Origin of the sequence: Streptomyces sp. NPDC051172 (assembly GCF_040682555.1) — a bacterium.
GTDB lineage: Bacteria > Actinomycetota > Actinomycetes > Streptomycetales > Streptomycetaceae > Streptomyces.
The window spans coordinates 1-56,272 of record NZ_JBFBBE010000002.1 but is presented as its reverse complement, the minus strand read 5'-3'; the positions used below and the strand labels follow the sequence as shown (position 1 = coordinate 56,272).

The window sequence follows — 56,272 nt, the reverse complement described above, 5'->3', positions numbered from 1 at the left end:
CCGTGATTGCTGCTGACGAGACGTTCGACGGCACGTGGCCGTATCCCGCCCGCTTCAACGAGGCTGCCGGCTTCCGCCAGCACTACATCGACGAGGGCCCCGAACGGCCCGATCAGACGATCGTCATGCTGCACGGTGAGCCCACATGGGGCTACGAGTGGCGCCACCTGATCGGGCCGCTGTCGCGTCACCATCGCGTGGTCGTTCCCGACCACATGGGCTTCGGCAAGAGCGAGACACCGCAGGACCGCACGTACGACGCGAGCGAACACATCCTGAATCTCGAATCGTTGCTCGTCGACACGCTCGACCTCACGGACATCACCCTGGTGCTCCGTGACTGGGGTGGCCCCATCGGTACCGGGTTCGCGCTGCGTCACCCCGACCGGATCTCCCGGATCTTCGCCACGAACACCGTGCTGCCCCTCGCAGACGACATCGCCCCTCTCATGAAGGCCAACGGCGTCGAGAGCCGGTGGTTCCAGTGGGCCCACTCGGCGCTCTCGGACGGTTCGTTCGAGCAGATCCTGGGCAATGCGGGTCACACCATCGCCCACCTGATGATCGACCTGCAGCATGTCGCCCGGCCCGAGATCGCCACGCCGATCTGGATCCGCGCCTACTCCAGCCCCTTCCCGACCCCGGCGGAGTGCCGCGGTGTCATCGCCTTCCCCCGGCAGGTCCTGGAGGGCCCCCAGGGACCCCCGCCCGGGCCGCCGCCCATGGAAGCCGTCGCCGCGCTGCGCGCCGTGCCGGCGATGCTGGCGGTCGGGATGCGGGACACCGCACTGCTGCCCCAGTACGTCATCCCGTCGTTCAGGCTCAGCTACCCCGACGCACCTGTGGTCGAGATTCCGGGCGCCGGCCACTTCCCGACCGAGGACGCTCCCGAGACGCTGCTGGCACTCCTTGACCTGTTCCTGCAGACGTCCGCGCGCACCTGAAGGCCGAACGGCCGGCTCCGCGGGTGTGTGGGTGGCCGGCAACGCCACCGATCTGGTCGCCCATGTCGGGGCCTCCGCAGCGGCCGACGCCGACATCAACAGGATGCCGGCCACCGCGGACACCGACGCGGCCCTCCAGGGGATCGCTGAGGTAAGCCCACAAGGGGCCACAAGATGATCTTGAAGCGCTGAGGTCTCAGCCCGTCACCGCTCGCCTCACCTTCGCCGACGAGGAAGCCGACCTGTTTCCCCGTCTGAAAACCGATCAATTTCCACCCGCTTTCAGCCATGCCCAGCAAGCAAGCAGCAGGAGCGCCCCGCCGAGGCAATGCCCCGCTCCTCGACGTCCTCGCCCGCCTCGACGACTCCACATCCTCGGCTTCCTGAACGGCCGCCCCCCACCCCCCACCAGATGGAGAACACGACAATGTCGGAGCGCAATCCCATGGACAGGAACACGACATCGCGACAGCGGGCCCTGGTGGTCGGCCTCGGGATCAGCGGGACCGCCTCCGCGCTGCGACTGCATCGCGCGGGCTGGGACGTGGTGGTGCTGGAGAAGGCCCCCGAGCGGCGCCGCGGCGGATACTTCATCGCCGTGTTCGGGACCGGGCTCGCCGCCGCCGAACGGCTGGGCTTCGCCGATGCGGTGCCGGATCGCCTCGCTCCGGATGGCGTGAACTACGACGTCGCCCGCACGGGCCGACGCCGCCTCGGTGTGAGCTACGCCGATGTGTTCCCCGGGTCTCGACTGGTGGTGCGGGGCGACGTCGAAGAAGCGGCCTTCACCGCCCTGCCTGACGAGGTCGAGATCCGGTACTCGAACGTGCCGATCGCGCTGGACCAGTACCCCGACGGGGTGGACGTCGAGATCCGCGACCTGACGACGGAGACGACGACCGTCGAACGGTTCGACCTGGTGGTCGGGGCAGACGGACTGCGCTCGACGGTGCGCCGGCTTGCGTTCGAGCCCGAGCAGAGCCCGGTCCGTCGGCTGAACTACATGATCGCCGTGTACAGCCTGCCCGAGCCGATACCCGGCTACCGCGCACAGGACGGGCTGACCATGGCCGAGGCGGGCCGATCGGTGTGGGTGTTCCCCTTCGCCGACCGTCTGCCGACGGTGCTGTTCTCCTACCGCACCGACGACGTGGACGCCGAGTTCACCCGGCCGGCCATCGACTCGCTGCGCGCCGCCTACGGCCCCGAGCCCACCGGGTCCACGCTCGGTTGGCTGCTCGACCAGTTCGAGAAGGCCCCGGACCACCTGTTCGACTCCGCCGAGCAGGTGCACCTCGACCACTGGCACCGCGGCCGAGTCGTGCTCGTCGGCGACGCCGCGTGGTGCCTGACCGTTTACTCCGCCATGGGGGCATCCACCGGCCTGGCCGGGGCGGACCTGCTCGGCACCATGCTGGAACGCCACCCCCACGACGTGCCACGAGCGCTGCAGGACTGGGAGGACCACCTGCGCCCGTTCATCGCCCACCACCTCGGCAACGCTGTGAGCATGCGCGCTTTCCTCACCCCGGGCAACCGCGCCGAGTTGCTGCTTCGGTCCGTGATGATCCGCGTCGCCCGGCTGCCGATCGCCGGCCGGCTGCTCGCCAAGGTGATGGCCAACAGGGCGCGGATGAAAAGTCTGGATATCGCCGCCGCTGCAGCGTGAGTGGAGTTCCTCGAATACGAGCGGGAGGACGAGGTCGTCCGGGCCCGCAACTCGCCGCTTACTTGCTACTTGGTCCGGGCTTGCCGGACCGCGACGCCGCGAAGGCGGCTTGGAGGTTGAACTCATGACACAGATGACCCAGCGACCGCCCTCTGGCGAGGACTCCCCGGCCAGGGGGTCCCAGGCGAGTGACCGCGTCCGGCATCGGACGGTTCAGGCAGGCGGACTGGAGGTGCCGATCCTTGAGGCCGGCAGCGGGCCGCTCGTTGTGTGCCTCCACGGGTTTCCCGACCATGCCGCCAGTTGGGCAGGGGTCCTCGACCGCCTTGCACAGGAGGGGTATTGGGCGGTCGCGCCCGCACAGCGCGGATACTGGCCCGGCGGCGCGGCCCCCGACGGCTCCTACCGCGTCGCCTCGACCGGCCAGGACGTCCTGACCCTGATCGAAGCGCTCGGGCGTGAGCAAGCGGATCTCATCGGCCACGACTTCGGAGCCGCGGCGGCGTACGGGGCAGCGAGCCTCGACGCGAGGCGTGTCCGCAAGCTTGTCACCATGGCGGCTCCCCATGGCCGTCAACTGATGAACGCATTGGTCACCGACGGTGACCAGCAGCGACGCAGCTGGTACATGTTCTTCTTCCAGACAGCCGTGGCGGAGGCGGCCGTCGCGCACGACGACTTCGCCTTCATCGACCGGCTCTGGCGGGAATGGTCACCCGGCTACGAGCTGCCGGACGCGGAGCGTGCCGCGCTCAAGGAAACCCTGGGTGCTCCAGGAGTCCTGACCGAGGTCCTGGGCTACTACCGCCAGTTGTTCACGCCCCCCGCGGACGAGGCGACCCAATCCCTGCAAGCCCGGGCCTTCGGCGCCATCACCGTCCCGTCGCTCTACCTCCACGGCGCCGACGACAACTGCTTTGCCGTGGAGGTGAGCGACGGCATGGACGACCTGTTCACGAACGGCTTCGAACGCATCGTCATACCCGGCGCGGGGCACTTCCCGCACGTCGAACAGCCCAAGGCGGTCGCCGATCACATCCTGGGCTTCCTGAACAGCTGACCCTCCTTCGACCGCCCAGGTCGGGGCCTCCGCAGCGGGCGGCGCACTGGCCGGCGCCGACATCAACAAGATGCTGGTCCTCGCGGACACCGACGCGGCCCTCCAGAAGACCGCCGAAGCAAGCCCCAAAGCGGCCACACGATGATCTCGAAGCCCTGAGCTCCCAGCCCGCCACCCACTCGCCTCACCTTCACCGGCGAGGAAACCCATCAGATTCCAGACGGCTTTCAGCCATGCCCAGCGAGCAGGCAGCAGGAGCGTCGCGCCGAGGCCAATGCCGCACTCCTCGACTTCCTCGCCCGCCTGGACGACTTCACATCTTCGGCTTCCTGAACGGCCGACTCACCCCAACCAGATGGAGGACACAACAATGTCGGAGCGCAATCCCATTCTGATCACCGGCGCCGGCGGTCACGTCGGTGGCGTGAGCAGGGTGATGATCGACATGCTGCTCGAACAGGGCCACCCGGTGCGCGCGTTCGTGCGACGGGACGACGAACGCGCGCAGACGCTGCGCGAGGCCGGGGCCGAGGTCTTCGTCGGCGACCTGTTCAAGCTCGCGGACGTGGCCGCCGCGCTGAAGGGTGTCAAGCGCATCTACTTCAGCATGACCCCGCAGCCGTACTACGTCGATGCCCTCACCTTGATGGCCACGGCGGCGCGAGCCCAGGGCGACATCGAGGCCTTCGTGCACATGTCCAACCACGAGCAGTCGTACATGACGTTCGAGAAGATGACCGCACCGGATGAGGAGCGGCGTTCCTGGCTCGGCGGACTGGTCACGGACTGGTCACCGCAGCAGCGGGCGCACTGGGTCTGCGAGCGGGTGCTGGAGTGGTCCGGCCTCCCGACCATCAACGTGCGTGCGACCCTGTTCGCCGAGAACCCCCATCTGACCTGGATGCTGGCGGGCCCGCTGAGCAACGGTGAACTGCGCCTGCCCTTCGGCAACCAGCGGCTCGCGCCCATCGCCGTTCACGACGTGGCAGAGGTGTGTGTGAAGGTGCTGGTCGACCCCGCACCGCACATCTCGAAGTCCTACGCGCTCACCGGCCCGGAACTGAAGGACATGTACGGGTTCGCTGAGGACTACGCAGCCGTGCTGGGACGCCAGGTCGTCTACATCCCTGAGGAATTGGAGGCCTGGCAAGATGCCTTCCTCGACGAGACCGCCCTGCAGAAGGACCTGGGCGATCCGGGTACGGCCCGGCACGTGGCGGCGCACCTGAGGATCCAGACCAGTCTGATCGCCAGCGGGCGGTACGACGAAGTCTCCGACCAACTGGAAACCCTGCTCGGGCGCCCACCGCGGACCATGCGGTGGGTGCTGCAGAACAACACTCGCCTGCGCGAACTGGTGGGTGCCCCGAGCCAGTGAGCGCTCCGGAGCAGAACATGACGCCACACCGGAGTCCTCAGCCTGAGGGGCGGCTCTCAGGCGTCGGGGCGGGCGAACAAGGGGCGCTGTTGACGAGCGGCGAACCAGGTGACAAGTAACCCCTGACCAACTTTCGGAGCCGGATCTTCCTCGTCGGACTCGTCGTGGCCCTCGTCCTCGCGGGGATCGGGCCAGCGGCCGAACGGGCCGATCTGGCCAGGGCGTTCGGCTCCGAGTGCCCCGGGGCCTTTCGTACGGTGCGACACCAGGGGGATCACTCGTGCTCCCCTTGGTGTCGGGCATGCGCGAGCAGCGCGGCCACGACGTCGTTCGCCTGTTCCTCGGTCTGTTCAACGACCGTGGCCACCGCGTCGGTGGCGCCGCTTCCGGGCCCGGTGAGGTCCACCTGGGTCGGCCAGCGCGGGGCGACGGTGACCAGTCGGCCGGGGTGACCACGCGGTACTCGTCGTCGGCGACCGGCGCGGACGCCAGGTCGCGCCACTGCTCGTGCGGATCGGGATCGTCGCCGTCGTACTCGACGACCAGGCGGAGGCCCGCCGTGAACTCGTCGAGCTGACCGGCTGTTCGACGGGGCCGGTGACGATCGCCGCGTTCTCCTCGGGCATCTGCTCGTCCCGGCCCTCGCCGCCCTCGCCCGCTTACACCGGAAAGCTCGTCGACTGGGCGAAACAGCACTTCAACCTGACCGTCAAGCCGGTCAGCCGCCCCAAGGACGCCTCTGGCTTCGTCATGCTGCCCCGCCGCCGGGGCGTCGACAGGTCGTCGCGTGGATGATGCACGCACGCCGCCATGCCCGGGACCACGAACGGCATCCAGTACTGAGAGCCTGATCACCTGGGCCGTCATCACCCTCATGACCAGGCGTCTCGCACGGAAGGGGGCCGCCCCCAGCTGGCCAAGGAACCCCACATCGGCCACGAGTGCCTGACAGGTGTGGTCACCGTTCCCCGGTCAGGCGGATCCCCGCAGCCCGTGCTCCATCCGCTCTCTAGGCGGAGGCGGCAGCCACGAAGAACGGAATGGCGATGAGGAAGCGGCCGGCCTCGGCGCGTCGGCGCTGTTCGGCGAGCCACTCATCGGCCTGGTCACGGCCTACGGCACCGCTCGTGCAGGCCGACTCGGCGAGCATGGTGGGCAACGACAGCATCGCAGGATCGGTGAACACGCTGGTGTGCACCTCGACGGTGACGTCGTTGAAGCCGCCGTCCAGGAGCAGGTTGCGGTACTGGCGGCCGGCGCGGGGCGTGCCCAGGAGGTCGGCGCGGGCGTGCACGATCGTGCGGGTCAGCTCCGCATCATCAGAGTCGACCATGATCGCGTCCCAGTCCTGCCCGACCAGGACGATCCTGCCGCCCGGGCAGAGGACGCGCCGCGCTTCCGCCACCGCGCGCCACGGCTCCTGAAGAAAATGGAAGACCTTGTCGGCACGGTAGCCGCGCACGCTTGCGTCGGCGAACGGCAGATCCTCCGCCCCCGCCTCCCGGAACTCCATCCCCGGCCACCGCTCCCGGGCCGCGGCCAGCACCCACGGATCAGGATCCACGCCCACCGCGTGGACGCCACGCTCGGCCAGCTCGCCGACGGCCCGCCCGGCACCGCAGCCGATGTCCACGACAGACGAGCCCGGGACAAGAGACAACAGTTCATAGGAGCGGGCCCGCAGCAGGCTTACGCTCGGCATCTGGTCCATCGCGTCGAGCAGGGCCAGCATGGCCTCGGTGTCTCGGTGCTTTTCCACTGCTTCCCGGTTCTTGGACATGTGCTTCCCGGTTCTTGGACATGGACGCCGGGCTACGACCGAATGTCAGCATGAAGTCGAGCGGAGACAACGGCGCAAGCGCGATGAGCATCGGCGCTCTTGCGGCACGGCTCGGCCTCGCCACGCACGTCCTGCGGCATTTGGGAGTCGATGGGCCTGCTGCACCCCGTACGGGGCGCAGGCGGACGCCGCCGCTACGGCGCGGACGACGCCGTGCCCTTCTCAGGTGTGGCGCGGGCGAGGCAGCAGGGCGAACGCGCTCTCCGCTATCGAGGTCAGGCGCTCGGGGCTGTGGCCGTACGCGCCCACGACATCGCTGCCGCGGACGATGGTCAGCAGTAGGTACGCGAGGTCGTCGGGATCCGCGTCGGGGTCGAGGTCGCCGTTGCGCTGCGCCGCTCGCACACAATCGGCCACCGCCGCCCGGACGACGGAGAAGCAGTCGTTGGCCAGGCGTTTCACCTCGGGGTCGGAGGCGCCGACCTCCAGGGCCATCTTGGCGGCGAAGCAGGCCGCCCCCGCCCGGTCGGAGGCGGGGGGTACGTCCGCGGCGAGTGGCACCCCGTGGACGGCGCGGAGCAAGTACTGGTGCAGTCGTTCCAGGGCGCCCTCGTCCGGTCCGTCGAGCATCTTCCGCGGACCCTGCGCCAGCCGACCGAAGTAGCCGGACATCGCCTCCAGCAGTACGCCGTGCTTGCCGTCGAACGCGCCGTAGAGGCTGCCGCGGCCCAGGCCGGTGGCGGCGCTGATGTCGTCGACGCTCGTGCCGTTGTAGCCCGAGGCGCGGAACTGCCGCTCGGCGGCATGCAGGACGTGGTCGCGGTCAAAGCTTCGTGGTCTGGCCATACAAAGACGGTAAAGCCGACCTACGCTTCTTGACAAGTCAGTACAGAACTGCATAGGTTCCGGACTGTTCAGTAAACAACCATCTGAACTCACCGGACAGCGCCCGACGAAGCCATGCCCACAACCCAAGGAACCACCATGCAGACAGCTCACCGAGTGGCCCTCGTGACGGGCGCCTCCTCCGGGATCGGGCGGGCGGCGGCGCTTGCCCTCGTGGGCGCCGGCTTCGCGGTGGTCGGCACGAGCCGCAACGCGGCGAACGCCGAGCCGCTCGCCGGGGTGACGTTCCTCGATCTCGACGTGGCCGACGACAAGTCGGTCCGCTCGCTGGTCGGGGAGGTGATCGATCGGTTCGGCCGGATCGACGTCCTGGTCAACAACGCAGGCGTGGGCGCGGTCGGCGCCGGCGAGGAGAGCACGATCAGCCAGGCCAAGGAGGTCTTCGACATCAACGTCTTCGGCCTGATGCGGATGACCAACGCAGTCCTGCCCCACATGCGCGCCCAGGGCAGTGGCCGCGTGGTCAACGTCTCCTCGGTACTCGGCCTGATCCCGGCGCCCTTCATGGCCGTCTACGCCGCCACCAAGCATGCGGTCGAGGGCTACGCCGAGTCCGTCGACCACGAGCTTCGCGAGCACGGCGTGCGGATGCTGCTGGTCGAGCCGGCCTACACAAGCACGAGTTTCGAGGCGAGCAGCATGGCACCCGACTCGCCCCTGCCGGTCTACGCCGCACAGCGGGAGGTCTCCCGAGACGTGCTGGCCACGGCCGTGCGCAACGCCGACGGCCCGGACGTCGTAGCGAAGGTGATCGTCGCAGCCGCCACCGATTCGAAGCCCAAGCTCCGGTACACCGCCGGCCCGATGGCCAAACGCGTCAGCCTCCTGCGCCGGATCGTGCCCTCGCGCGCCTTCGACGGACAGATCCGCAAGCTCAACCGACTGGCCGGCTGACCCCGCTGTACGGGGCGGCGCCCGAGGAGACGCACATGTCCAAACCAGAGACACCGAAGCCGGCATCGCCACCTTTCGTCCGACCGCCCTTGGACGCTGCGCGGACCGTCATCATGACCGTGGACGACGATCCCGGGGTGTCCCGTGCCGTCGCCCGTGACCTGCGGCGGCGCTACGGCGGTTCGTACCGGATCGTGCGGGCGGAGTCCGGCGAGTCCGCGCTGGAGGCGCTGCGGGAGCTGAAGCTGCGCGGTGATCTGGTCGCGGTGATCCTGGCCGACTACCGGATGCCGCAGATGAACGGTATCGAGTTCCTCGAACAGGCCCTGGACGTCTATCCGGGCGCCCGGCGCGTGCTGCTGACCGCGTACGCGGACTCGAACGCGGCGATCGACGCGATCAACGTCGTCGACCTGGACCACTACCTGCTCAAGCCGTGGGACCCGCCGGAGGAGAAGCTCTACCCGGTGCTCGACGACCTGCTGGAGGCGTGGCGGTGCAGTGACTTCCGGCCGGTGCCGAGCACCAAGGTCGTCGGTCACCGCTGGTCGGCGCGCTCCTCGGACGTGCGGGAGTTTCTGGCCCGCAACCAGGTGCCGTACCGCTGGTACTCCACTGAGGAGCCCGAGGGGCAGCGGCTGCTCGCGGCCGCGGGCCAGGACGGGCAGCGGCCGCCGGTGGTGATCACGGCGGACGGTACGGCGCTCGTCGAGCCGGAGGTGCCCGAACTGGCCGCGCACGTGGGGCTGGCGACGATGCCCACGGCCGACTTCTACGACCTGGTCGTCATCGGCGGCGGGCCGGCCGGGCTGGGCGCGGCCGTGTACGGGGCCTCGGAGGGGCTGCGTACGGTGCTCGTGGAACGGTCGGCGACCGGCGGGCAGGCCGGACAGAGCTCACGGATCGAGAACTACCTCGGTTTCCCGGACGGGGTGTCCGGCGGCCAGCTCACCGACCGGGCGCGACGCCAGGCCACGAAGTTCGGTGCCGAGATCCTCACCGCGCAGGAGGTGACCGGTCTGGAGAGCAGCGGGGCGGCGCGGCTCGTACGGTTCGCGGACGGGTCGCAGATCGCGGCGCACAGCGTGATCCTGGCGACCGGTGTGTCCTACCGGCAGCTGGAGGCGCCGGGTGCCGACGAGTTGTCGGGCCGCGGGGTGTTCTACGGGTCCGCGCTCACCCAGGCCGCCGCCTGCCAGGGCCACGACGTGTACATCGTCGGCGGCGCCAACTCGGCAGGGCAGGCGGCGATGTACCTGTCCAGGGGCGCCAAGTCGGTCACCCTGCTGGTACGCGGAGCGGACCTCACCGCGTCGATGTCGCACTACCTGATCCAGCAGATCGCCCAGTCGCCGAACATCTCGGTACGGGCCCACACGGTCGTCGAGGCCGCGCACGGCGACGGCCACCTGGAACAGCTGACGTTGCGCGACACGACGAGCGGTCGGACCGAACTGGTCGACGCGCAGTGGATGTTCGTGTTCATCGGCGCGGCCCCGCTGACCGGCTGGCTGGAGGGCACGGTGCTGCGGGACGAGCGCGGGTTCATCCTCGCCGGGCCCGATCTGACTGCCGACGGGCGGCCACCGGCGGACTGGGAGCTGGACCGGCCGCCGTACCACCTGGAGACCAACATCCCCGGCGTGTTCGTCGCCGGGGACGCGCGCGCGGAGTCCGCCAAGCGGGTCGCGTCCGCCGTCGGAGAGGGAGCCATGGCCGTGATGCTCGTACACCGGTATCTGGAGCAGTCGTGAGCGGGCGGCTGATGCCGTGCAGCGCGGCGGAGATCAGCTCGCTGTTCCTGTTCGAGAGGCTGAGCTCCGAGCAGATCGACAGGCTGTGCAGCGAGGGACGGGTCGAACTGTTCGACCCCGGGCCGGTGTTCACCGAAGGTGACCCGGCGGCCTGCTTCTACGTGATGATCGAGGGCACGGTCGTCATGTCGCGCCGGGTGGGCGGCGACGACATCGAGGTGAGCCGCACGTCCCAGCCAGGGGTGTACGCGGGGGCCGTGCGGGCGTACGTCGGGGACGGGAAACCGCAGCGGTACATGAACTCGCTGCGGGTGTCGGAGCCGACGCGGTTCTTCGTCCTGCCCGCCGAATCGTTCGCGAACTTCATGCACGAGTGGTTTCCGATGGCGGTCCATCTCCTGGAGGGGCTCTTCCTCGGTTCGCAGACCTTTCAGCAGGCCATCGGGCAGCGCGAACGGCTGCTGGCGCTGGGCTCGTTGTCCGCGGGTCTCACCCATGAGCTCAACAACCCGGCCGCGGCGGCCGTACGGGCCACCTCGTCGCTCAGGGACCGGGCCGCGCACATGCGCCACAAGCTCAGCGCCATCGCCTCGGGCCCCTACCAGGGCGACGCCCTGAAGGTCCTGCTCGACCTCCAGGAGCGTACGGCCGAGCGGGTCTCCAAGGCGCCGCCACTGAGCCCGCTCGAAGCCTCCGACCGGGAGGACGAACTCGCCGACTGGCTCGACGACCACGGTGTCCAGAACGGCTGGCAGATCGCGCCGACCTTCGTGCAGGGCGGTCTCGACGTCGACTGGCTGGAGCAGATCGCGACGGCCGTCGACGGGCAGGAAATCCTGCAGAGTGCCATCGAGTGCCTCAACTACACGGTCGAGACCGAGCTGTTGATGTCCGAGATCGAGGACTCCACCACCCGTATCTCGCACCTCGTCGACGCCGCCAAGCAGTACTCGCAGCTGGACCGCGCCCCCTACCAGGTCGCCGATGTCCACGAACTCCTCGACAGCACGCTGCTGATGCTGTCGGGCAAGATCGGTCCACAGGTCAAGGTCGTGAAGGAGTACGACCGTTCGGTGCCGAGGATTCCGGCCTACCCGGCCGAACTGAACCAGGTGTGGACCAACCTGATCGACAACGCGGTCTTCGCCATCAACAGCGCGGGCGGCGAAGGGACGTTGACCGTACGCACCGCTGTGGTGCACGACCGGCTGCTGGTGGAGTTCCGCGACACCGGCCCGGGAGTGCCGGCCGAGATCCGCGACCGGATCTTCGACCCGTTCTTCACCACCAAACCGGTGGGCGAGGGCACCGGGCTGGGGCTCGACATCTCCTGGCGGATCGTCGTCAACAAGCACCACGGTGACCTGAAAGTCGAGTCCGTACCCGGCGACACCCGCTTCCAGGTGCTGCTCCCCCTCACCGCCACCGACCCCGATACCGTCCCCTACCCGGCCCAGGAGCCGTCATGACCAAGGACACCGGAATCGACCCCAGCGTCCCACCCAGCGGTGCCGGCTGCGTCGAGTGCGACGCCGACGGCGGCTGGTGGTTCCATCTGCGGCGCTGCGCCCAGTGCGGCCACATCGGCTGCTGCGACGACTCACCCGCCAAGCACGCCACCGGCCACTTCCGGGACACCGGCCATCCGGTGATCCGCAGTTACGAGCCGGGCGAGACCTGGTTCTGGAACTTCGAGACGTCGGAGATGTACGACTCCGGTCCGGCCCTGGCTCCCCCGGACGCCCACCCTGCCGACCAGCCCACGCCGGGACCGGCGGGGCGCGTGCCGGCGAACTGGGCGGACACGCTGCGCTGAGCCTGGCCGACCAGGGCTGTCAGTGGTGGATTGTCAGCCGCCCGCATCCGGCAGGGGCAGCGGGACGGTGACTTCGGCCACGACGTCGACTCCAGAGCGCAGGGGCTGCTCTTGCAGAGCACCCGCGCCGGGCTGCGGGTCATGGCCGAGCAGTGCTACCGGCCGACGCTTCACCGGATCACCGGCACGGCCCTCGCGGGCCGCTGAGACAGGACACTTCGGGCGACCGCACCTCTTTGCGCCCTGATCAACTTCACAGATCAAAGAAATGAGCGGATTGCCCGCATTGCGGGCATTCTCCTCGCCTGAAAGGACAGAACCATGGAGCGCAACGAGTCTCCCGACGCGACGTACGCGAGAACCTGGAGCAACGGTCGCGGCGAGATGCGGTTCTTCACCCGGGCCGACGGCTCGCGGCTGCGCTACTACACGGTGGGCACCGGCCCCGCCCTCGTGCTGATGCACACCGTGCGCGGCCAGCTCGACTACTTCCAGCGCGTGATCCCGCTGCTGTGGGACCACTACACGATCTACGCGCTGGACCTGCCCGGGATGGGATGGTCCGACATCGTCCCCGGCGCACAGTACGAGGAGCCGCAACTGCGGGCCGCGGTCGTCGAATTCGTCCGCGGACTGGACCTGCACGACGTCACCCTGTCGGGCGAATCGCTCGGCGGCGCCCTGTCCCTGCAGGCATCGATCGACCTGAAGGACCGCGTCAGCCGGGTCGTGGCCTTCAACAGCTACGACTACCCCCAAGGAGGCGAACGCGGAAACTGGATCGCCCGCCTCATCATCTCCAGCGTGCGGATGCCCGTGCTGGGCCCCTTCTTCGCCACCCAAGAGCCGCGGCCGATCTTCCGGGCCATCCTGCAGGGCGGCTACGTCGACAAGACCAAGCTGCCCGAGGACTTCATCACCGAGCTGCTGAGGAGCGGCCGCCGCAAGGGCTACGACAAGGTGGGCCGAGGGATCTTCCGCAGCCTCGACGGATTCGACCGGGCCCGCGAGCGCTACCCGCGCGTGTCGGCACCCGTCACCCTCGTCTACAGCGAGAACGACTGGTCCAAGCCCGCCGAACGAGACCGCGTGGCCAACGCGCTGACGGACGTCCACCGCATCACCGTGCCCCGCACAGGCCACTTCTCCGCCTTGGAGCGCCCCGACGAGATGGCACGGATCCTGCTCGACGCGGCCTGACCCCAAAACGTCCGGCACCCGCGCCCATTCCCGTCAGGACATGAGGAAGCGCCATGTGCGAGGCGAGTGAACGGAGCGGTTATGGGACGCCCTGAGCGGCCGGTGGATCCTCGGGCTGGTGCTGTGCAGCGTCTCGCCCATGAGTTGCGGGTGTTGCGCGAGGCGGCTGGGAAGCCGACGTACCGGGTGATGGCCGGGCGGACGGACTTTTCGGTGAGCGTGCTGGCGCAGGCGGCGTCGGGTGAGCGGCTGCCGTCGCTGGCGGTGGTGCTGGCGTACGCGCAGGCGTGCGGGGCGGACTCGGCCGAGTGGGAGCTGCGGTGGAAGGCTGCGGCCGAGGAAGCAGCGGACGAGGAAGCGGCAGCACGCGCGGAGGAGAAGGAGCAGCAGGCACCTTACCGGGGGCTGGTGCGGTTCGAGCCCGGTGACCACGGGCTGTTCTTCGGCCGCGACCGGCTTGTGGCGCAGTTGTCGGATCTGGTGCACGAGCACCGGTTCGCGGTGGTGTTCGGTGCGTCCGGCAGCGGCAAGTCCTCGCTGTTGCGGGCCGGGCTGATACCGCTGCTTCAGCGGACCCTGCGGGAACTGAGCGGCACGGCCGTACTCCGGGTGCTCACCCCGGGGGCCACTCCGGCGGCGACCCATGGCCGGCTGCTGGCCCCGCAGGAGGGCGAGCCGGACAGCTGGGTCGTCGTCGACCAGTTCGAGGAGATATACACGCTGTGCCGGGACCAGGCCGAGCGGGCGCGATTCATTGATCTGCTCCTGGCTGCCCGGGAGCCGGGCAGCCGGTTGCGGGTGGTCGTCGCGGTACGGGCGGACTTCTACGGGCGGTGCGCCGAACACCGGGGGCTCGTGGACGCGCTGCGGGACGCCCAACTGCTGGTGGGGCCGATGACACCGGCGGAGCTGCGGGAGGCGGTCGTCAAGCCGGCCGCGGCCGCCGGGCTGCTGGTGGAGCGTGCGCTGACCGCCAGGCTCGTCGAAGAGGTCGCCGATCAGCCCGGCGGGCTGCCGATGCTCTCGCACGCCCTGCTGGAGACCTGGCGGCGGCGCCGGGGCCGGACCTTGACGATGGCCGCCTACGAAGCGGCCGGCGGCGTGCACGGCGCGATCGCCGCCACCGCCGAACAGGTCTACGGACAGCTGTCGCCCGCCCAGGCCAGGACGGCCCGGCAGGTGCTGCTCCGGCTCATCGAACCCGGACAGGACGCCGCGGACACACGCCGCCCGGTCAAACGCGCCGAACTGGAGGAGTGGGCCGACCCCGAGATGCCCGCGGTCGTCGAGCAACTGGCCCGCGCCCGGCTGGTGACCGCGGACGCGGACGGCGTGGAACTCGCCCATGAGGCCCTGATCAATAGTTGGCCCCGGCTGCGCGGCTGGATCGACGAGGACCGCGAACGGCTGCGCCACCACCGTCGCCTCACCGAGGCCGCCCGCACCTGGCAGGAACTCGGCCGCGACCCCGGAACCCTGTACCGGGGCACCCACCTGGTACGCGCTGAGGATTTCTTCGGGCGTCCCGGGCAGCAGGGCGAGCTGACCTCCTCCGAGCGGGCGTTCCTCACCGCCGCGCTCGATGCCCGCGAAGCGGAACGCCGGGCCGCCACCCGGACCACCCGCAGGGCACGTCGCCTCGTCGCCGCGCTCTCCGGGACCCTGGCTGTGGCGCTGATCGCCGGCCTGGTCGCCTGGCAGCAGCACCGAACCAGCCGGCAGGAAGCCACCGACACGGCCGCCCGCCGGGTCGCCGCGGTCGCCGACGCGATGCGGACGACCGACCCCAGGACCGCCATGCTGCTCAGCGTCGCCGCCTGGCGGATCGCCCCTCTCCCCGAAACCCGTTCGGCTCTGCTCGGCGCCTCCGCCCAAACCGAACTGGACGCCTTCACCGACTCCGGGTTCGGCAGCGGAGCCTTGCGCCTGCTCGTCGATTCCGGCCGTACGCTGCTCAGCTCGAACGGCCGGGAGTGGCGGACCTGGGACGTGGTCACGCACCGCCGTATCGCCTCGGGGCGGCTGCCGCACGGTCCGGTGACGGGGGCCAGTCCGGATGGCCGGGTGCTGGCCGTCACTGCGGACAACGGTGCGGGCCTGTGGGACGCGTCGGCCGGGAAGTGGACCGGCGGTACCGGGCAGCGTCTGCCGTCGTCCGACATTCCCAGCTTCGGTTCCAGCAACCGCAGTTACCTGGTGAGCAGCCTCGACGGCGATCAGGTGCAGCTGCGTTCCGTCGCGGACGGCCGGGTGCTGTTCCGGACGGCGGCGGACGACCCGACGAACGTGGCCCTGAGTGCGGACGACCGGCTGGTGGCCGTCTGCCCCCGAGGCGGTCCGATGACGGTCCGGGACATCGTCCGCCACCGCAGCCTCCCCGGCGGCTGGCGGAGTCCCGGAGCGAGCCACTGTGACGACGACAACTCGTGGCTCGCGTTCGATGACGGCGGCGACCGGCTCGCCGCCGTCTCCAGCGTCGGCACACGCGTCTGGGACACCGCTTCCGGACGGCAGATCGCCGATATCACCGAACCGGACATCCAGAACATCGCCTTCAGCCACGACGGAGCATTCCTGGCGGTCTCAGGACACGACGAGATCACGGTGTGGCGGCTGTCCGCCCCCTACACCCCGGTGTTCCGCCATCCTCTGAACGGCCAGCTCCTCCGCGGCGGTCTCGCCTGGGATCCCCGTCTGCCGGTCCTGCGCTACCTCGAAGGCAGCACCGTCCACTCCCTCGACCTCGGGGCGGCCCTCACCGCCCCATGGAGCAGCCACCCCCTGGAAAACGCGCTGCTCAGCCCGGACGGCGGCACGCTCGCGACCGCCGAGCGGTCCGGGAGCGGCTACCGTTTCCAGTTGCGCGACACCCGTGACGGGCACCTGATTCGTACGCTGCCCTCGCTCCCGTTGCCCGCCTCCCTCGATCCTGTCGAGCCAGCGGTGGAGCTGGACACACAGGACACCATGTCGCTGATGGCCTTCAGCCCCGACAGCAGGGCGTTCACCTACAGCGTCTCCGCCCCGGGCCGTGAAGCGTCCCCCCAGCGGTTTGTCATCTGGGACCTGACCCGCAACCGCGAACGGACCACGCTGGACCTGGCGCACCAGGCATCCACCGAAGCGGTCCTCACGGTCGTGCTCGGTCCCGGCGGCCGGACACTGCTGGCCTCCAGGACGCGCGGCATCGGTCATGTGAGCGGCGAGGTGTGGAACACCGCACGCCGCAGCAGAGCGGCCATGCTCAACGACCTCGGCAGCGTCCACCTGGCCGTCCGCCCCGACGGCCGGCTGCTCGCGGGAGACGTGGACTTCACCGAGCTGCCGTCCGGCCCGGTCACCCGGCGCACCCTCAGCCAGGGCGAGCAGATCAACGCCGTGGCCTTCAGCCCGGACGGCTCCCGCATGGCGGCGGGTGACATGACCGGCCGCGTAGCCCTGTGGGACGGAACCCTCCGCCACCGTACGGGTGTCCTGCCGAACCTCTTCCCGGCGGCGCTCGGTGACACCCCCGAAGCGGTCAACGCCCTTGCCTTCAGCCCCGATGGCAGGACCCTCGCCGTCGCCGGCGACTCCGGCACTCTCCAGCTCTGGGACACCGCCACCCAACAACCCCTCGGCGGCAACCTGCCCACCCCCGGCGAGCCAATCAACTCCCTCGCCTTCAGCCCCGACAGCGCCACCCTCTACGCCACCAGCGACCACACCCCGCTCGAGCGGTACCCCATCACCCCCTCCCACGCCATCACCCAGGCCTGCACACGCACGGGCACCACCCTCACCGCGGCCCAATGGCACCTGTACATCCCCGACGCGCCCTACCACCCCGTCTGCGACACGCCCCGTCCACACTGACCACGGCTCCACCGCACCGGCGCCCGCGACTCGGGGGCCGGGCCGGCGGCTCCAGCTGGTGTCGATGACAAGCCGCGCCACGTTCCCCGACGGCAGGCATTCCCTGACGGTGGAGTGACCTCCGCCCGCCGAGCAACCGTGTCGCCGGGCGGGCCGGGCACACCTATGCCGTTCCAGCCCTCGCGATCCCGCGCGTGACACGACGGGCCGGATTCCAGGGAACGCGTCGCTGACCTGTTTGCTTACGCCCATGAACTGGGTTGCCGGACAACTCACGGCCGCGAAAGATCGCTCGCACCCGCAGTGATCACCATGTACTCGATCTCACCCGCGTTTGGTCTCACCGAGCGAAGGAATCTCGAAAAATGGTCCCCACCCCTCTCAAGAAGTGGCTGCTCACCATCGCAGCCTGCGGTCTGGCGGTCAGCGGCCTGAGCCTGACCTCCGCCACGACCGCGAGCGCGACGGGCAACGGCAACGAGACAGACCTCAACGGCAAATGGGACAACCTGCTCCCGAGCATCTGCCAGGACGGCTCCAACCGGGGCGGCCAGAGCGTCTGGTTCTACAACACCGCCACGCACGAGCTCTACGACAAGAGCTACCAATACAGGTCTCCGGTCTACGACGAGGTCGGCCCGGCTCGATCGATCAAGTACTACCTGAACCCGAACTGGAAGATTCTCAAGGGCCACTGCTACTACCCCCAGTCGTCCTCCTGGACGAAAGAGGGGGACGAAACAGCCTGGTCCGAGACGGCAAGCAACTGCGACAACGGCGGCCCCCTCAACTACAACGTCTCCCAGAGCTACACCACCACGACGATCACCACCAAGACGGTGGGCGGCTCCATCGTTGGCGAGCGCTCCATCGGCAAGCTGTTCGATGTCGGCGCCGGCGCCGAGTTCTCGTACTCGTGGTCCTACGGCAAGTCCGTCGGCTGGTCGCGCACTGTCGGCATGAGCGTCCCGGCCGGCAGGACGGAATGGTTCGGCGCGAGGCCCATCATGCGCGTGGTGCGGGTCAACCCGCACTTCTGGCTGGACAGCTACACGTGGAACACCATCAAGGACGGCAACGGCTACCACACCTCCCAGAACTGGGGCGGCTACGGTTACAGGGCCCTCGTGGACCATGACTACTACTACGACGGCACGGCCAACGTCCTCAACAGCAGCAAGCAGCCGCAGTTCCGCTTCATCCTCCACGGGCGCGCCAACAAGTGGAGCGACTGCCACTGACATGCGACCGCGCCCCTGAGATCCGAAGTGCCCGCCGGCCCGACGCCGGCGGGCACTTCGCCGTGCCCCCGGATTGTTCTGAGTGATGAAAGAGGCTCGCCGGACAACCTTCCGGCCCTGACGATCGACAGGAATCCGGAATTCCGGATCCCGTCCCTCTCTCACGTAACGGAGACCTCCCATGGCCTCTCGCCTGTTGCAGCGCGTGGGCACGTCGCTCGCCGTGCCCGCTCTCGTGGTCGGCGCGTTCGCGCTGGCCGACCCCTCGCATACGCACTCGACGTCCTCGAAGGCGTCCAGCACTCTCAACCTGAGCACCAAGGACACCGAACTCTCGGCCTCGACCTGGTACCTCGCCCACTGGGACGTCGACGCCAGCGGGGAGGGCTACGCCCACACGATCAGCCACCTGCGGTCCATCATCGACGCGCACGGCGGTCACCGGGTGAACGTCGAGCGGGGCGGCCGTAACCTCGCCGTCGACGTCACCCCGGGCGCCGGCGCGGACCACGCGTACATCGACCTCACGGTGACGACAGCCGGTGCGACCATCCACCTGATCATCAGAGTCAGCGACATGTACGTCGTCGGGTGGCACTTCTATTCGCCTGAGGCCGGCAATGTGTACATCCCGCTCAGCCGCGACCACCCCGAGGACATACCCGCCGCTGTCCTGAGCCCCACGCAGAACGGATTTACGCAGTACGGCGACATGAACGGCCACGAGAACTACAACGACCTCGCCAGATCGGCCAACACATCGCTGGAGGACCTCAGCCTGAGCCACCAGAACCTCCGGCAGGCCGTCTTCGACCTGCATCAGAACCCGTCGCATGCGCCGGCGAACTACGTGAGGAACAAGTCGGCCGGCGTCCTCCGCCTGATCATGGCCATCTCCGAGGGCACCCGCTTCCGCCCGATCGCCGCCGACCTCGGCCGTCAGCTCAACACCGGCGGCCAGACCCGCATGGCCCGCTACATCGAGCTGATCCGCAACTGGCGCGGCATCAGCCGGGTCTTCACCAACCCCGGCGGCGCCTTGAACTGGGTCCACACGGTCGGCTGGGGCGACATCCGCGACCGCTCGGCCGCTGCCGCCGTCCTGATGGTCGCGCTCGCCATCCGACCCGTTACTTCCAACATCAAGGACGAACTGTGAGGCCCACGGCTCACCGCCGTCGCCGCCTCGCCCCTTGACCCGGTGTCGCCCCTCACCTCAGCGCCCACCCCGCCCGCTACAGCGGGCGGGGTGGGCGGCGCTCACTGCGAGGTTTTCAACGCCGACGTTCATCCGTTCCTGGGCCCTCGACGAGCCCCATGAATGTCGTGCGCCCCCATTGGGCGGTGTAGTCCCCAGGGCGTTTCAGGCGCCCTATTACAAGGAACAGGACTTCCTCAAGGGCACACGCGACCGTAAGGACCTCTCCTACCGGCGCCCACTGCGTGTCGAGTCGGAGGCGCCGGCACACTGGTGAGCACAGCTCATGTTCGGCCGAGCCGTTTCAGTCTCTCGGCAGGGCCCGCACCAGGCCCGACTGGTAGGCCATCACGACGAGTTGAGTGCGATCGCGGGCACTCAGCTTCGTCATGGCCCGCTGGATGTGGCTGCGCACCGTCAGCGGGCTGACGACGAGTTCCTCGGCGATCTCGCTGTTCGACTTGCCGTGTGCCGCCAGCACTACGACCTCCTGCTCCCGCTGGGTGAGCAGGGCCATCGTCTCGGGCGACGCGAGCTGTTCGTCGGGGTCCGGCGTGGCGAGAAAACGCGTGATCAGGGCTTGGGTCGCCGCCGGGGACAGGAGGGACTCTCCGTCAGCCACGGTCTGGATCCCCGCGAGGAGGACTTCGGCGCTGACGTCCTTGCCCAGGAATCCGCTGGCACCGGACCGCAGAGCCCGAGCGACGTACTCATCGTTCTCGAAGGTGGTGAGGATGAGCACCCGGACGTCCGCCAGCTTCGGATTTGAGCAGATCGCCGCCGTCGCGGCCAGACCGTCACTGTTGGGCATACGGATGTCCATGAGGACGACGTCGGGCCGATGTGTTCGGACGAGGTCGATCGCTTCCAGCCCGTCCGCCGCTTCACCGACGACCGTCATCCCGGGGGTTGACTCGATGAGGATGCGGAAGGTGGCCCGCAGTAGCGCCTGATCGTCGGCGAGGAGCACGCGAATGGTCATGAGTGAGTCTCTTCGTCAGCTGGTGAGGGCAAAGGCATCTCGCAGGTGACCTCGAACCCTCCGTCGGAACGGGGACCCGCCTTGAGGGTGCCGTCGAGCGAGTGGGCGCGCTCGCGCATGCCGATGAGTCCGAAGCCCGTGGCGGACACGGGGGCGGCGGTTACGGTGCCACTGCCGTTGTTGATCACTGTGAGTGTCAGACGGTCTGGTGCGTAAGTGATACGGACGTGCGCGGTGGCGGCCGGTGCGTGTTTCGCGACGTTGGTGAGTGCTTCCTGCAGAATGCGGAAGGCGGTGAGGTCGGTTCCGGCCGAGAGCCTGCGGGGGGTGCCGTCCACGGTCACGTCGACATCGAGTCCTGAGGCCTTCAGGCCGTCGGTCAGCTCGTCGAGTCGCTCCAGACCGGGCGCGGGTACGAGTGGGGTGTCCGTGTCGGCGTCCTGTCTCAGGAGTCCGACCGCTGCCTTGAGTTCGCGCAGGGCGGAGGCAGTCGTCTCCGCCAGGTTGTCGAGCAGCGGTCCGACCGTCTCCGGCCGGGTCCGGGTGAGGTGTGCCGCGGTGCTGGCCTGGGCGTTGGCGAGGGCCAGATGGTGGGCGACAGCGTCGTGCAGTTCTCTGGCGATGCGCATCCGTTCCTGGGCCACCCGGTGGCGTGCCTCCTCTTCCCGGGTCCGTTCCGCGTGCTCGGCGCGGGCATGCACTTCCTCGATGTAGGCCCGTCGCACCCGCACGTAGCTGCCGACGGCCGCGGGGAGCAGGGCCCACGCCATGGGGTTCACGGTGGTGAGGATGGCTGATCTGCCGTCCGGCCCGAACACCAGCGTGGTGATTCCGACCGCCAGTGCCGTTCCCGGGGACCAGTTGCGGATGATGAGCCGGTCGGCTCGGGCACCCATCAGGTAGAGCGCTGCCATCATCGGGGCCATGATCAACGGAGTGAGCAGATAGCCCAGTGCTCCCTCGGCCATGGTGCACGCGGTGGTGATGAGGACGACGAGACGGGGTTGATCCGCCTGCCGGAAGAGGGCCAGGCAGGCCACGGCTGACAGGACCGCGCCGGGCCAGATGGTGGTCCGGCTGTCCAGCAGTCCGTCGGAGAGAAGGCTGCCGCCCACGGTGAAGCAGAGCAGCGCGAGCACCTGGGCGGTTCGGCCCGGGCGGTAGGCTCTCGCGGCGGCGCTGCGCCCCGTGAGCTTCATCGTTGTCTCCGTTCAAGAACAGCGACGTCATGGCCTGGGCCGCCGCCCGGCGAGGGAACGGCGACCCATGAGCGTCCGGATTAGATGCCGGCCGGCTGGTGAGCCTGGGTGCTGCTGCCCGACGTCGTCTGGGACGGCTGCTGGGTCAGCCCTTCGCCCTCGACGTCCATGCGGGGCAGAAGCCGGTCGAGCCAGGATGGCAGCCACCAGGCCCGTGCGCCAAGGAGAGCAAGTACCGCGGGCACGAGCGCCATGCGGACCACGAAGGCGTCGAACAGCACCGCGATGGCCAGGCCGAAGCCTATGGCCTTGATCATGGGTTCACCGGCGCCGATGAAGCCCGAGAAGACAGCCATCATGATGACCGCGGCCGCCACCACCACACGGGCGCTGTTGCGGGAGCCGCTGACGATCGCCTCACTGGGCCGTTCTCCGCGGACGTAGGCCTCGCGCATACGGGACACCAGGAAGACCTCGTAGTCCATCGCGAGTCCGAACACGATCCCGACAAGGAAGATGGGCATCAGACTCATGATCGGTCCCGGCTGCTCTATGCCGAGAAGGCCGGCTCCCCACCCCCGCTGGAACACCATGACCACCGACCCCAGTGCTGCCAGCACCGAGAGCAGGAAGCCAACGGCTGCCTTGACCGGCACGAGAACCGAGCGGAAGACCACCAGCAGGAGCAGGAAGGCAAGGCCCACGATGACGGCCAGGTAGGGGATCAGTGCGTCCTGCAGCGCCTGGGCGACGTCGATGTTCATCGCCGTGCTGCCTGTGACCTCGAAGGTCGCACCCGTGGCGGACTCGAGTGAGCCACGCTCGCCGCGGATGGTGTGGACGAGGTCCTTGGTCTCTTCCGCGGTCGGGCCGGTCGACGGCGTGGCGGAGATCATCGCGGTGTCACCGGAGGCGTTGTACCGGGCCGCCGAGACACTCACGACCCCCTCGGTGCTCTTGATCTTGTCGCTGATCGCTGACACTGCATCTTTCGGATCGTGGGTGCCCTTGGCGTCCACGACGATCGTCAGTGGCCCGTTGAACCCGGCTCCGAATCCGCGGGACAGATCGTCGTAGGCGCGGCGCTCGGTGGTGGAGGTGGGCTTGGACTCGTCGCCCGGCATGCCCAGGCGCAGATCCATGGCAGGCACCGCGACGGCGATCAAGCCGACCGTCCCGACGATCAGGATGGCGACCGGCCGGCGCAGCACGAACCGGGCCCAGCGGCTGCCGCCGTTCGTCTTGTGGCGCTCTGGGGTCATCCCCCCCTTGCGATTGCGGCGGGCAAGGACAGCGTTGGGCCAGAAGCCGAGAAGGGCCGGGATCAGGGTGAGGGCGATCAGAACACCGATGACGACGGCACCGGCTGCGGCCAGCCCCATCTTGGTCAGCATCGGAACGCCGATCACCGACAGACCCGCCAGGGCGATGACGACCGTGACGCCCGCGAAGACGACGGCGGATCCCGCTGTGCCGGCGGCGAGTGCGGCGGCTTCCTGGGGCGCGTGCCCCTTCGCCCGTTCCTCGCGGTACCGGGAGACGACGAACAGGGCGTAGTCGATTCCTACCGCCAGCCCCAGCATGGATGCCAGCGTTCCGGACGTCGATGAGAGATTGAAGGTGCTGGACAGCGCCATGATCGCTGCCGTGCTGACACCGACGCCGATGATCGCCGTGAGCAGGGGGAGACCGGCAGCGGCGAGGGAGCCGAAGGTCACCAGGAGGACCAGTGCGGCGACGAGGATGCCGATACCTTCGGCTGCGCCGCCCGCAGACGGCTGGGTGGCGAGGGCCGTGCCACCCACCTCGACGGTCATCCCGCTCTTGCGCGCCATGTCGATGGAGTGCTGCAGCGAAGTCTTGCCGGCGTCGGTGAGGTCCTTGGCCGCGACCTTGTACGAGACGGTCGCGTACGCCATGGACGCGTCCTTGCTCACCGTACCGGCGTCGAAGGGATCGACTGCGGCGGCGACCTGGGGTCCCTTACCGGCGGCCGTGGTGAACTCTTCGATGATCTCGCGGTTCTTGCCCGCCGTCACTTTTTCGCCGTGCGGCGCGACGAACACGATCCGGGCGCTGGCGGCGTTGCCGTTCGCCCCGGGGTAGCGCTTCGCCATCAGGTCGTAGGCCTTCTGCGCCTCGATGCCGGGCATGAAGGACGTGCCGCTGTCGTTGGCGGACGGTGCCAGGGCGGCGCCTGCGCCGACGGCCACGAGGACCGCCGTCCAGACGAAAAGGACAAGCCAGCGCCGCTGGAAGGCGCCGCGGCCCACGCGGTAGAGGACGGTAGCCACGAGTCAGGAATCTCCACATCGAAGTCGGGTACTTCTCAAGATTCGTGGATCTGCGGCTTCCGGGCATCGTGCACCTACCGGCACTTGTGCCTAGTAGCAGGACACCAGCAGCGGGCCGGATGCCTCCTCCTTGAGGATGAGATGGCGCCTGCTGAGCCTGCTCCAGAACCTCTGTCCAGGACTCCAGATCCTGACGCGCCCCGCCTCACGCCGTCACAACAAAGCCGCCCCCGGCCTGCCCCTACCTGGTCGCGATCACGCCCGGCACACAAAGAAGCCCCCGCTCATCGAACAGGAACCCCCTTTTCCACAACGCGCTGAGTCTCGATCAGAGCGTGGCACTGCGGTCTTCTGCTGTTCGCCTCGGCGAGGACTTCGCCGGCATCTACGGGCCCGGAACCATCGAGCCTTTCGGGCTGCTGCCCGGCGGCACGCTCACCGAATGGGCGTCGTGGCGGTGGCTGATGTACGTAACCGCCGCCTTCGCGGCCCCGCCCTGGTCGATGTCTTGCTGCTGGCCAAGCCCGTGATCACCCAGAAGCCTAAACTTGACATTCCGGGCATCGTCCTGGTGAGCGAGGGTCGACCTGTCGCACTTGACAACTCAGTACAGAACCGCCTACGTTTCTGACTGTTCAGTACACAACGGTCCTGATCTCACCGGACAGGCTGCGTGCACGCCTGGCGCGATCGAGGGCAACCCATGCCTTTGAACTCCTCCGCGCCGCCCCCCCCACAACAGCCCAAGGCGGTCGCCGATCACATCCTGGGCTTCCTGAACAGCTGAATCCCCCTGCAAACCACCCAAAACTCGAAGGGTTGAGCGAACCATGACTGACAAGGAAAAGCAGGAGGCGACAGCTGTGACGACTCCTGCGTATGCGAGCGACGTACTGGTCGAGGGGACCGTCGACGCGGTGGTGATCGGCGGGGGTGCCGCGGGGCTGAACGGTGCACTGATCCTGGCCCGCTCCCGCCGCTCGGTCGTCGTGATCGACAGCGGCTCCCCGCGCAACGCGCCCGCCGATGCCGTGCACGGCCTCATCGCCCTCGACGGCACCCCGCCGTCCGAGATCCTTCGACGGGGCCGGGAGCAGGTGCGCCAGTACGGGGGACACGTCGTCCACGGCGATGTGGTCTCGGCCGAGCCTGCCGCCCCGTCGGCAGACGGGGACCTGCGGTTCACCGTCACCCTGGCCGACGGCCGCCGCATCACCGCCCGCCGCGTCCTCGTGGCCACCGGCCTGAAGGATGTGCTCCCGGAGGTGCCCGGGCTCGCCGGGCACTGGGGGCACAGTGTGGTGCACTGCCCGTACTGCCACGGCTGGGAGGTGCGGGACGAGCCCATCGGCATCCTCGCCACCGGTCCGACCTCCATCGGCCCCGCGTTGTTGTTCCGGCAGCTGACTGAGGACCTGACCTACTTCACCCACGGCACCGACCTGGACGAGGACACCCGCGCGCGCTTCGCCGCCCGCGGCATCCGCGTCATCGACACCCCGGTCACCGAGATCGTCGACGACGCTGACGGCGCCCTCGCCGGGGTGCGCCTGGCCGACGGCCAGGTCGTGGCCCGCCGCGTCCTTGCGGTCGTCCCGCAGATGCAGGCCCGAACCCAGGGCCTGGAAGGACTTGGCCTGCCGGTGCGGGATCTGCCGAATGTGGGCCGCGCTTTCGCCTCCGGCCCGGACGGCACCACCGAGGTGCCGGGTGTGTGGGTGGCCGGCAACGTCACCGATCCGGTCGCCCAGGTCGGGGCCTCCGCAGCGGCCGGCGCACTGGCCGGCATTGACATCAACAAGAAGCTGGCCATCGCGGACACCGACGCGGCCCTCCAGGGCTGAAATCCCCACCCGCCACCCACCACCCTCACCTTCACCGGCGAGGAAACCCATCAGATTCCAGACGGCTTTCAGTCATGCCCACCAAGCAAGGGAAGAAAATGAGTACCAGCATCGACCGCGAGGCGCCCGCCTCCGGGAAGAAAGACTCGGGCCTTCGCGGCTCACATGCCGTGCGCTGGTGGGTGCTGGTCGTCATAGGCATGGCCCAGCTCATGGTCATGCTCGACGCGACCGTCGTGAACATCGCGCTGCCCGAGGCACAGCAAGCCCTCGGCTTCAGCGACGGCAGTCGGCAGTGGGTCATCACGGGTTACGCATTGGCGTTCGGCAGCCTGCTGCTGCTCGGCGGCCGACTGGGTGACCTGCTGGGCCGACGCACCCTCTTCGTGATCGGCCTGGCAGGCTTCGGGGCCGCGTCCGTCGTCGGCGGCTCGGCCGGCAGCTTCGAGATCCTCGTCGCGGCCCGCGTGGCCCAGGGCCTCTTCGCCGCACTGCTCGCGCCCGCGGCACTCTCCCTGCTCAGCGTGACCTTCACCGAACCGTCCGAAAGGGCGAAGGCCTTCGGTATCTTCAGTGCGCTGGGTGGTGCGGGCGGCGCGATCGGGCTGCTGGTCGGCGGCATGCTCACCGAATGGGCGTCGTGGCGCTGGGTGATGTACGTGAACGTCGCCTTCGCGGTCCCCGCCCTGATCGGTGCGTTGCTGCTGCTGGCCAAGCCCGCGATCACCCAGAAGCCGAAACTCGACATCCCGGGCATCGTCGTGGTGAGCGCCGCGCTGTTCGCCGTCGTCTACGGGTTCGCGCACGTCGAGTCCACCAGCTGGACCGACCCGGTCGCCCTCGGCTCCATGATCGTCGGCGCGGTGCTGCTCGTGGTGTTCGTCTGGCTGGAGTCCCGGGTCGCGCATCCGCTGCTGCCGCTGCGCCTCGTGCTGGACCGGACCCGCGGTGGGTCGTTCATGGCGGTGTTCGTCCTGGGCATGGGGATGTTCTCGATCTTCCTGTTCCTGACCTACTACTTCGCGGCCAGCCTCGGCTACTCGCCGATCCGGACCGGTCTGGCGTTCCTGCCGATGGTCGCGGCCGTCGTCGCTTCGTCGACCACGATGTCTTCGCTGGTGCTGCCCAAGGTCGGCCCGAAGATCGTCATCAGTGCCGGCTTCCTGGTCGCCGCAGCCGGTATGGCCCTGCTGACCCGGCTCGAGTTGGACAGCGCCTACGCCACCCACATCATGCCCGGCATGATCCTGCTGGGTCTCGGCATCGGCGCGGTGATGACCACCGCGTTCCAGGGGGCGACCTCGGGCATGCACCACGAGGACTCGGGTGTCGCCTCGGCGCTGATCAACACCGGTCAGCAGATCGGCGGCTCCATCAGCACGGCACTGCTGACCACCGTCGCCTCGTCGGCCGCGACCGACTACCTGACTTCGCACAAGCCCAGCGCGCTGGCCGCGGCGCAGGCCGGGGTCGAGGGCTACACGTCCACCCTGGCCTGGGGCTCCGGGTTCTTCGTGGTCGGTGCGGTGATCGCGGCGTTCCTGATCCCGAATCGGGCTCTGGAGCCGTCCGAGGGCGAGCCCGTGATGGCCCACTGAGCCCGGATTCACCCTTGGATGCCCTGCTACCTGCGATGACTATTGCTCGCAGGACACGAATCAGCGCAGGAAAGCAGGGCATCTCCAGGCTTCCACCGCGACCGTCTCGCCCTGCGCATCCACGACAGGGCGTTCTCCGCGAAGGACCTCACCGCCCGCCACCCGCGCACCGGAGAACTTCTGTCCACGGTGAACTTCATGGTGCGCCAGACCCAGCAGGAGACGCTCGCATGAACCGACGTACATTCCGTCGCATCAGCCCTCACGGCGTGCAGATCGCGACCGGCCTCCGGTCAGGCGACGCGAAGAGCGAGACACTGCACCGTAGTCCCAGGAGGGCTGGTCAGCGGGGCGTCATGCGTGAGCGATGCGTGAGCGGACTGCGTGGCATGAGCCGTCATGCAGGAGAACGGCGATCGCGATGAATGTGTTCTGACCAGGTACTTTCGGACGTCGAACCAGCGTCCGGAACCACTCAGCACATCTCCACCAGCCCTTTTAATCCATTGGTTGTGGGTTCGAGTCCCACAGGGCCTACCAGTGGTGGTCGGGGGATATTCCCTCTGACCTGCTACGCAGCGCCTGAGTCGGCTTCGGCCGGCTCGGGCGCTGCTGCGTTTTCGGGCCGGTCGTGAGCGGACGTGCCCATGGCCTGCGGATGCAGGCACGCTGATCGTCTCCGAGCTGGTGGGCAACGCGATTCGCCACACCCCGTGCCGTCTGGCCCGGGTATCCGTCCGGCGCGTCACGGACGATCTCGTACGGATCGGCGTCACCGACAGATGCCAGACCCCGTCGAGAATGGATCTGGTCGCCGATGGCGATGAGACGGTGCGCGGCCTGGTAGAAGGAGCAGTGGCGGACTTGGTGGCTGCGTCTTCCGGCCCCGTTTCGGAACCGAGCTACCTGACCGAGTCATGCCTGCGTTGGGGGCTCAGGTGCAGTCGCTGGCCATGGTGCAGTCTGCCCAGCGTTTGCGGCCGGACGTGTCGAGTCCGTACTGGATGTGCTGTAGCGGATGGAGCGGGGCGGCCTCGATGGTGAACGGCTTGCCGGCATTGTCGACTACCTGGGCGGATTGGCCTGACGCAGTGGCGAAGCCGACCCTGAATCGCCAAGTGCAGGACTTGCCCGCCTCACCAGTCGCCTGGACATCGAGGGCCCCTGGGGTGGCGCCGGCACCGAGATCGATCTGGTGACTGCTGAAATAGGGGCCCGTCGGTTCGCCTGAGCTGTTCACCTCGGCGAGTGGCACGTGCGGTTTCAGCAGGGAGAATGTGACGGTCGGAACCGCATCGTCGCCCTCGCTGGCGAAGTCGATCACTGTCAGAGCGGTGCTCTGCGTGCATGCGATCTGTACAGGCTGCATGCTCTGGATGCTCAGGCTTGTGCTGGTATCGCGCAGGAACAGCAGCTTGAAGGTCATCCGGGGCCCGGTCGCCCAGTTGTCTGACGCGATCCGCGCTCCGAGGGGGCGCAGATAGTCCCACACTGCCTGCCCGTCGAGTCCGTCCCGTCGCTCAAGGCCGGCGATTTGGCTCGGAGTTAGCGTGTGATCGAGGACAAATGCCCATTGCGAGCCGGCCGCGATCGGATCGAGCTCACTGCCCGGGAATGACGACCGGGCGACGAACGGCGGTCCCCCACTGGCCGCCGACGTCGTGGCACTGCCCGCAGGAGCCGTCGTGGCACTGCCCGCAGGCGCCGTCGTGGTGTCTGTGCTGTACGCGGATGACGGCGTGGTGCGCTGCGTCTGCGGGGTGTCCGCGGTGTGCTGGTCGCTCTCCCACAGCAGGGCCCGGAAACCAGCGGCGCTCAGGACGAGTACGCCGACGAAGAGCAACGCCAGCCCTTTCCGGCTGACGCCCCGGCCAGGGCCACTGTTCGGGCCCAGGTAGTTGTTGATCTCTGTGGTGCTCACGTCCCGGCCGGCCATGATGTTCCTGCCGTGTGGCCTGACGTTCGCCCGCTGTGACACCTGCCGTCGCGGCGGCTGCTCACTCCCACTCATTGTCGGGCCGCCCATCGGGGCGCTCGCCGTGGCGACGGATGCGTACGTCTCGACCGGCCATGATGTTCGTGCCGCTGCGGCCCACTCTCGCCCGCTGCGTGACCCTCTTGCCCTCACCCGGTGCGAGATTCCGCGCGGCGCCGCCGTCTCCGTCGACTGCTTCCTCACGGCCGGCCCACCAGGCCAGCCCACCACCGACTCCGGTGCCGAGGAACGCGGCGACCGTGAGCGCGACCAACCACCGGTCGCTCTCGGCGTCAGGCGTCCACGGGAAGCGGACACCCATCAGCAGCGCGGCGCAGCCCACGAACACCAGTAGTGACACGAGTACCGCAGTTGCCCAGCGGCCCATCCGAACCATAGATCCCCCGATCATGCGCGATCGACCCGCAAGCAGGATAGGCCGGTGCCAGCACCCTTTGAATGATGTCTCGTCAAGTGACCGCAGTATTCTGGGTTTCCAAGCAAATAATTGATCTGCCGCCTGTTCGTCGCGCTCGTCGTCCGGCCCGTCCGCGACGCGGCCCACCACCTTGCCTGGTCCGACTGGCGCCGCCGCCACCAAGCACGATCACGCACCAGCCAGTACCAGCGACAAGTCGCATCCCAGACATGAAGATCACGATGTCTGGAGTTTTGGGCGTACTCCGTTCCCTCCGAGTCCCGCGCCGACGAGACAGCCGCCCAGTCGGCCTTCAGCGAAGCCCTCGGCTGACTCCCCGTACCGCGCCCGCGGGATACTCACGCACGCCGGAGCGGACAGCGGACATGTATCGATCTGGCCCGAACCCGGTTCGGGGTGAAGAGGCCCTTGGTTCAGATTTCGTCGGCTCGAGAGGGAACCAGGAACCCGTTCGCCGCGTTGCTCGTCCTCGAATCATCGCCATCATGGCGAGCGGCGGCCTCGACGGGTTGGCAAGCCTCCCCTGTCGGGGGCTTGTCCCCCGTCCACTCCGTGGAGCAAATCCTGGCAAGCTCCACAACCCACTCCAGGTCCCGCTCCGGCAGCTGGGCCGCGAGGCTGTCCAGCCACTCCTGCTCGGTCATACGGTGCCCCCTCACGCTCTCAGGTACATTTTCCGCCATTCTCCTGGGAGCACGAGCCGAACCGCGGCTTCCTGCGCGCGCTGCACGCCCTCGCCCGCGCCGCCGGATCCATCGGCGAGCAGGAGGAGTACGAGCGCTGCACCCAGTTCCTCAAGGACTCCTCGCCGACCGCGGCCCAGACCCTGGGCTAGCCGTCCACTGCTGCTTCCTCGCAAGGCCCGCCCGGTGTGACCGGGCGGGCCTTGCGCTGCGCCGAGCAGTGTCCTCCGGAGGGGACCGGCGGATCAGTAGTAGCGGCTCATGATGTCGGTGGCCCAGTCCGGCTGGGTGGTGGTGCCCTGGGGGCCGAACTCGCTCATGTAGGGCTTGATGTCGAGGACGGGGGTGCCGTCGACGGCGTCGAGGCCCTGGACGTGCAGGTCGAGTCCGTCGGTGCGCAGCAGGCGGCAGCGGGAGACGCCGAGGCGGTTGGGGCGGTTCTTGCCGCGCTGCGCGAAGATGCCGACCACCGGCCAGTCGGTGTTGCCGCGCGGATGACGGGCACCGGTCTCGATCTTCGCCGCGGGCACGCGGTCGAAGTGGTAGACGATCTCCAGGTGGGAGAAGCCGTCCAGGCCCGCCAGCGCGTCCGCGTCGAACTGGTCGCCGTCCAGGCGGATGACGGCCTCGACCCTCCCCCAGTCGTCGTCACGGACCTCCTCGCGTCCCCCGACCACCCGGCCCACGGGGACGGAGACCACCTCGGACGAGGTGCTCTTCTCAGACATCTGCCGTGCCTTTCGTCAAAGGGTTCCTCAAAGGGCTCTGTGTCACGCGGCGCCCGAGAGTACTGCAGGTCCTCGGCGACGCGACGAGCCGGTGACCAGGCGGGCCTTGCGTTCCTGGCGGACCATCGAAGAAGATGCCCGGCGGGGACCGGGGCCCCCGTGTCGGTAACGGCAGGGGCGGACCGCTACCCGGAGCAACAACAGGAGACAGCGATGTCCCACCAGGCTCAGCCCCACGAGGCTTCGGAGCCCGAGACTCCGCATCTCGACTTCGCAGGCACGACGCCGTACGAGGACTACGTCAAGGCGGACGTGCTCACCCACCTCCAGCACACCCTCTCCGACGACCCCGGAGAGATGGTCTTCCTGGTCACCACCCAGGTGATGGAGCTGTGGTTCACGGTGATCGTCCACGAGTGGGAGACCGCGGCGCACGCGCTGCGCTCCGACGACGTGCCGACCGCGGTCGCCGCGCTGAAGCGTTCGGTACGGGAGCTGGAGGCGCTGAACGCCTCCTGGAAGCCGCTCGGCCAGCTGACCCCGGCCCAGTTCAACTCCTACCGCAGTGCGCTCGGCGAGGGCTCCGGCTTCCAGTCGGCGATGTACCGCCGGATGGAGTTCCTGCTCGGCGAGAAGTCCGCGTCCATGCTGGTCCCGCACCGCGGCGCCCCCCGCGTCCACGCCGAACTGGAGAAGGCCCTCGCCGAGCCGAGCCTCTACGACGAGGTGCTGCGGCTGATGGCGCGGCGCGGCTGCGCGATCCCCGGGCCCGTGCTGCGCCGCGACGTCTCACGGCGGTACGAGCCGTCGGAGGCCGTCGAGGCCGCCTGGACCGCGATCTACGCGGGCGACGAGAACGCCGAACTCGCCCGCCTCGGCGAGGCGCTGACCGATGTCGCCGAGCTGGTGTGGCGATGGCGCAACGACCACCTGGTCGCCACCCGCCGCGCGATGGGCTCCAAGCCCGGCACGGGCGGCTCGGCGGGCGTCGCCTGGCTGGAGAAGCGCGCGCAGAAGAACGTTTTTCCCGAGCTGTGGACGGCGAGGTCTCATGTCTGAGGTGTCCGAGCTGAAGGTGCGCGCCGGGGAGCTGGACGCCGCCGACGAACTGGCGGGGATGCGTAAGCAGTTCGTGCTGGACGAGGGAGTCTACCTGGACGGGAACTCGCTCGGCGCCCTGCCGGCGGCGGTCCCGGGGCGGGTCGACGACGTCGTACGCAGGCAGTGGGGTGCGCTCCGCATCCGTTCCTGGGACGAGAGCGGCTGGTGGACGGCGCCCGAGCGGATCGGCGACCGGATCGCTCCGCTGGTCGGGGCGGCGGCCGGGCAGATCGTCGTGGGCGACTCGACAAGTGTCAACGTTTTCAAGGCACTTGTGGGTGCGGTACGGCTGGTTTCCGGCACGGGCCGGGACGAGATTCTCGTGGACGCGACGACCTTCCCCACCGACGGCTACATAGCCGGGTCGGCGGCCCGCATGACGGGGTGCACGCTACGTCCGGTGACCCCGGCTCAGGTACCGGGCGCGCTGTCCGCCCGTACGGCCGCCGTCCTGCTGAACCATGTCGACTACCGTACGGGCCGTCTGCACGACCTGCCCTCGCTGACCGCCGCCGTGCACGCGGCGGGCGCGGTGGCCGTCTGGGACCTGTGCCACAGCGCGGGCGCGCTGCCGGTCGGGCTGGACGAGCACGGCGTCGACCTGGCGGTCGGCTGCACCTACAAGTACCTGAACGGCGGACCCGGTTCCCCGGCGTACCTGTACGTCCGCCGGGACCTCCAGGACCGCTTCGACTCCCCGCTCCCCGGCTGGAACTCCCACGCGGAGCCCTTCGGGATGCAGTCCGCGTACGAACCGGCGGCCGGGGCCCTGCGCGGCCGGGTCGGCACGCCGGACATCCTGTCCATGCTCGCCCTGGAAGCGGCGCTGGAGGTCTGGGACGAGGTCTCGATCGAGGCAGTGCGGGCCAAGTCCCTCACGCTGACGGACTTCTTCCTGGAGTGCGTGTCGGCGTACGTCCCGCAGGGGCGGGTGGAGTCGTTGACCCCCCTCGCCCACCGGGAGCGCGGCAGCCAGGTGGCGCTGCGCTGCTCCCCCACTCTCGAATTCGCTCGAGCGGGAGGGGCCCCCATCGCCGGGGACGTGATGAAGCGGCTGATCGGGCGGGGGGTGGTCGGGGACTTCCGGCACCCGGACGTCCTGCGGTTCGGGTTCACGCCGCTGTACGTCGGGTTCGGGGACGTGGAGCGGGCGGCGCGGGTGCTGGGGGAGACGCTCGGCGATCTCGCGGGATAGCCACGGGGTTTGTGCCGGGCGGTCGGCGGCGGCTTCGGCGGCCGCGGAACCGCCCGGCCCGCGGGCTACAGAACCGTTTCCCCTCACCGAGCGTGACATCCCCGTGTCGGCCCACGTCACCGGCCTGATACCGTCCCCGCCAACGGCCGGTTTCCCTCCCTGGGCCGCCACACGTCAATCCCGTTATGTCGCTGAGAGGTTGGAGCATGCCGGACGACGCCGCAGCTGCCCGGGCCGCCGCCGAAGAGGAGTCGGCGTTCTCGCACCCGGCGGTCGATCCCGACTCCACCGCCGCGTACGGTGACCACCCCGACCAGCTGGTCGACTTCTACGCCCCGCGCACCGAGCCGGCGCCCGGCGTCCCCGCCCCGCTGGTCGTCGTGCTGCACGGCGGCGCGTGGCGGGCGCCGTACGACCGCCGGCACATCTCGCCGTTCGCGGACTTCCTGGCCCGGCGGGGTTTCGCGGTGGCCAGCCTCGAGTACCGGCGGGGGAGTGCGATCCCGGCCCAGGGCGGCAGCCCGGTCGCGGGCCGCTGGCCGGAGACCTTCGACGACGTCGCGGCCGCGCTGGACGCGCTGCCCGCCCTCGTACGCGAGGCCCTTCCGGGGGCCGACCCGCGCCGCATGGTGATCACCGGGCACTCGGCCGGCGGGCACCTCGCCCTGTGGGCGGCGGCCCGCCATCTGCTGCCCGCCGACGCCCCCTGGCGCATCGACCGTCCCGCACCGCTGCGCGGGGTCGTCGCCCTGGCCCCGATCGCCGACTTCGAGGTCGCCGGGAAACTGGACGTGTGCGGGGGCGCTTCGCGTCAACTGCTGGGCGGCGAGGAGAAGTTCGCCGAGCGGCGCCCGTACGCCGACCCGTCGCTGCTGCTCCCGACGGGCATCGCGACCACCCTGGTCCAGGGCCGCACGGACGTCACCGTCCCGCAGGCGGTCGCCGAGTCGTACGCCGACGCGGCAGCGAAGGCCGGCGAGGTCGTGGGCCTCACGCTCCTGGAGGACGTCGGCCACTTCCCCCTCATCGACCCGGCGGCGGACGCCTGCGCGGTGGTCGCGGAGGAAATCGCCCAACTGGCCTGGTGACCCACCCCCTACATACCCGTAGTACCTGAGAGCTACGTTCCAGGACAGCTCCCTGGCGTGACGCGGACGACAAGTCACACTCCGTAACTTCCCTTTCAGACAAGCCCGATGACCGGGCGAACTGGAGGGGGAGACGAGCATGGGGCGCCAGACGGGGGTTCGGGGGACGACAGCCGGCGGAGCCGGCGGCCGCCGCGGCCTACGGGCCTTCGTGGCGCGTGAGGCGACGGTGCCGGGCCGCCCAAGCCGCCTCAGCCTGCGGGCATTCGTGCCGCCCAGGGCGGCTCCCGACCCAAAGAAAGGCGGCACCCGGCAAGCGCCGGCCAGCGACACCTCGCCACCCAAGCCCCAGCGCCGCCGCACCCACAGATGGCGCCGAGCCACCCTCGCAGCCCTCATCACCGCCGCCGTCGTCGCCCCTCTCTCGGCCGCAGCCCGACCGCAGATCCCCGCCCCACCCCCGGCAACCCTCGCCCCCCTCACGGCAGCCACCCTCGACGCGGCCTACAAAGCCAACCGCACCAACGCCGCCGAAGCGTCCCGCATGGCCGCAGCCCACGGCGACCGCAAACGCGCCGCAGCAGACCGAGCCATGGCAACCCCCACCCGCCACCTCCTCGCCTACGACGGCCGAGGCGAGGGCCAGGCCACGGAGGTCTTCGGCGACCTCGCCACCGCCACCCGCATCGCCGTCCTGATCCCGGGCTCGGACACCTCCCTCGACACCTACGACCGCTTCCGCGCGACCGCGGTCGCCCTGCACGACCGCCTGCTCCGGGAATCCCCGAAGGGCACCCGCACCGCCGTCGTCGCCTGGCTCGGCTACCAAACCCCCGGCACCATCAGCACCACGGTCCTCACCACGGACCGCGCCGACCAAGCCGCCCCCCACCTGCGCGAGTTCATCACCGACTTACGCCGCACAGCAGGCCGGAAGGCCGACATCTCCCTGCTCTGCCACTCCTACGGCACGGTCGTCTGCGCCCGCGCCGCGCCCGGCCTGGACGTGCAGGACATCGCCTTCGTCGGCAGCCCCGGCACCGGCACGGACACGGCGGCGGCCCTGCATACAAGGGCCCGCATCTGGGCGGCCCGCGGCTCCGACGACTGGGTCGAGGAGGTCCCGCACGTGCGGGCGGACCTGTTCGGCTGGACGGTCGGCTTCGGCACGGACCCCGTGTCCCCGGCCTTCGGCGCCCGCGTCTTCGCGGCGGGCCCCGGCGGCCACAGCGACTACTTCAGGCCGGGCTCGGTCTCCCTGGCCAACCTCACCCGCATCGTCCTGGGCGACACAAAGGAGGTGACCCGTGCGTGAGTCGAGCGTGCGTCATGCGTGGGACGGCATACGACACGGCGCCGCAGGAAGGAGCGCCGCAGGACAGGGCACCGTACGAGACAGCGACGTACGACAGCGCCAGGGCGCCGCCGTTGGCCGGAGCGCCCTGCGGAGGGCCGCCGAGCGGATCGACGCCGCCACCCCCGCCGACCGCGACCGCGCCGTGGACGCCCTGCGTGCCTTCGCGATCCTCGGTGTGGTCCTCGGCCACTGGCTGGTCACGGCCCTGGTGGCGGACGGCGGCTCCCTGCACGCCTCCAGCCCCCTCCAGCACATGCCGTGGCTGGCCCCGATCTCCTGGGCCTTCCAGACCCTGGCCGTGTTCTTCCTGGTGGGCGGCCATGTGGCCACCCGCAGCTACACGGCGGCCCGAGCCAAGGGCACGCCGTACCGGCGGTGGCTGACCGCCCGGCTGTCGCGGCTGTTCAAACCGGTGGCTGCCGTACTGGTCCTGTGGACGATCGCCGCCACGGCTCTGTTCCTCTCGGGCGCGGAACCCGACACGATCCACACGCTGGTCAAACTCGCCCTCTCCCCCCTCTGGTTCCTGCTGGTCTTCGCGGCGCTGACCGCGGCGACCCCGCTCCTCACCCGGCTCAACCCCCTGTGGCCGCTGGCCGTCGTCCTCCATGTGGACCTTCTCCGTTTCGGCCTCGGCGCCCCGCAGGGCCTCGGCTGGGTGAACCTGGCGGCGGGCTGGCTGGTGCCGTACACCCTGGGCGCGGCCTGGACCCGTGGCGAACTGGAGCGCGCCCGCGCGGGCTGGATCCTGCTCACCGGCGGTGCGGCGGCGACGGCCCTGCTGGTCGCCTTCGCGGGCTACCCGGCCTCGATGGTCGGCGTCCCGGGGCAGACGATCTCCAACCTCAACCCGCCGACCCTGGCCGCCGTCACCTTCGGTCTGGCCCAGTGCGGTCTGGCTCTGCTCCTGCGCGACCGGCTGCGCCGCACGATGCGGCGGCCCCTGGCCTGGGCGGCGGTGGCCTTCGTGAACCTCTCCGCGATGACGATCTTCCTATGGCACCAGACGGCCATGATGGCGACCACGGCCACCGCCCTCCCGGCGGGCCACCTGCCCGGCCTGCACACCAGCCCCGACGGCCTCGGCTGGGTGACGTTCCGGCTGGCCTGGCTCCCGGTGTTCGCCCTTGCGCTCACGGTCTGCTGGACGGCCTTCCACTCCTACGAACGCGGAGGCCCGCGCGGCAGAAGCACCGGCCCCTCCCGGGTGATCCGCCGCCACGGCGGGCCGGACGGGACGGCAGCAAGGATCGTCCATCGTGCCTAGGGTTGGCCGCGTGACGGAAACGGGGAGCCGGCGGATGTTCGGCAGTCGCGTCCTGCGCTGGTTGCTCGTGCTCCGGGACGATCTTTGGACGGCTCGTGCGGATCCGTTGCCCGCCTTCGGGCGGCTGCGGCGGGTCCCGCACGGCGTGCTGTGCTTCGCCGCGTTCTGGATCACGTTCGGTGGCACGGCGCAGCTCACGGACAACGGACGTCTGGGCTTCGGCTCCGGCTTCCTGATCGCACTCGCGCAGGGCGGCGCGGTGGCGCTGGCGCTGTGGCGGCCGATCGCGGCCTGGTGGCTATCGACGACAGGCTCCGTCCTGGGGGCGGTCGCGGTGCACTTCAGCCTGACCGGCAGCGCGGCGCACGACTTCACCTGGCCGTGGACCGCGGCCGGGATCATCGCCCAGCTGCTGGTACTGCTGCTGCTCGCCCTGCGCGTGCGTACCCGCGTGTCCGTGGAGGCACTGGCCCTGACGGTGCTCGTCACGCTTGCTCTTCAGGGCATGTGGGACGCGCCGCACCTGCAGTCCGCGAACCCGGAGCAGTCGACGGGCCCGCTCGCGATCGCCCTGTCGGGCGTCGCCGTCCTGCTCGGCATCGCGCTGCGCAGCCGCCGCGAGGCCCGCGCGGAGGTCGGCCGGCTGACCACCCTCACCGCCGAGGAGCGGGCCAGGCGCACCCTCCTGGAGGAGCGCAACCGCATCGCGCGCGAACTGCACGACGTGGTCGCCCACCACATGTCCGTCATCTCCATCCAGGCCCAGGTCGCCCCGCACCTGGTGGAGAACCCGCCCGACGAGCTCAGGGAGAACCTTGAGGGCATACGGAACAACGCGCTGGAGGCGCTGACCGAACTGCGCCGGGTGCTGGGCGTGCTGCGCTCCGAGGACCCCGGCACGGACGCACCGGCCGACGACGGCAACGACCCGCACAGCCCGCAGCCCACCCTGGACCGGCTCGACGCGCTCGTCGAGAACACCCGGGCCGCCGGTCTGGCCGTGACCACGCGGACCACGGGGGAGCGGCGCCCGCTGCCGTCGGGTGTGGAGCTGTCGGCGTACCGGATCGTGCAGGAGGCGCTCAGCAACGTGCTGCGCCACGCGCCCGGCGCGAGCGCGAGCGTCGAAGTCGTCTACGTTCCCTACGGGTTGCGCGTGGAAGTCGTCAACTCCCGTCCCCTGCATGAGGCTCCGGCGTCACCGGGCGCGGGCCACGGTCTGCTAGGTATGCGGGAACGGGCTGCGATGCTCGGCGGCGACCTGGCCGCACACCCCCGGCCGAACGGCGGCTACCAGGTCTCCGCCTTCCTGCCGGTCGACCCGCGCGCCGACGGCCCGGACCTGCCCGATGCCCCTGCCCCCGCCACCGACCCGAAGGACGACACCGCATGACGAGCAGCAGCAACAGCCCCATCCGGGTAGTGATCGCCGACGACCAGCAGATGGTCCGGCAGGGCTTCACCGTGCTGCTCAACACCAAGCCGGACATCGAGGTGATCGGGCAGGCGGTCGACGGCCTGGACGCCGTCGCGAAGGTCGCCGAACTCGCCCCGGACGTCGTCCTCATGGACATCCGCATGCCGGAGCTCGGCGGCATCGAGGCCACCCGCCGAATCACCGCGGAGACACCGCACATCAGGGTGCTGGTGCTCACCACCTTCGACCTCGACGAGTACGTGTACGAGGCGCTGCGCGCGGGCGCGTCCGGGTTCCTCCTCAAGGACGCCTCGGTGGACCAACTGGCCGAGGCGGTACGGGTGGTGGCGGCCGGCGACGCGCTGCTCGCGCCCGGCATCACCCGTCGGCTGATCGCCCAGTTCTCCCGCCTGGACGGCAAGCCCCGCGCGCCGCTGAAGGAACGCGTCGGCGACCTGACCGAGCGCGAGACGGAGGTTCTCGCACTGATCGCGCAGGGCCTGTCGAACGCGGAGATCGCCCAGCGCCTGGTCGTCGCCGAACAGACCGTGAAGACCCATGTGGGCCGCATCCTGGTGAAGCTGGGCCTCAGGGACCGCACGCAGGCGGCGGTCTTCGCATACGAGTCGGGCCTGGTGCGCCCGTCCGGCTACTGACCCGTCGGTCCCGCGGCCCGTACCCGTAGTACCTGAGGGGGAGGCCGAAGGACCCTCCTCACTGGTGACGACCACGCCTTGCGCCGCGGCCTACCTTTTCATCGTGACCGAGACGCCCCACACGCAGCCGACACCGCCGGGCCGCACCAGGCACCTGGAGCCGCCGGACAGCGCATTCGAGCCGTACAAGCCGCGCAGCCCGGAGTTCAGGGCGGCCTTGGACGCCCTGCGCGGAATGCGCCAGGACCTGTTCCACGACGCCTTCGCCTACCGTCCGCTGCCGCGCCTGAGCGCGGACGCCCCGTTCGTCCGCCGCTTCTCCGGCCGACTGCGGGAGTACGCGACCTGGACACCGCACGCCCTGATCACCGCGGCCGGCCTCTTCGCGATGCTCATCGCGTCGCGCAGCGACTACCGCGGCGCGGGCGTCAACCTCTTCCTCGGTCTGCTCGCCCTGGGCCCGGTCCTGCTGACCATGGTGCGGCCGATCGGCGCGTTCTGGCTGTCGATGGCGGCGACGCCGGTGGCCGCGGTGGTCGGCTCCGACTGGGGTGACCAGTGGCCGTGGCTGCCGGGCAGCTTCGCCTGTCACCTGTTCGTGCTCACCATCGTGGCCATGCGCACCAGGCCGCGCACGGCGGCTTGGATGTGGGTCCTGACAGCGGTGTACAGCGCCGCGGTGGAGCTCTTCCCCGCCGGCGGCCAGAGCGCGTTCGGCTCGAACGCCATGCAGATGCTGTTCGTCTCCGCCATGTTCCTCCTCGCCGTCTCCCTCAGACACATCCGCCGCGAGGCCCGCCAGGAGGTGACCGCCCAGCAGACGGTGACCGCGCACGAGCGTTCCCGCCGCACCCTCCTGGAGGAGCGCACCACGATCGCCCGAGAGCTGCACGACGTGGTCGCCCACCACATGTCGGTGGTTGCCATCCAGGCGGAGGCGGCCCCCTACCGGGTCGAGAACCCGCCCCCGGAGCTGGAGAAGGCGTTCGCCACGATCCGGGAGAACGCGGTGGCGGCGCTCACCGAGCTGCGCCGCGTGCTGGGCGTGGTCCGCGCCGAGGACTACGAGGCCCCGGACGCCCCGCAGCCCACCCTCGCCGACCTGGACGCGCTGCTCGCCAATGTGCGGGAGACGACGGGCCTGAGCGTCGACAAGACGCAGACCGGAGCGGTACGGGAACTCCCGCAGGGCGTCGAGCTGTCGGCGTACCGCATAGTGCAGGAGGCGCTGAGCAACACCCTGCGCCATGCACCGGGCGCCGCTGCCAAGGTGGAGGTGTCGTACGTGCTCGGCGGCCTGGGCCTGCGCGTAGTGAACGGTCCGCCGCCCGAGCCGTCCCTGGTCAAGCCCTCACCGGGCGCCGGCCACGGCATCACCGGCATGCGGGAGCGCGTCACCATGCTGAACGGCGAGATGACGGCGGCCCGGACGGACGAGGGGGGCTACGAGGTGACGGTGTTCCTGCCGGTCGCCCACGCAGGCGAAGGTGACGCATGACCATCCGTGTCCTGATCGCGGACGACCAGATGATGGTGCGCGAGGGCTTCTCGGTCCTGCTCAACGCGATGCCGGACATCGAGGTGGTGGGCGAGGCGGTGAACGGCCGCGAGGCGGTCGACCGCGTCCGCGAACTCGCCCCCGACGTGGTCCTGATGGACATCCGCATGCCGGAACTGAACGGCATCGAGGCGACCCGCGAGATCGTCGCCGCGAACAGCACGGCAAAGGTCCTGGTCCTGACGACCTTCGACCTCGACGAGTACGTCTACCAGGCCCTGCGCGCAGGCGCCTCCGGCTTCCTCCTGAAGGACGCCTCGGCCCGCCAACTCGCGGACGGCGTAAGGGTGGTGGCCTCCGGCGAGGCCCTGCTCGCCCCCTCAGTGACGAAGCGCCTGATCACGGAGTTCTCCAAACTCTCGGATTCGCCGCGCCCGATGCACTCGGCGACAGCGGCCTACGGCGACCTCACCGAACGCGAAACAGAGGTCCTGGTCCTCATCGCCCAGGGCCTGTCCAACGCCGAGATCGCCGAGCAACTGGTGGTCGCCGAGTCGACGATCAAGACCCACGTCAGCAGGATCCTGGTGAAGCTGGGGCTACGGGACCGGACCCAGGCGGCGGTGTTCGCTTATGAGGCGCGGTTGGTTACGCCGGGTTAGGTGCGGCAGGCACGAGGGCGAGCGGGCCCTTGGGCCTGTCTCCGTCGCGGCGAGCGGGTGCGGGACGAATGAACCGTCGCGGTCGCCCCGCACACTCGCCGCCGGAGTGGCTCGGCGGTCAGCTGCCGACGAGCATCTGCCAGGTCTTCGGTCCCACCTGGCCGTCCACGCTCAGGCCGTGTGCGGACTGGAAGGCTCGGGCGGCGCTGTTGGTGCCGGAGCCGAAGCTGCCGTCGACGGTGAGGCCGTAGCCGAACTTGTTCAGTTCCACCTGGGCGGCTCGGACGGCGTCGCCGCTGGAGCCCTGTTGGACCTGGACGATCAGCGCGGACCAGGTCTGGGGGCCTATCTGGCCGTCGACGCCGAGGCCGTGTGCGGACTGGAAGCTCTTGGTCGCGGCGAGGGTGGCCGGTCCGAACTGGCTGTCGGCGGTGATCGAGGCACCGTGGTCGCGGAGAAGATACTGCGCGGCCAGCACGTTGTTCCCGGTGTCGCCCTCAATGACATTCGGCCACGGCGGCGCGACGGTACCGCCGCCCGATGCACCGTTCCCGGTACCCACGAGCATCTGCCAGGTCTGCGGTCCCACCTGGCCGTCCGCGCCGAGGCCGTGTGCGGACTGGAAGGCTCGGGCGGCACTGTTGGTGCCGGAGCCGAAGCTGCCGTCGACGGTGAGGCCGTAGCCGAACCGGTTCAGTTCCACCTGGGCGGCTCTGACCGCGTCGCCGCTGGAGCCCTGTTGGACCTGGACGATCAGCGCGGACCAGGTCTGGGGGCCTATCTGGCCGTCGACGCCGAGGCCGTGTGCGGACTGGAAGCTCTTGGTCGCGGCGAGGGTGGCCGGTCCGAACTGGCCGTCGGCGGTGATCGAGGCACCGTGGTAGCGCAACAGGTACTGCGCCGCCTGCACGCTGGGCCCCGTCATTCCGTCGGTGATGTTCGGCCACGACGGCAGGATGACGCCGGTGCCGCCGCCCTTGCCGCCCCACTGGCCGAAGTCGGCGGCCATCGCCTGGTCGAGGTCCGCGTCCTTCCCGGCGACCGTGATGTCGTTCTGGACCTGCCGCAACTGCGCGCGGCTGTCCCAGTTCCCGCCGGACCACGCGTACGTCTGCCAGCCCCAGGCTATCTTTTCGTTGTCGAAAAGCTCCTTGATGACGTGGTAGCCGCCGTACGCACCGGTCCGAGACCGGCCGATGACCGAGGCGACGCCGTCGAAGTAGGAGTTGAGCGCGGAGTACATCGAGGGCTGAAGGTCGAAGTCCACGCTGAAGTAGATCGGCCGCGACGACGGCATCCCGTTGGCCAGTGCTTGCCGGTTCGCCTCAGTGGCATGCCCGGCCCCCTGGGAGTTGGGGTCGGAGGGGACGCCGCTCTGCCAGGACTGCAGCCCGTCCGACTCCCAGTTGGAGACGATGCCCAGATTCGCGGCGGTCAGGGCCTCAGCCTCGGACAGAGTGAGGACCTTCGAGTTCGGCAGCCAGCTGAGGTAACGGCACACGAAGCCGTAGCCGGCGGCGGCGACCGAAGAGGCGGTGAGTGACGCGTCGGAGTAGTCGATCCCGTAGCCGGACGCCGCGGACGCCGCGGACGCCGACTGGGCCAATCCGATGCCGGTCGCGGTGGCCACCGCGGCGCCGCCGGCGAGGGTCAGCAGTCTGCGTCGGGACAAACGGTGGCCGGGGTCAAACATGCTCATGACATAGTCCAATCCTTGGCGTCCGGTTGCGGTGAGCAACGCGGAAGCAGTCGGAAGCAGGCGAAGGTAGCGCTGCGGGTGATCTTTGGGCCCCGGTCCGGCCCGCGTCCACGGCGAGTCGAGATCTGCTGGCATTGCGGGACGGCACGGGCGCTGACCTGCGGGGATCCGCAGCGGCGTGACGGTTGGGCGGGACGGTTCCGGCCGTGTGACCGGGACCCCGGGATCAGGTGGCGTGGAAGGCGTCGGGCGTCGCTGGTCGCCGGAACGGCTGGATCATTCTCTTTCCGGCATGGGTGACTTGTTCTAGCACCCAGGCTGCACGTGGGCTCCCGAAGCAGGCCCCTGCGGGGCGCCTGTTCCCCACCGCGGAGCGCAAGGGTCGTATGCACACCGATCTCGGGCGTGCGTGGTGGCAGTGGGGCAAGCCGGAACAGACCGCGAACGAGCTGCTGTCCGCCCTGCGCGTCTCCCCAAGAGAAGTGCGCGCGGCTGACCCTTCACGTCGTCGCCGGTTCGCACCGCAGGGGCCTGGACCTGCGGTCACGATCACGGGCTCCAGCGCGAAGCATGCCTGCAAGTCTCCGGGGCCTGGGGCTGCGAAGTGTGACACTTTCCTGGAGAGTGTCACGGTCTGCGCAGCCTGGTTGTGCGGATGTCCTGGCGTGCGGCGCCCCTGCCGCGGAACTCCTCGACGAGGCGGGCGACGCCGGAGAACCCGTAGCCCATGGTGAGGGCGGCACGGAGCTCGCCGGCCGTGTGCATGGGCGGGAGGTGGCTCATGCCGCCGCCAGTTCGCACCACACGTATTTGCCCCGGCTGCCGTTCCTCGACTGAGGCTGCCAGCCCCATACGTCGGCGCAGGCCCGGACCAGGGCGAGGCCGCGGCCGTTCTCGGCGTCGGCGAGGCGGTCCAGCGGGCGCGGCGGCTCCGGAGGCTCGGGATCCGCGTCCCACGCGCCGAGGCGCAGCGTGCCCGGCGGCGACCAGCGCACCCGTAGGGCCGCGGGCCCCTTCGTGTGCAGTACGGCGTTGGACACCAGCTCCGCGGCGAGCAGCTCCGCTGTGTCGGCCAGGGTGATCAGGCCGTGCAGGGTCAGGATCAGGCGGAGGGTGCGGCGGCAGACGGTGACGGCGCGGGGGTCGTTGGGGATGTGGAGGGTGTACTCCCACGGTTCGGATTCGTTTTCGGGCATGCGGCAACTCCGGTTCGCTGGTGGGGGTCTGGCGGTGGCATCGCCGCGGCCGTCATGGGAGGCAGGACGGAGCGGTGCACTTCCGCAGCGTGTGCGTTGCGTCACCGACGGTATGGCAATAAATATTGCCCGCGCAACCGGCTGTCGTAGTCTTGCGCTCGAACGAGGCATACAGACAAGGGCGTTGAGGAGAGCGGATGCCGCTGAGGAGCCATGCGACCGCACGGCAAGTTCGCCTGGGGACTGAGCTACGGCGCCTCCGCGAGGCGGCCGGGCTGAAGGCGCGTGAGGTAGCTGGACTGCTGAATTCGACCTCGGCACAGATAAGCCAGATGGAGCTTGGTTTCGCCGGTGTCAGTGAGGAACGGGTGCGGCGCCTCGCGGCTCATTACGCCTGCACGGACCACGCGTTGATTGATGCGCTCGCGGCGATGGCCACCGATCGGACGCGTGGCTGGTGGGAGGAGTACCGAGGTGTGCTGCCGCCGGTGTTCCAGGACGTCGCTGAAGTCGAGCATCACGCGACCTCCCTGCGCGAGGTCGTGATCACGTATGTCCCCGGGCTGCTCCAGACTGCGGACTACGCACGTGCGGTCTACAGGTACGTGCACCCCGGATTGCCCGAGAGTGAGTTGAAGCCTCGGGTGGAACACCGGATGAGGCGACGCACTGTCATTGAGGGCGACCGTCCGACGCCGTACGAGACACTCATCCACGAATTCGCTCTGCGCGCGCGTGTGGCGGACCGCGCTGTCAGCCGGGCCCAACTCCGGCAGATCCTCGATCAGATCGAGCAGGGACACGCCACGGTACGGGTCATCCCGATCGACCAGGACGGCTTCGGCGGTGCCGGGATCTCGATGATGTATGTCGGAGGCCCGGTGCCCCGACTAGACACAGGTCTGCGTGACGCTCCTACCGGCGTTGCATTCATTGATGCGGAAGCCCAGTTGGAGCAGCTTCGAACGCTCTTCCTTAAGATGCAGGCAGCGTCGCTGGACCCCGCAGCGTCTCGGGACTTCATCCACCGCCTGAAGAAGGAACTCTGATGCACTGGCGAAAGTCCACGTACTCCGGTGGCGGCGATGGCGATACCTGTGTCGAGATCGCCGAGCTCCCCACCCGCATAGCCGTCCGCGACTCCAAGGCCCCCGCCCGCGCCACTCTCTCCTTCCCGCCCGCCGTCTTCACCGCACTCATCGACCACCTGAAGCACAAGCCCAAGGACTCCGGTCAGGTGTGACGCGTGGCGAAGATCCTTATCCGCGTGGCCCCGGGGCTCGTGGTTCTCGTCGGCCCGCCTGCCTCCGGCAAGACCAGCTTCGTACAAGCGCTCATCGCGCGTCGGCAGATCGACGGGGACGCCGTGGTCTCCAGCGACGAGATCCGCGCCGAACTCGTCGGCACCCCACCCACCGAAGCAGCTGACTCTCAGATCTTCGAGGAACGCGACCGCAGGATCGGCGCCCGACTCGCCGCCGGGCGAACCGCGATTGCCGAATCCACGAACGTCACCCCACAGGCCCGCACTCGCCTGATCACCATCGCCAGACGTTTCGACGCCCCGGTGACCATGCTGCGATTCAGTCCCGACCTCGATGTCCTCCTTCAGCAGCACGCGGAGCGGGACCGTACGGACATCACTGCCGCCGACGTCCGCGCCTACGCCGCCGTCGTGGCTCGGCACGCACGGGCCGACCGACTGCGCTCAGAGGGTGCGGACGCCGTCCACGACGTCCCCGGACGCCCTCAAGGGGTCACGCCCGCCCAGGCCGCAGCGTGCTTCTCATTCGCACCTTTCCTTGGATCGGCTTGATCAGGTGTCTCTCCTCAATGGGAGCTGCCATGTCCGTGACACGGCTACGATTGGCCGACTTCTGGGGTTGGAGGGGGAGTTGAGGATGATGGTGCGACGGAGATCGCTCGGCTTCGTTGGTGTGGCGGCACTGGTGCCGCTGGTGGCCTCCGGTGCTTTCACCGCTTCCGCGCAGGCTGCGTCGGCCTCGCTGGTCGTCAACACGCTCGGCCGGCACGGCGCCAAGGTCCCTACGACGGTCAACGTCGTCGCCGTGCCGTCCGGGCAGACGTACAGCGTGCAGTCCGGCAAGCGGATCAGCCTGCCGGCGGGGCGCTACATCGCGATGACCGACATCTGGGAGCACGGCACGGAGGGGTGGGGCACCGACACCATCGGCGCGCAGGTCGTACAGGTCTCGGGCAGCAAGTCGGTGACGATCGACGCGCGCAAGGGCAAGGCCGTCAAGGTGTCGCTCGACACGCCCGCCGACGTGACCGAACCGCCGAAAATCAGCGCGCAGGTGTGCGCCGCCACCGTCAGCAACATGCCCTCCGCCTTCAGTACGGGCGGCTGGAACGACGAGGGCTCCCTGTACGCCATCCCGAACTCCTCCAGGCTGCTGCAGTTCGGCTATCTGGCGCAGTGGTCGGGCAACGACAGCTACGTCGCCGCGAAGAACACCACGGGTATCCCGGCCGCGCCCGGTGGGTCGTTGAAGCGGTCGAACCTGGCGACGATGCGCTTCTCGGTACGCAGCGGTACGGAGATGGCCCGTCAGCACGACACCGCGCTCCAGGCGCAGCCGCAGACCGACGACTGCACGACGGACCTGATGGCCACGGTCCGCGACGACAACGCGCCGTACAGCGCCACCGTCCATGTGACGCCCGGCACCTGGCAGCCGCGTGACGACATCATCGCGGGCAACGGCGACGACGTCGGCGGCGGCTTCCCGAAGGTCAGGACGCTGAAGGCGGGGCAGAGCTTCACCCAGTCCTTCGGGAGGGCCGTGTGGAGTCCGATGCACTATCTGCCGCTGCTCGGGCGGAAGTCCGTCACCTTCATTCCGGAGGCCCTGATCGGTGATCCGGACGTCGGCCCGAGCGGCGCCGACCCGACGAAGGAGACGGTGGTCCTGTCCAAGGGAAGCACCACCATCAAGAAGAAGACCCTGACCAACTGGGGCAGCAGCGACGCCTCTTTCTCCGCCGGTGTCCGCTCGGCCGGCTGGTACCGCCTGACCGTCGACGCCCAGCGCTACCGTCCGGGCATCACCTTCCCCGCCGGCATGCTGTCGTCTCGCGCCACCCTTGACTGGCACTTCAAGGTGGCCGACCCGAACAAGGCGATCGTCGCCCCCGTCTTCCTGACCCGCTTCCTGCCCACCGGGCTGAACAGCAACGACCAGGCCGCGACGAACAGCACCACGACGGTCGACGTGAGCGCCGGGCGCGGCTCCCAGGGCCCCGATGTGAAGTTCACCGAGGTGACCGCCAAGTCCGTCCGGGTCTGGTCGTCCGCCGACGGCGGCAGGACCTGGCAGGCGGCGACCGTCAAGCACATCGGCTCGTCCTGGCAGGCGTCCGTCCACAACCCCGCCTCCGGTGCCGTCGCCCTGCGCTCCGAGGTGACCGACTCCGCCGGGGACCGCTCGGTGGAGACGGTGTACCGGGCGTACGCCGTCAGCTGAGGCCGTCGGAGACGTCGCACGATGTCGTCGCGGGCCGCCGCTGGAAAACCCGGTGGCCCCGGCGCACCACCTGAGTAGGGTCGGGCGAGTGCCCGAGCTGAAACGGCTGCATGCCGGTCATGCCCCGGCGGTCCTCGCCTTCGAGCTGGCGAACCGCGCCTACTTCGCCGCCTCGATCACCGACCGCGGCGACGACTACTTCGAGCACTTCACCGAGCGGTACGACGCCTTGCTGGCCGAGCAGGAGGCCGGCATCTGCGCCTTCCATGTGCTCGTCGCGGAGGACGGTTCGGTGCTCGGCCGGTTCAATCTGGTCGACATTGAAGATCACAGCGCAGAGCTCGGTTATCGGGTCGCCCAGCATGCCGCAGGCCGGGGCTTGGCGACCGCGGCCGTGCTGGAGCTGTGCCGGCCGGCGGCGGACCGGCACGGGCTGCGCACCCTGCGGGCGGCCGCCGCCCACCGGAACGTGGCGTCCCGGAAGGTGCTGACCAAGGCCGGTTTCGTCCCGGTCGGCCCGGCCGACCCGGCCCACATCGGCGGTGAGCAGGGCACCTGGTACCGGCGCGACCTCGTGCCGGAGCACTGACATCCCTGGTCAGGCGGGTGGATACCGGGTTAGCGTCCGTCCATGACCGCCTTCGACCCGTGGGACCCGGAGTTCCTGGCCGATCCCTACCCCGCCTACGCCGACCTGCGTGCCAAGGGCCGCGTGCACTTCTACGAGCCCACGAACCAGTGGCTCGTCCCGCACCACGCGGACGTCTCCGCGCTGCTGCGCGACCGGCGGCTCGGGCGGACGTACCAGCACCGGTTCACGCACGAGGACTTCGGCCGCACCGCACCGCCCGCCGAACACGAGCCGTTCCACACCCTCAACGACCACGGCATGCTGGACCTGGAGCCGCCGGACCACACCCGGATCCGGCGACTGGTGTCGAAGGCGTTCACACCGCGGACGGTCGAGCAGCTCAAGCCGTACGTCGGCAACCTCGCCGGGGAGCTCGTGGACCGCCTCGTCGAGAAGGGCGGCGGCGATCTGCTCAGCGACGTCGCCGAGCCGCTGCCGGTCGCCGTCATCGCCGAGATGCTGGGCATCCCCGAGGCCGACCGTGCCCCGCTGCGCCCCTGGTCGGCCGACATCTGCGGGATGTACGAGCTGAACCCGTCGCAGGACACGGCGCGGAAGGCCGTCCAGGCCTCCGTCGAGTTCTCCGACTATCTCCGCGAGCTGATCGCCGAGCGTCGCCGCACCCCCGGCGACGACCTCATCTCCGGGCTCATCGCCGCCCACGACGAGGGCGACCGCCTCACCGAGCAGGAGATGATCTCCACCGCCGTCCTGCTCCTCAACGCCGGCCACGAGGCGACCGTCAACGCCACGGTGAACGGCTGGTACGCCCTCTTCCGGAACCCGGAGCAGCTGGCCGCCCTGCGCGCGGACCACTCCCTCGTCCCCACCGCCGTGGAAGAGCTCATGCGCTACGACACGCCGCTCCAGCTCTTCGAGCGGTGGGTGCTCGACGACATCGAGGTCGACGGCGTCACGATGCCCCGCGGCGCCGAGATCGCGATGCTCTTCGGCTCCGCCAACCACGACCCGGAGGTCTTCCGGAACCCCGAGCGGCTCGACCTGACCCGCACGGACAACCCGCACATCTCCTTCTCCGCAGGCATTCACTACTGCATCGGGGCCCCGCTGGCCCGGATCGAGCTGGCGGCATCGATGACGGCGTTGCTGAAGAAGGCCCCCGGGCTGCGGCTGGCGGCGGAGCCGGAGCGGAAGCCGAACTTTGTGATCCGGGGGTTGGAGGGGCTGAGTGTCGCGGTGAGGTGATCACCCGGCTGATCACCTTCCGAATCCGGGCGATGGTCGTGAACGACTCGTCAAGCTGGTGCCTGCCTGCGAAGGGAGGCACCATGACGGTTATGGCAGAACGCGCGTCGGATCAGATGTCGGTGGACCTGTTCGAGCGGATCGCCGAATTCGCCGAGCATGAGGACGAGACCGTCAGGTTCGAATTCATCGACGGACGGATCGGACTCAAGAAGGTGACGAACGGCAACCACGGGACGATCACGATGTGGCTGATCCGTCAGTGCATGCGTGCCCGGCCCGAGCTCGATCTCAATCCGTTGCAGGGCCTGAAGGTGGAGGCCTAGCGCAAGGGCCGGGCGCGGCCCGACGGTGTGCTGGCACCAGTCGACCACTTCGTGTGGCAGGGCGACTGGGCTGAACCTCACGGCGTTCTGATGGCAGTCGAGATCACGTCGTACGACTCGGACACCCACAACCGCGACCGTGTGGAGAAGCCCCGGGCGTATGCGGAGGCGGGTGTCCCCGTCCACTTGCTGATCGACCGTGACAACCTTTCGGTTCTCGTACACAGCAACCCGCATCCGGAGGTCGGATACCGCGACATCCACGTGTCCCGGCTCGGCGACAAGGTCAGCCTCCCCGATCCGGTCGGAATCGAGCTCGACACCGAGGAACTCAAGTACGTCGACTGAGCGGTTCGGGTCAGGTCGTCATGTCCCGCCGCCGCAGTCCCGCAAGCCCCGCACCCACCAGCACCACCGTCAGCACGGTCAGCAGCGCCACCGGCCCCCACTCCATCCCCCCGCCCGGCAGCTTCGGCAGATGGCCGAACGGCGACAGATCCAGCACCACCCGTGGAGCGTCCAGCGCCGGACCCACCCAGCCGATCAGCAGCACGGCCCCCGCGACACCCCAGGCCGCCGTCGCCGCCCGCGGGACCACGCCGTAGAGCAGGACCGCCACCCCGCCGATCACCCACACCGCGGCCACCTGCACCAGGCACGCCCCGAGGATCGGCCCCGCCGCCTTGCCGTAGCCGATGACGAAGCCCAGGCCGGTCAGGAGCATGATCAGCACGGCTCCGCCGAACGCGACCGCCAAGTGGCCGCAGGCCCAGCGTAGACGCCCCACCGCATTCGCCAGCACCGGCTCCGCCCGCCCCGACGTCTCCTCGCCGTACAGCCTCAGCACGCTCGACACGATGTAGAGCGCCGCGACCAGGCCCATCATCCCCACCATGGAGGCCAGGAAGGCGTCCGTCAGGCCCCGCTGTCCGCCCATTCGCTCGAAGATCTTCCGGGCGTTCTCGTTCTTGCCGACCAGGTCCGTCACCCCGTCCGTCAGACCGCCGTAGACGACGCCCACGACGAAGAAGGCGATCGACCAGCCGAGGACGCTGCCCCGTTGCAGCCGCCAGGCCAGCGCGCCCGCCGAGCCCAGGCGGCCGGACGCCGGTCCGGGGCGCGTGGGCAGGAAACTCATGCCGACGTCCCTGCGGCCCGCCAACTCGTAGGCCACCCCGGCCTGGAGCGCCACCGCCGCCGCGAACAGCGGCAGCACCCACCAGCGTTCACCGGCGTAGGGCCGCAGGTTCTCCAGCCAGCCGAGCGGGGAGAGCCAGGTCAGGGCCGAGGAGCCGTCGTCCGTCGCCGCGTCGCCCGCCGCGCGCAGCACGAAGGCCGCGCCCAGGACGCCCGCGGTCAGCCCGCGGGCCAGCCGCGCGCTCTCCGTCAGCTGGGCGACGATCGCCGCCATCGTCGCGAAGACCATGCCGACGGCCGCGAGTCCGAGGCCGAAGGCCAGCGCGCCCACGGCCCCCTGGCCCGCCAGACCGGCCGCCACCAGCAGCGCCAGTGCGGCATTTGCGACTCCCGCCGCCAGCAGGGCCGCCGTCAGCGAGGCCCGGCGCCCCACCGCTCCGGACGCCACCAGCTCCTGCCGCCCGCTCTCCTCCTCGTCCCGGGTGTGCCGTACGACGATCACCAGGCTCATCGCCGCGGTGAGCAGGCCTGCGTACACGCCGACGCGCCACGCCGTCAGCGCACCGATGGAGGTGTCGAAGACGGGGCCGATCAGTGCGCGGAAGGAGGCGTTGGTCGCCACCTGGTGGATCAGGTCGGCGCGGTCGGCCGGGGTGCCGTACAGGTTCTTCAGGGTGTTCGGCATGGAGAGGACCATCAGCGCGTTCACGCCGACCCAGACCGGGATCATCAGCCGGTCGCGGCGGAGCGAGAAGCGCAGCAGCACACCCGTGCCCGCGAACGACGTCATCGCGCCGCCACCCCCTCGTCCTGGTAGTGGCGCAGGAACAGCTCCTCCAGTGTCGGCGGGGTCGAGGTCAGCGACCGTACGCCGGACTCGCTCAACTGTCGCAGCACAGCGCCGAGTTGGTCCGTGTCGACCTGCAGTCGCACCCGCCTTCCCTGGACGACGAGGTCGTGGACGCCGGGCAGGTGCGCCAACCCGTTGGGGGGACCGGCGAGTTCGGCCGTCACGCTCGTCCGCGTCAGATGGCGCAGATCGGCCAGCGAACCGCTCTCCACGGTCCGGCCCTTGCGGATGATGCTCACGCGGTCGCAGAGCTCCTCGACCTCGCTGAGGATGTGCGACGACAGCAACACCGTACGACCGCGCTCCCGCTCCTCCTCCACGCAGCGCTGGAAGACCTCCTCCATCAGCGGGTCCAGGCCCGACGTCGGCTCGTCCAGGATCAGCAGGTCCACGTCCGAGGCGAAGGCGGCCACCAGGGCGACCTTCTGGCGGTTGCCCTTCGAGTACGTGCGGCCCTTCTTGGTGGGGTCCAGCTCGAAGCGGTCGATCAGCTCGGCCCGGCGCCCGGCGTCGAGGCCGCCGCGCAGGCGGCCGTACAGGTCGATGACCTCACCGCCGGAGAGGTTCCGCCACAGGGTCACGTCCCCGGGGACGTACGCGATCCGGCGGTGCACCTCCACCGCGTCCCGCCACGGGTCGCTGCCCAGCACCTGCGCGGCACCGGAGTCCGCGCGCAGCAGGCCGAGCAGGACGCGGATGGTGGTGGACTTGCCCGAGCCGTTCGGGCCGAGAAAGCCGTGCACCTCGCCGGACTCCACCTCCAGGTCGAGACCGTCCAGGGCGTGGGTGCGGCCGAACGACTTGTGGAGGCCAAAGACGCTGATTGCCTTCGTCATGCTTCAGAACGTACGCTTCTTTCAGAAATTTGTGAAGTTAAAGAAGTATATAAAGACTATGAAGCCCGGTTAGGGTGGTGACCATGACGGAGTCGAAGGCGGTGGGGCGGGACCCGGAGGCGGTCTCGAAGTTCGTGGAGAGTTTCGCGGCGCAGCTGGTCGAGGCCGGGATGCAGCGGATGCCCGCCCGAGTCTTCGCCGCCCTGCTCTCCTCCGACGAGGGCTCGATGACCTCCGTCGAGCTGGGGGAGCAGCTGCAGATCAGCCCCGCCGCGGTCTCCGGCGCGGTGCGCTATCTGACCATGACGCACATGGTCTCGCGGGAGCGTGAGCCCGGTTCGCGCCGCGAGCGCTACCGGGTGCACGGCGACCAGTGGTACGAGGCCCTCACCAACCGCGAGGCCCTCATCAAGCGGTGGGAAGGGGCTTTGCGGGAAGGCGTCAGCAGCCTGGGTGCCGAGACCCCCGCAGGACGCCGCATGGCCGAGACGCTCGCCTTCTTCGAGTTCGTCGAGGGCGAGGTCGCGGCCATGATGGAGCGGTGGCGGGTGCACCGGGAGAAGACCTTCGGGCCGGGCTGAGCGCCGAGGCGCACCGACGCGTTGTGCCGCTCGCAGAAGGGAGAACGGCGACCTTATTATCCCTTCCGGGGCGCGGGGACGCCTCACGCGGCTTCAACCGAGGGGCGGACATGGCGCGTTGGAAAGCCATGCCGGCCGGGCTCGACCCGGCGGTCGTGGAATTCGTTGCGGAACTACGGCGATTGAAAGACGCATCCGGGCTCAGCCTGCGGGACCTTGCCGACGGAACGGGCTACAGCTCCTCGTCCTGGGAGCGTTATCTCGGCGGCCGACTGCTGCCGCCGCGCGAGGCGGTCGAGTCGATGGCCACGGCTGTGGCGGCGGACTCGGCCCGGCTGCTCGCGCGGTACGAGAGGGCGAGGGACGCTTGGCGTCGTGACCAGCTCGCCGACTCGGGGCCGGAGGAACAGGCTGACTCCGGGCCGGCCGAAGGGGGCGACTCCGGGCTGGGCGACGGGGCCGACTCCGGGCTGGGCGACGGGGCCGACTCCGGGCTGGGTGGAGAGGATGACTCCGGACCGGCCGACACCGTCGTGGCCGACGCCGAGGTCGGTGCGAAGAGCGCCGATCCCCGAGTCCGGGCGTTCCTGCGGCAGTTGGCGACGGTCGGGATCTCGGCCGCGGCGGGCGCGGGGATCGCGGTGCTGGTGATGGCGCCGGGGCACAGCGCGTCGGCGACGGCCGCAACATCCCGTACGACTGTGGCGACCGCCAAACCGGTGCCGTACACATGCCACTTCGTGCGCAAGGCGGGGCTCTGGTACGCGGGCAACAGTGCGACCCGCACCGACCATCTGCAGGTCGACATGTGGGGACCCGAAGTCGCCGAGCTGCAATGCCTGTTGCAGCACGCGGGGCAGTCGCCGGGCGGGATCGACGGCAACTTCGGTCCGCTCACCGAGACCGCGGTGATCGACACGCAGAAGGCGTTCCATCTGGATGTCGACGGCCAGGTGGGGCCGCAGACCTGGGCGGCGCTGAGGCGATGACGCCGATACTCCCGGAGTGCGCCCGCCTCGCGGCGGAACTGCGCCTGCTGCGTGAGCGTTCAGGGCTGAGCCTGTCCGCGCTGGCCGACGAGTCGTCGTACAGCAAGTCGTCCTGGCAGCGGTACCTGGCGGGTCGCGCGCTGCCACCGTGGCTCGCCGTGCGTGCGCTGTGCGTCCTGTCCGACGAACCCGAGCCGCGACTGCGGGCCGTGTGGGAGCTGGCCGAGGCCGCGTGGAGCCGGCGGGGCGCGATCGAGGTGGTGGAGCCTACGAGCGGGGCGGAGAGATCGGCGTCTGTGGACGACCGTGCGGCGGAGCCGGCCGCCGTACCGGAACGGGCACCCGCGAGGCCATCGCGGTGGCGGGTCGGAGCGGCCGCCGGTGTGGCCGTGATGCTGCTCGCCGCTCTGCTGTCGCTCACCAGCCGGGCGTGGACCGACGCCGACGCGTCCGGGTCCTCCACCGCGGCCTTCCGCGTCGGCTGCACGGGAAGGGCCTGCGACGGACTCGACCCGGGGGTGGAGAAGTGCGGTGTGGAGCAATCTCCAGGGATGCCGAAGACACTGCTCCACCAGCAGACCCCGGCCGGCTTCGGGCTGGAGATCCGCTACAGCCCGATGTGCCGTGCCGCCTGGGCCAGGGTCTGGAACACGGCCGTCGGGGACACCCTCGTCTTCACGGCTCCCGGACAGCCGGAGCAGAGCCGTGGCATCGACAGCCCGAGCGACGCCGCCGGGTTCGTCTACACGTATCTGGCCGCCGTCACGAGCCGTGCCTCCCGGCTCACGGCATGCCTGCGGACCGGAGCGGACCAGCCTCCGAAATGTTTCTCCGCGCTGTCACCCTGACCCTTGTGTCGAGTCGTCCGACGGCGACCCGCGAATCCGTCATCCGACGCTGAAACAGCACAGGTCAGAGCCGGTACGGTTCCGCCGTTCCAGCAGATTTCCTTGAGCCGTCGACACCCGGAGCGGGCGCCCCGGAGCATCGTCCCGGCGGGGTGGTCCCCCGGTCCGGTGCGCCGGATCGAGTGGCCCCGTCCGCCGAGGCGATGTGACCCACGACTTGAGGAGGAGACGAAGTGCGACCGAACACTTTGCCGAGGGCGCTGGCGGGACTCACCACCATCGTCGCGATCGCCGCCGGGACCCTGGCGGGAGCGACCAGCAGCTTCGCGGCCACGCCGGCGTCCGCGCAGGTCTCGACGCAGACGGTGGGTTCCCGGACCGTCGCTCCGCGCGACACGGTGAACCTCGGCCTGAGCACGACCCAGGCCAAGTACGTCCAGTGCTGGCTGCGGGACTACTGGGGCTACACGGACGGGATCGACGGGCAGCTCGGCACCGACAGCTGGAAGGCGTTCCAGCGCAACCTGAAGGAGTACTGGGGTTACACCGGCGCGATCGACGGAGACGTGGGCGGCGGCACGGTCTCGGCGCTGCAGCGTCTGCTGCAGGCCTACTGGGGCTACACGGGCGGCATCGACGGAGAGGCGGGACCGGGAACCCAGGCCGCGTTCAAGAGGTTCGCCGACAACCGCGCCGGCCTCTGCTGAACGGTTCGGACCGGTCAGAGCCCGCGCCCGCCACCTGCCGAAGCATCACCGACCCCGTCGACGAGGTATGGGTCGACGCCGTGGGCGAGTTCGAGGGCAA

The 56,272-nt window shown here is 69.6% G+C and carries 51 protein-coding genes and 5 pseudogenes; 41 read left to right on the top strand and 15 right to left on the bottom strand.

The features are described 5' to 3' along the window. Positions 1 to 2: 2 nt before the first annotated feature. From AB0N07_RS01480 to AB0N07_RS01465, 4 genes are all read left to right on the top strand, one after another. The gene (locus tag AB0N07_RS01480; protein WP_365830907.1) at positions 3 to 944 is read left to right on the top strand and encodes an alpha/beta fold hydrolase; all 942 of its coding nucleotides are present in this window, start codon (positions 3 to 5) and stop codon (positions 942 to 944) included. Between the two features lie 412 nt (positions 945 to 1,356). After that, complete coding sequence (locus AB0N07_RS01475; protein ID WP_365830905.1) at positions 1,357 to 2,613, top strand: FAD-dependent monooxygenase; 1,257 nt, start codon at positions 1,357 to 1,359, stop codon at positions 2,611 to 2,613. Positions 2,614 to 2,737: 124 nt separating this feature from the next. Beyond that, positions 2,738 to 3,673 (top strand): alpha/beta hydrolase, encoded by a 936-nt coding sequence (locus AB0N07_RS01470; RefSeq protein ID WP_365830903.1) that lies wholly within the window; start codon positions 2,738 to 2,740, stop codon positions 3,671 to 3,673. A 370-nt stretch (positions 3,674 to 4,043) separates the two neighbouring features. Next, positions 4,044 to 5,051 carry an NAD(P)H-binding protein gene (locus AB0N07_RS01465; RefSeq protein ID WP_365830901.1) on the top strand — a complete coding sequence of 336 codons (1,008 nt, stop codon included), beginning with the start codon at positions 4,044 to 4,046 and terminating at the stop codon, positions 5,049 to 5,051. Positions 5,052 to 5,325: 274 nt separating this feature from the next. Here the strand turns inward: AB0N07_RS01465 and AB0N07_RS01460 are convergent, their stop codons facing one another. Then, positions 5,326 to 5,553 (bottom strand): hypothetical protein, encoded by a 228-nt coding sequence (locus AB0N07_RS01460; protein ID WP_365830899.1) that lies wholly within the window; start codon positions 5,551 to 5,553, stop codon positions 5,326 to 5,328. Positions 5,554 to 5,708: 155 nt separating this feature from the next. Between AB0N07_RS01460 and AB0N07_RS01455 the strand changes: the two are divergent. Continuing rightward, positions 5,709 to 5,952, top strand: a pseudogene (locus AB0N07_RS01455) (IS5/IS1182 family transposase); the annotation flags it as partial. Between the two features lie 108 nt (positions 5,953 to 6,060). Here AB0N07_RS01455 and AB0N07_RS01450 read toward each other — a convergent pair. After that, positions 6,061 to 6,831: a methyltransferase domain-containing protein gene (locus tag AB0N07_RS01450; RefSeq protein WP_365830897.1), complete on the bottom strand. Its 771-nt coding sequence runs from the start codon at positions 6,829 to 6,831 to the stop codon at positions 6,061 to 6,063. 222 nt (positions 6,832 to 7,053) lie between these two features. Then, positions 7,054 to 7,677, bottom strand: a complete 624-nt coding sequence (locus AB0N07_RS01445; RefSeq protein ID WP_365830895.1) for a TetR/AcrR family transcriptional regulator — start codon at positions 7,675 to 7,677, stop codon at positions 7,054 to 7,056. A 138-nt stretch (positions 7,678 to 7,815) separates the two neighbouring features. Between AB0N07_RS01445 and AB0N07_RS01440 the strand changes: the two genes are divergently transcribed. From AB0N07_RS01440 to AB0N07_RS01400, 9 genes are all read left to right on the top strand, one after another. After that, positions 7,816 to 8,631 carry an oxidoreductase gene (locus tag AB0N07_RS01440; protein WP_365830893.1) on the top strand — a complete coding sequence of 272 codons (816 nt, stop codon included), beginning with the start codon at positions 7,816 to 7,818 and terminating at the stop codon, positions 8,629 to 8,631. A gap of 113 nt (positions 8,632 to 8,744) precedes the next feature. After that, positions 8,745 to 10,385 carry an FAD-dependent oxidoreductase gene (locus AB0N07_RS01435; RefSeq protein ID WP_365830891.1) on the top strand — a complete coding sequence of 547 codons (1,641 nt, stop codon included), beginning with the start codon at positions 8,745 to 8,747 and terminating at the stop codon, positions 10,383 to 10,385. Beyond that, the gene (locus AB0N07_RS01430) at positions 10,382 to 11,854 is read left to right on the top strand and encodes an ATP-binding protein (RefSeq protein ID WP_365830889.1); all 1,473 of its coding nucleotides are present in this window, start codon (positions 10,382 to 10,384) and stop codon (positions 11,852 to 11,854) included. Before AB0N07_RS01435 ends, AB0N07_RS01430 begins: the two co-directional genes overlap by 4 nt. Next, entirely contained in the window at positions 11,851 to 12,201 is a 351-nt protein-coding gene (locus AB0N07_RS01425; RefSeq protein ID WP_365830887.1) for a UBP-type zinc finger domain-containing protein, read from the top strand. The genes AB0N07_RS01430 and AB0N07_RS01425 overlap by 4 nt, the downstream gene beginning before the upstream one ends. A gap of 30 nt (positions 12,202 to 12,231) precedes the next feature. After that, positions 12,232 to 12,408 (top strand): hypothetical protein, encoded by a 177-nt coding sequence (locus tag AB0N07_RS01420; RefSeq protein ID WP_365830885.1) that lies wholly within the window; start codon positions 12,232 to 12,234, stop codon positions 12,406 to 12,408. 114 nt (positions 12,409 to 12,522) lie between these two features. Next, a complete protein-coding gene (locus tag AB0N07_RS01415; RefSeq protein WP_365830883.1) occupies positions 12,523 to 13,401 on the top strand; it encodes an alpha/beta hydrolase in 879 nt (292 codons plus the stop codon). 81 nt (positions 13,402 to 13,482) lie between these two features. Next, the gene (locus AB0N07_RS01410; protein ID WP_365830881.1) at positions 13,483 to 17,256 is read left to right on the top strand and encodes a hypothetical protein; all 3,774 of its coding nucleotides are present in this window, start codon (positions 13,483 to 13,485) and stop codon (positions 17,254 to 17,256) included. A gap of 365 nt (positions 17,257 to 17,621) precedes the next feature. Then, positions 17,622 to 18,497, top strand: coding sequence for a hypothetical protein (locus AB0N07_RS01405; protein WP_365830879.1), 876 nt, complete (start codon positions 17,622 to 17,624; stop codon positions 18,495 to 18,497). Positions 18,498 to 18,678: 181 nt separating this feature from the next. After that, positions 18,679 to 19,656, top strand: coding sequence for a ribosome-inactivating family protein (locus AB0N07_RS01400; RefSeq protein ID WP_365830877.1), 978 nt, complete (start codon positions 18,679 to 18,681; stop codon positions 19,654 to 19,656). Positions 19,657 to 19,999: 343 nt separating this feature from the next. On the opposite strand, the gene AB0N07_RS01395 is transcribed toward AB0N07_RS01400, so the two are convergent. The 3 genes from AB0N07_RS01395 to AB0N07_RS01385 form a co-directional block, all read right to left on the bottom strand. After that, entirely contained in the window at positions 20,000 to 20,677 is a 678-nt protein-coding gene (locus AB0N07_RS01395; RefSeq protein WP_365830875.1) for a response regulator transcription factor, read from the bottom strand. Next, positions 20,674 to 21,876, bottom strand: a complete 1,203-nt coding sequence (locus tag AB0N07_RS01390; protein ID WP_365830873.1) for a sensor histidine kinase — start codon at positions 21,874 to 21,876, stop codon at positions 20,674 to 20,676. Before AB0N07_RS01390 ends, AB0N07_RS01395 begins: the two co-directional genes overlap by 4 nt. Positions 21,877 to 21,956: 80 nt before the next feature. Next, complete coding sequence (locus AB0N07_RS01385) at positions 21,957 to 24,170, bottom strand: MMPL family transporter (RefSeq protein ID WP_365830871.1); 2,214 nt, start codon at positions 24,168 to 24,170, stop codon at positions 21,957 to 21,959. 442 nt (positions 24,171 to 24,612) lie between these two features. On the opposite strand from AB0N07_RS01385, the gene AB0N07_RS01380 reads away from it, so the two are divergent. The 4 genes from AB0N07_RS01380 to AB0N07_RS01365 all read left to right on the top strand — a co-directional run bounded on the left by AB0N07_RS01380 (position 24,613) and on the right by AB0N07_RS01365 (position 27,846). Continuing rightward, positions 24,613 to 24,801 carry a hypothetical protein gene (locus AB0N07_RS01380; RefSeq protein WP_365830869.1) on the top strand — a complete coding sequence of 63 codons (189 nt, stop codon included), beginning with the start codon at positions 24,613 to 24,615 and terminating at the stop codon, positions 24,799 to 24,801. 199 nt (positions 24,802 to 25,000) lie between these two features. After that, a complete protein-coding gene (locus tag AB0N07_RS01375) occupies positions 25,001 to 26,014 on the top strand; it encodes an NAD(P)/FAD-dependent oxidoreductase (RefSeq protein WP_365830867.1) in 1,014 nt (337 codons plus the stop codon). A 98-nt stretch (positions 26,015 to 26,112) separates the two neighbouring features. Further along, a complete protein-coding gene (locus AB0N07_RS01370; protein WP_365830865.1) occupies positions 26,113 to 27,612 on the top strand; it encodes an MFS transporter in 1,500 nt (499 codons plus the stop codon). A gap of 42 nt (positions 27,613 to 27,654) precedes the next feature. Next, positions 27,655 to 27,846 carry a hypothetical protein gene (locus tag AB0N07_RS01365; RefSeq protein ID WP_365831190.1) on the top strand — a complete coding sequence of 64 codons (192 nt, stop codon included), beginning with the start codon at positions 27,655 to 27,657 and terminating at the stop codon, positions 27,844 to 27,846. A gap of 700 nt (positions 27,847 to 28,546) precedes the next feature. On the opposite strand, the gene AB0N07_RS01360 is transcribed toward AB0N07_RS01365, so the two are convergent. Both AB0N07_RS01360 and AB0N07_RS01355 read right to left on the bottom strand, forming a co-directional pair. Continuing rightward, positions 28,547 to 29,548: a hypothetical protein gene (locus tag AB0N07_RS01360; protein WP_365830863.1), complete on the bottom strand. Its 1,002-nt coding sequence runs from the start codon at positions 29,546 to 29,548 to the stop codon at positions 28,547 to 28,549. Between the two features lie 61 nt (positions 29,549 to 29,609). Beyond that, positions 29,610 to 29,948 (bottom strand): hypothetical protein, encoded by a 339-nt coding sequence (locus tag AB0N07_RS01355; protein WP_365830861.1) that lies wholly within the window; start codon positions 29,946 to 29,948, stop codon positions 29,610 to 29,612. A 156-nt stretch (positions 29,949 to 30,104) separates the two neighbouring features. On the opposite strand from AB0N07_RS01355, the pseudogene AB0N07_RS01350 reads away from it, so the two are divergent. Then, a pseudogene (locus AB0N07_RS01350) lies at positions 30,105 to 30,239 on the top strand (IS701 family transposase); the annotation flags it as partial. Positions 30,240 to 30,439: 200 nt separating this feature from the next. Here AB0N07_RS01350 and AB0N07_RS01345 read toward each other — a convergent pair. Further along, positions 30,440 to 30,670 (bottom strand): hypothetical protein, encoded by a 231-nt coding sequence (locus AB0N07_RS01345; protein ID WP_365830859.1) that lies wholly within the window; start codon positions 30,668 to 30,670, stop codon positions 30,440 to 30,442. Positions 30,671 to 30,714: 44 nt separating this feature from the next. Here AB0N07_RS01345 and AB0N07_RS01340 point away from each other — a divergent pair. Further along, positions 30,715 to 30,861, top strand: a pseudogene (locus AB0N07_RS01340) (DUF3151 family protein); the annotation flags it as partial. Between the two features lie 93 nt (positions 30,862 to 30,954). Here the strand turns inward: AB0N07_RS01340 and AB0N07_RS01335 are convergent. Then, on the bottom strand, positions 30,955 to 31,437 hold the full coding sequence (locus AB0N07_RS01335; protein WP_365830857.1) for an SAM-dependent methyltransferase: 483 nt from the start codon (positions 31,435 to 31,437) through the stop codon (positions 30,955 to 30,957). Positions 31,438 to 31,650: 213 nt separating this feature from the next. Here AB0N07_RS01335 and AB0N07_RS01330 point away from each other — a divergent pair, with 213 nt between their 5' ends. The 9 genes from AB0N07_RS01330 (at position 31,651) to AB0N07_RS01290 (ending at position 41,678) form a co-directional block, all read left to right on the top strand. Beyond that, a complete protein-coding gene (locus AB0N07_RS01330; protein ID WP_365830855.1) occupies positions 31,651 to 32,496 on the top strand; it encodes a tryptophan 2,3-dioxygenase family protein in 846 nt (281 codons plus the stop codon). Continuing rightward, positions 32,489 to 33,733 (top strand): kynureninase, encoded by a 1,245-nt coding sequence (gene kynU, locus AB0N07_RS01325; RefSeq protein WP_365830853.1) that lies wholly within the window; start codon positions 32,489 to 32,491, stop codon positions 33,731 to 33,733. Before AB0N07_RS01330 ends, kynU begins: the two co-directional genes overlap by 8 nt. A 206-nt stretch (positions 33,734 to 33,939) precedes the next feature. Beyond that, positions 33,940 to 34,821, top strand: a complete 882-nt coding sequence (locus tag AB0N07_RS01320) for an alpha/beta hydrolase (protein ID WP_365830851.1) — start codon at positions 33,940 to 33,942, stop codon at positions 34,819 to 34,821. Positions 34,822 to 34,960: 139 nt separating this feature from the next. After that, complete coding sequence (locus AB0N07_RS01315; protein ID WP_365830849.1) at positions 34,961 to 36,136, top strand: alpha/beta hydrolase; 1,176 nt, start codon at positions 34,961 to 34,963, stop codon at positions 36,134 to 36,136. Positions 36,137 to 36,263: 127 nt separating this feature from the next. Beyond that, positions 36,264 to 37,445, top strand: a complete 1,182-nt coding sequence (locus AB0N07_RS01310; protein ID WP_365831156.1) for an acyltransferase — start codon at positions 36,264 to 36,266, stop codon at positions 37,443 to 37,445. Between the two features lie 34 nt (positions 37,446 to 37,479). Continuing rightward, positions 37,480 to 38,838, top strand: a complete 1,359-nt coding sequence (locus AB0N07_RS01305) for a sensor histidine kinase (RefSeq protein WP_365830847.1) — start codon at positions 37,480 to 37,482, stop codon at positions 38,836 to 38,838. Further along, positions 38,835 to 39,518, top strand: a complete 684-nt coding sequence (locus AB0N07_RS01300) for a response regulator transcription factor (protein ID WP_344406013.1) — start codon at positions 38,835 to 38,837, stop codon at positions 39,516 to 39,518. Before AB0N07_RS01305 ends, AB0N07_RS01300 begins: the two co-directional genes overlap by 4 nt. A gap of 154 nt (positions 39,519 to 39,672) precedes the next feature. Beyond that, positions 39,673 to 41,016, top strand: a complete 1,344-nt coding sequence (locus AB0N07_RS01295; protein WP_365831154.1) for a histidine kinase — start codon at positions 39,673 to 39,675, stop codon at positions 41,014 to 41,016. Beyond that, the gene (locus AB0N07_RS01290) at positions 41,013 to 41,678 is read left to right on the top strand and encodes a response regulator transcription factor (protein ID WP_365830845.1); all 666 of its coding nucleotides are present in this window, start codon (positions 41,013 to 41,015) and stop codon (positions 41,676 to 41,678) included. Before AB0N07_RS01295 ends, AB0N07_RS01290 begins: the two co-directional genes overlap by 4 nt. Before the next feature lie 118 nt (positions 41,679 to 41,796). On the opposite strand, the gene AB0N07_RS01285 is transcribed toward AB0N07_RS01290, so the two are convergent. After that, the gene (locus AB0N07_RS01285) at positions 41,797 to 43,377 is read right to left on the bottom strand and encodes a peptidoglycan-binding protein (protein WP_365830843.1); all 1,581 of its coding nucleotides are present in this window, start codon (positions 43,375 to 43,377) and stop codon (positions 41,797 to 41,799) included. Positions 43,378 to 43,727: 350 nt separating this feature from the next. Between AB0N07_RS01285 and AB0N07_RS01280 the strand changes: the two are divergent. Further along, positions 43,728 to 43,865 (top strand): annotated as a pseudogene (locus AB0N07_RS01280) (transcriptional regulator); the annotation flags it as partial. Positions 43,866 to 44,004: 139 nt separating this feature from the next. On the opposite strand, the gene AB0N07_RS01275 reads toward AB0N07_RS01280, so the two are convergent. After that, complete coding sequence (locus AB0N07_RS01275) at positions 44,005 to 44,160, bottom strand: hypothetical protein (RefSeq protein ID WP_365831188.1); 156 nt, start codon at positions 44,158 to 44,160, stop codon at positions 44,005 to 44,007. Beyond that, positions 44,157 to 44,573, bottom strand: a complete 417-nt coding sequence (locus AB0N07_RS01270; protein WP_365830841.1) for an ATP-binding protein — start codon at positions 44,571 to 44,573, stop codon at positions 44,157 to 44,159. Before AB0N07_RS01270 ends, AB0N07_RS01275 begins: the two co-directional genes overlap by 4 nt. A 197-nt stretch (positions 44,574 to 44,770) precedes the next feature. Here AB0N07_RS01270 and AB0N07_RS01265 point away from each other — a divergent pair, with 197 nt between their 5' ends. The 7 genes and pseudogenes from AB0N07_RS01265 (at position 44,771) to AB0N07_RS01235 (ending at position 50,572) form a co-directional block, all read left to right on the top strand. Further along, the gene (locus tag AB0N07_RS01265; RefSeq protein WP_365830839.1) at positions 44,771 to 45,622 is read left to right on the top strand and encodes a helix-turn-helix transcriptional regulator; all 852 of its coding nucleotides are present in this window, start codon (positions 44,771 to 44,773) and stop codon (positions 45,620 to 45,622) included. Then, complete coding sequence (locus AB0N07_RS01260; RefSeq protein ID WP_365830837.1) at positions 45,622 to 45,816, top strand: DUF397 domain-containing protein; 195 nt, start codon at positions 45,622 to 45,624, stop codon at positions 45,814 to 45,816. The genes AB0N07_RS01265 and AB0N07_RS01260 overlap by 1 nt, the downstream gene beginning before the upstream one ends. Before the next feature lie 3 nt (positions 45,817 to 45,819). Further along, entirely contained in the window at positions 45,820 to 46,389 is a 570-nt protein-coding gene (locus AB0N07_RS01255) for an ATP-binding protein (RefSeq protein WP_365830835.1), read from the top strand. 88 nt (positions 46,390 to 46,477) lie between these two features. Continuing rightward, entirely contained in the window at positions 46,478 to 48,061 is a 1,584-nt protein-coding gene (locus tag AB0N07_RS01250; RefSeq protein WP_365830833.1) for a hypothetical protein, read from the top strand. A gap of 88 nt (positions 48,062 to 48,149) precedes the next feature. Then, complete coding sequence (locus AB0N07_RS01245; RefSeq protein WP_365830831.1) at positions 48,150 to 48,650, top strand: GNAT family N-acetyltransferase; 501 nt, start codon at positions 48,150 to 48,152, stop codon at positions 48,648 to 48,650. A gap of 42 nt (positions 48,651 to 48,692) precedes the next feature. After that, on the top strand, positions 48,693 to 49,898 hold the full coding sequence (locus tag AB0N07_RS01240; protein WP_365830829.1) for a cytochrome P450: 1,206 nt from the start codon (positions 48,693 to 48,695) through the stop codon (positions 49,896 to 49,898). Between the two features lie 83 nt (positions 49,899 to 49,981). Continuing rightward, positions 49,982 to 50,572, top strand: a pseudogene (locus AB0N07_RS01235) (Uma2 family endonuclease). Positions 50,573 to 50,582: 10 nt separating this feature from the next. On the opposite strand, the gene AB0N07_RS01230 reads toward AB0N07_RS01235, so the two are convergent. Together AB0N07_RS01230 and AB0N07_RS01225 are read right to left on the bottom strand one after the other, a co-directional pair. Further along, entirely contained in the window at positions 50,583 to 52,151 is a 1,569-nt protein-coding gene (locus tag AB0N07_RS01230; RefSeq protein ID WP_365830827.1) for an ABC transporter permease, read from the bottom strand. Then, positions 52,148 to 53,047 carry an ABC transporter ATP-binding protein gene (locus AB0N07_RS01225; protein ID WP_365830825.1) on the bottom strand — a complete coding sequence of 300 codons (900 nt, stop codon included), beginning with the start codon at positions 53,045 to 53,047 and terminating at the stop codon, positions 52,148 to 52,150. Before AB0N07_RS01225 ends, AB0N07_RS01230 begins: the two co-directional genes overlap by 4 nt. An 83-nt stretch (positions 53,048 to 53,130) precedes the next feature. On the opposite strand from AB0N07_RS01225, the gene AB0N07_RS01220 reads away from it, so the two are divergent. The 4 genes from AB0N07_RS01220 (at position 53,131) to AB0N07_RS01205 (ending at position 56,172) form a co-directional block, all read left to right on the top strand. Further along, a complete protein-coding gene (locus tag AB0N07_RS01220; RefSeq protein WP_365830823.1) occupies positions 53,131 to 53,628 on the top strand; it encodes a MarR family transcriptional regulator in 498 nt (165 codons plus the stop codon). Between the two features lie 110 nt (positions 53,629 to 53,738). Beyond that, positions 53,739 to 54,617, top strand: coding sequence for a peptidoglycan-binding protein (locus AB0N07_RS01215; RefSeq protein ID WP_365830821.1), 879 nt, complete (start codon positions 53,739 to 53,741; stop codon positions 54,615 to 54,617). After that, complete coding sequence (locus AB0N07_RS01210) at positions 54,614 to 55,465, top strand: DUF2690 domain-containing protein (protein WP_365830819.1); 852 nt, start codon at positions 54,614 to 54,616, stop codon at positions 55,463 to 55,465. The genes AB0N07_RS01215 and AB0N07_RS01210 overlap by 4 nt, the downstream gene beginning before the upstream one ends. Positions 55,466 to 55,698: 233 nt before the next feature. Further along, on the top strand, positions 55,699 to 56,172 hold the full coding sequence (locus tag AB0N07_RS01205) for a peptidoglycan-binding protein (protein ID WP_365830818.1): 474 nt from the start codon (positions 55,699 to 55,701) through the stop codon (positions 56,170 to 56,172). Positions 56,173 to 56,272: the final 100 nt, after the last annotated feature.

Bases quoted from the DNA above. Each gene is read 5' to 3' on its own strand.
- AB0N07_RS01475 (WP_365830905.1), top strand. From the start codon at position 1,357: ATGGAGAACACGACAATGTCGGAGCGCAATCCCATGGACAGGAACACG.
- AB0N07_RS01470 (WP_365830903.1), top strand. From the start codon at position 2,738: ATGACACAGATGACCCAGCGACCGCCCTCTGGCGAGGACTCCCCGGCC.
- AB0N07_RS01465 (WP_365830901.1), top strand. From the start codon at position 4,044: ATGTCGGAGCGCAATCCCATTCTGATCACCGGCGCCGGCGGTCACGTC.
- AB0N07_RS01450 (WP_365830897.1), bottom strand. From the start codon at position 6,831: ATGTCCAAGAACCGGGAAGCAGTGGAAAAGCACCGAGACACCGAGGCC.
- AB0N07_RS01445 (WP_365830895.1), bottom strand. From the start codon at position 7,677: ATGGCCAGACCACGAAGCTTTGACCGCGACCACGTCCTGCATGCCGCC.
- AB0N07_RS01440 (WP_365830893.1), top strand. From the start codon at position 7,816: ATGCAGACAGCTCACCGAGTGGCCCTCGTGACGGGCGCCTCCTCCGGG.
- AB0N07_RS01435 (WP_365830891.1), top strand. From the start codon at position 8,745: ATGACCGTGGACGACGATCCCGGGGTGTCCCGTGCCGTCGCCCGTGAC.
- AB0N07_RS01425 (WP_365830887.1), top strand. From the start codon at position 11,851: ATGACCAAGGACACCGGAATCGACCCCAGCGTCCCACCCAGCGGTGCC.
- AB0N07_RS01415 (WP_365830883.1), top strand. From the start codon at position 12,523: ATGGAGCGCAACGAGTCTCCCGACGCGACGTACGCGAGAACCTGGAGC.
- AB0N07_RS01410 (WP_365830881.1), top strand. From the start codon at position 13,483: ATGGGACGCCCTGAGCGGCCGGTGGATCCTCGGGCTGGTGCTGTGCAG.
- AB0N07_RS01405 (WP_365830879.1), top strand. From the start codon at position 17,622: ATGGTCCCCACCCCTCTCAAGAAGTGGCTGCTCACCATCGCAGCCTGC.
- AB0N07_RS01400 (WP_365830877.1), top strand. From the start codon at position 18,679: ATGGCCTCTCGCCTGTTGCAGCGCGTGGGCACGTCGCTCGCCGTGCCC.
- AB0N07_RS01395 (WP_365830875.1), bottom strand. From the start codon at position 20,677: ATGACCATTCGCGTGCTCCTCGCCGACGATCAGGCGCTACTGCGGGCC.
- AB0N07_RS01390 (WP_365830873.1), bottom strand. From the start codon at position 21,876: ATGAAGCTCACGGGGCGCAGCGCCGCCGCGAGAGCCTACCGCCCGGGC.
- AB0N07_RS01380 (WP_365830869.1), top strand. From the start codon at position 24,613: ATGGGCGTCGTGGCGGTGGCTGATGTACGTAACCGCCGCCTTCGCGGC.
- AB0N07_RS01375 (WP_365830867.1), top strand. From the start codon at position 25,001: ATGACTGACAAGGAAAAGCAGGAGGCGACAGCTGTGACGACTCCTGCG.
- AB0N07_RS01370 (WP_365830865.1), top strand. From the start codon at position 26,113: ATGAGTACCAGCATCGACCGCGAGGCGCCCGCCTCCGGGAAGAAAGAC.
- AB0N07_RS01360 (WP_365830863.1), bottom strand. From the start codon at position 29,548: ATGGCCGGCCGGGACGTGAGCACCACAGAGATCAACAACTACCTGGGC.
- AB0N07_RS01345 (WP_365830859.1), bottom strand. From the start codon at position 30,670: ATGACCGAGCAGGAGTGGCTGGACAGCCTCGCGGCCCAGCTGCCGGAG.
- AB0N07_RS01335 (WP_365830857.1), bottom strand. From the start codon at position 31,437: ATGTCTGAGAAGAGCACCTCGTCCGAGGTGGTCTCCGTCCCCGTGGGC.
- AB0N07_RS01330 (WP_365830855.1), top strand. From the start codon at position 31,651: ATGTCCCACCAGGCTCAGCCCCACGAGGCTTCGGAGCCCGAGACTCCG.
- kynU (WP_365830853.1), top strand. From the start codon at position 32,489: ATGTCTGAGGTGTCCGAGCTGAAGGTGCGCGCCGGGGAGCTGGACGCC.
- AB0N07_RS01320 (WP_365830851.1), top strand. From the start codon at position 33,940: ATGCCGGACGACGCCGCAGCTGCCCGGGCCGCCGCCGAAGAGGAGTCG.
- AB0N07_RS01315 (WP_365830849.1), top strand. From the start codon at position 34,961: ATGGGGCGCCAGACGGGGGTTCGGGGGACGACAGCCGGCGGAGCCGGC.
- AB0N07_RS01305 (WP_365830847.1), top strand. From the start codon at position 37,480: ATGTTCGGCAGTCGCGTCCTGCGCTGGTTGCTCGTGCTCCGGGACGAT.
- AB0N07_RS01300 (WP_344406013.1), top strand. From the start codon at position 38,835: ATGACGAGCAGCAGCAACAGCCCCATCCGGGTAGTGATCGCCGACGAC.
- AB0N07_RS01290 (WP_365830845.1), top strand. From the start codon at position 41,013: ATGACCATCCGTGTCCTGATCGCGGACGACCAGATGATGGTGCGCGAG.
- AB0N07_RS01285 (WP_365830843.1), bottom strand. From the start codon at position 43,377: ATGAGCATGTTTGACCCCGGCCACCGTTTGTCCCGACGCAGACTGCTG.
- AB0N07_RS01275 (WP_365831188.1), bottom strand. From the start codon at position 44,160: ATGAGCCACCTCCCGCCCATGCACACGGCCGGCGAGCTCCGTGCCGCC.
- AB0N07_RS01270 (WP_365830841.1), bottom strand. From the start codon at position 44,573: ATGCCCGAAAACGAATCCGAACCGTGGGAGTACACCCTCCACATCCCC.
- AB0N07_RS01265 (WP_365830839.1), top strand. From the start codon at position 44,771: ATGCCGCTGAGGAGCCATGCGACCGCACGGCAAGTTCGCCTGGGGACT.
- AB0N07_RS01260 (WP_365830837.1), top strand. From the start codon at position 45,622: ATGCACTGGCGAAAGTCCACGTACTCCGGTGGCGGCGATGGCGATACC.
- AB0N07_RS01250 (WP_365830833.1), top strand. From the start codon at position 46,478: ATGGTGCGACGGAGATCGCTCGGCTTCGTTGGTGTGGCGGCACTGGTG.
- AB0N07_RS01240 (WP_365830829.1), top strand. From the start codon at position 48,693: ATGACCGCCTTCGACCCGTGGGACCCGGAGTTCCTGGCCGATCCCTAC.
- AB0N07_RS01230 (WP_365830827.1), bottom strand. From the start codon at position 52,151: ATGACGTCGTTCGCGGGCACGGGTGTGCTGCTGCGCTTCTCGCTCCGC.
- AB0N07_RS01225 (WP_365830825.1), bottom strand. From the start codon at position 53,047: ATGACGAAGGCAATCAGCGTCTTTGGCCTCCACAAGTCGTTCGGCCGC.
- AB0N07_RS01220 (WP_365830823.1), top strand. From the start codon at position 53,131: ATGACGGAGTCGAAGGCGGTGGGGCGGGACCCGGAGGCGGTCTCGAAG.
- AB0N07_RS01215 (WP_365830821.1), top strand. From the start codon at position 53,739: ATGGCGCGTTGGAAAGCCATGCCGGCCGGGCTCGACCCGGCGGTCGTG.
- AB0N07_RS01210 (WP_365830819.1), top strand. From the start codon at position 54,614: ATGACGCCGATACTCCCGGAGTGCGCCCGCCTCGCGGCGGAACTGCGC.